This window comes from Sphingobacterium sp. HMA12 (assembly GCF_002933815.1).
Taxonomy (GTDB): domain Bacteria; phylum Bacteroidota; class Bacteroidia; order Sphingobacteriales; family Sphingobacteriaceae; genus Sphingobacterium.
Genome location: NZ_BEYR01000002.1, coordinates 461,374 through 519,044 on the forward strand (window position 1 = coordinate 461,374; position 57,671 = coordinate 519,044).

41 protein-coding genes (1 of these 41 running past the window's edge) are annotated in these 57,671 nt (G+C 41.0%); 20 read left to right on the forward strand and 21 right to left on the reverse strand.

Features of this window, described 5'->3' with window-relative positions; translation table 11 throughout:
* Positions 1–6 precede the first annotated feature (6 nt).
* The 4 genes from HMAT_RS15575 to HMAT_RS15590 all read left to right on the forward strand — a co-directional run bounded on the left by HMAT_RS15575 (position 7) and on the right by HMAT_RS15590 (position 7,924).
* Positions 7–1,569, forward strand: a complete 1,563-nt coding sequence (locus HMAT_RS15575) for a RagB/SusD family nutrient uptake outer membrane protein (protein WP_104383768.1) — start codon at positions 7–9, stop codon at positions 1,567–1,569.
* A gap of 532 nt (positions 1,570–2,101) precedes the next feature.
* Entirely contained in the window at positions 2,102–5,158 is a 3,057-nt protein-coding gene (locus HMAT_RS15580; RefSeq protein WP_233789364.1) for a SusC/RagA family TonB-linked outer membrane protein, read from the forward strand.
* A gap of 11 nt (positions 5,159–5,169) precedes the next feature.
* Complete coding sequence (locus HMAT_RS15585; protein ID WP_104384027.1) at positions 5,170–6,816, forward strand: RagB/SusD family nutrient uptake outer membrane protein; 1,647 nt, start codon at positions 5,170–5,172, stop codon at positions 6,814–6,816.
* A 214-nt stretch (positions 6,817–7,030) separates the two neighbouring features.
* Positions 7,031–7,924: an alkaline phosphatase gene (locus tag HMAT_RS15590; RefSeq protein WP_104383769.1), complete on the forward strand. Its 894-nt coding sequence runs from the start codon at positions 7,031–7,033 to the stop codon at positions 7,922–7,924.
* Positions 7,925–8,004: 80 nt separating this feature from the next.
* On the opposite strand, the gene nrdF is transcribed toward HMAT_RS15590, so the two are convergent.
* The 4 genes from nrdF to HMAT_RS15610 form a co-directional block, all read right to left on the reverse strand.
* A complete protein-coding gene (nrdF, locus tag HMAT_RS15595) occupies positions 8,005–8,991 on the reverse strand; it encodes a class 1b ribonucleoside-diphosphate reductase subunit beta (RefSeq protein ID WP_104383770.1) in 987 nt (328 codons plus the stop codon).
* A gap of 133 nt (positions 8,992–9,124) precedes the next feature.
* On the reverse strand, positions 9,125–11,230 hold the full coding sequence (nrdE, locus tag HMAT_RS15600) for a class 1b ribonucleoside-diphosphate reductase subunit alpha (RefSeq protein WP_104383771.1): 2,106 nt from the start codon (positions 11,228–11,230) through the stop codon (positions 9,125–9,127).
* A complete protein-coding gene (gene nrdI, locus HMAT_RS15605) occupies positions 11,190–11,597 on the reverse strand; it encodes a class Ib ribonucleoside-diphosphate reductase assembly flavoprotein NrdI (RefSeq protein ID WP_104383772.1) in 408 nt (135 codons plus the stop codon). Before nrdI ends, nrdE begins: the two co-directional genes overlap by 41 nt.
* A 35-nt stretch (positions 11,598–11,632) precedes the next feature.
* Entirely contained in the window at positions 11,633–11,866 is a 234-nt protein-coding gene (locus tag HMAT_RS15610) for a co-chaperone YbbN (protein WP_077437059.1), read from the reverse strand.
* 357 nt (positions 11,867–12,223) lie between these two features.
* Here HMAT_RS15610 and HMAT_RS15615 point away from each other — a divergent pair, with 357 nt between their 5' ends.
* The 8 genes from HMAT_RS15615 (at position 12,224) to HMAT_RS15650 (ending at position 27,169) form a co-directional block, all read left to right on the forward strand.
* The gene (locus tag HMAT_RS15615) at positions 12,224–14,626 is read left to right on the forward strand and encodes a prolyl oligopeptidase family serine peptidase (RefSeq protein ID WP_104384028.1); all 2,403 of its coding nucleotides are present in this window, start codon (positions 12,224–12,226) and stop codon (positions 14,624–14,626) included.
* Between the two features lie 282 nt (positions 14,627–14,908).
* Positions 14,909–15,778 carry an AraC family transcriptional regulator gene (locus HMAT_RS15620; protein WP_104383773.1) on the forward strand — a complete coding sequence of 290 codons (870 nt, stop codon included), beginning with the start codon at positions 14,909–14,911 and terminating at the stop codon, positions 15,776–15,778.
* A 475-nt stretch (positions 15,779–16,253) separates the two neighbouring features.
* The gene (locus HMAT_RS15625; RefSeq protein WP_104383774.1) at positions 16,254–19,268 is read left to right on the forward strand and encodes a TonB-dependent receptor; all 3,015 of its coding nucleotides are present in this window, start codon (positions 16,254–16,256) and stop codon (positions 19,266–19,268) included.
* Positions 19,269–19,319: 51 nt separating this feature from the next.
* Entirely contained in the window at positions 19,320–20,945 is a 1,626-nt protein-coding gene (locus HMAT_RS15630) for a RagB/SusD family nutrient uptake outer membrane protein (protein WP_104383775.1), read from the forward strand.
* A 163-nt stretch (positions 20,946–21,108) separates the two neighbouring features.
* On the forward strand, positions 21,109–22,926 hold the full coding sequence (locus HMAT_RS15635; protein ID WP_104384029.1) for an aryl-sulfate sulfotransferase: 1,818 nt from the start codon (positions 21,109–21,111) through the stop codon (positions 22,924–22,926).
* A 10-nt stretch (positions 22,927–22,936) separates the two neighbouring features.
* Positions 22,937–24,166 (forward strand): glycosidase, encoded by a 1,230-nt coding sequence (locus tag HMAT_RS15640; RefSeq protein WP_305852146.1) that lies wholly within the window; start codon positions 22,937–22,939, stop codon positions 24,164–24,166.
* Between the two features lie 141 nt (positions 24,167–24,307).
* Positions 24,308–25,213: an endonuclease/exonuclease/phosphatase family protein gene (locus tag HMAT_RS15645; RefSeq protein ID WP_104384030.1), complete on the forward strand. Its 906-nt coding sequence runs from the start codon at positions 24,308–24,310 to the stop codon at positions 25,211–25,213.
* Positions 25,214–25,255: 42 nt separating this feature from the next.
* Positions 25,256–27,169 carry a sodium:solute symporter family protein gene (locus tag HMAT_RS15650; RefSeq protein WP_104383777.1) on the forward strand — a complete coding sequence of 638 codons (1,914 nt, stop codon included), beginning with the start codon at positions 25,256–25,258 and terminating at the stop codon, positions 27,167–27,169.
* 92 nt (positions 27,170–27,261) lie between these two features.
* Here the strand turns inward: HMAT_RS15650 and HMAT_RS15655 are convergent, their stop codons facing one another.
* From HMAT_RS15655 to HMAT_RS15735, 17 genes are all read right to left on the reverse strand, one after another.
* Positions 27,262–27,777: a DUF2911 domain-containing protein gene (locus tag HMAT_RS15655; protein WP_104383778.1), complete on the reverse strand. Its 516-nt coding sequence runs from the start codon at positions 27,775–27,777 to the stop codon at positions 27,262–27,264.
* Between the two features lie 172 nt (positions 27,778–27,949).
* The gene (gene ilvA / locus HMAT_RS15660; RefSeq protein WP_104383779.1) at positions 27,950–29,197 is read right to left on the reverse strand and encodes a threonine ammonia-lyase IlvA; all 1,248 of its coding nucleotides are present in this window, start codon (positions 29,195–29,197) and stop codon (positions 27,950–27,952) included.
* 65 nt (positions 29,198–29,262) lie between these two features.
* Positions 29,263–30,426: a 2-isopropylmalate synthase gene (locus HMAT_RS15665; RefSeq protein ID WP_104383780.1), complete on the reverse strand. Its 1,164-nt coding sequence runs from the start codon at positions 30,424–30,426 to the stop codon at positions 29,263–29,265.
* Between the two features lie 117 nt (positions 30,427–30,543).
* Complete coding sequence (gene leuB, locus HMAT_RS15670; protein WP_104383781.1) at positions 30,544–31,617, reverse strand: 3-isopropylmalate dehydrogenase; 1,074 nt, start codon at positions 31,615–31,617, stop codon at positions 30,544–30,546.
* Between the two features lie 161 nt (positions 31,618–31,778).
* Positions 31,779–33,257, reverse strand: coding sequence for an ATP-binding cassette domain-containing protein (locus tag HMAT_RS15675; RefSeq protein ID WP_104383782.1), 1,479 nt, complete (start codon positions 33,255–33,257; stop codon positions 31,779–31,781).
* The gene (gene leuD, locus HMAT_RS15680) at positions 33,251–33,841 is read right to left on the reverse strand and encodes a 3-isopropylmalate dehydratase small subunit (RefSeq protein WP_104383783.1); all 591 of its coding nucleotides are present in this window, start codon (positions 33,839–33,841) and stop codon (positions 33,251–33,253) included. Before leuD ends, HMAT_RS15675 begins: the two co-directional genes overlap by 7 nt.
* A gap of 41 nt (positions 33,842–33,882) precedes the next feature.
* Positions 33,883–35,280 carry a 3-isopropylmalate dehydratase large subunit gene (gene leuC / locus HMAT_RS15685; RefSeq protein ID WP_104383784.1) on the reverse strand — a complete coding sequence of 466 codons (1,398 nt, stop codon included), beginning with the start codon at positions 35,278–35,280 and terminating at the stop codon, positions 33,883–33,885.
* Positions 35,281–35,450: 170 nt separating this feature from the next.
* Positions 35,451–36,932: a ketol-acid reductoisomerase gene (gene ilvC, locus HMAT_RS15690; RefSeq protein WP_104383785.1), complete on the reverse strand. Its 1,482-nt coding sequence runs from the start codon at positions 36,930–36,932 to the stop codon at positions 35,451–35,453.
* A gap of 45 nt (positions 36,933–36,977) precedes the next feature.
* Positions 36,978–37,442 (reverse strand): DinB family protein, encoded by a 465-nt coding sequence (locus HMAT_RS15695; protein ID WP_104383786.1) that lies wholly within the window; start codon positions 37,440–37,442, stop codon positions 36,978–36,980.
* Positions 37,443–37,446: 4 nt separating this feature from the next.
* Positions 37,447–38,037 carry an acetolactate synthase small subunit gene (ilvN, locus tag HMAT_RS15700; protein WP_070570155.1) on the reverse strand — a complete coding sequence of 197 codons (591 nt, stop codon included), beginning with the start codon at positions 38,035–38,037 and terminating at the stop codon, positions 37,447–37,449.
* Between the two features lie 9 nt (positions 38,038–38,046).
* Positions 38,047–39,789, reverse strand: coding sequence for a biosynthetic-type acetolactate synthase large subunit (ilvB, locus tag HMAT_RS15705; RefSeq protein WP_104383787.1), 1,743 nt, complete (start codon positions 39,787–39,789; stop codon positions 38,047–38,049).
* 129 nt (positions 39,790–39,918) lie between these two features.
* Entirely contained in the window at positions 39,919–41,619 is a 1,701-nt protein-coding gene (gene ilvD / locus HMAT_RS15710; protein WP_104383788.1) for a dihydroxy-acid dehydratase, read from the reverse strand.
* A complete protein-coding gene (locus tag HMAT_RS15715; protein WP_104383789.1) occupies positions 41,603–42,493 on the reverse strand; it encodes a branched-chain amino acid transaminase in 891 nt (296 codons plus the stop codon). The genes ilvD and HMAT_RS15715 overlap by 17 nt, the downstream gene beginning before the upstream one ends.
* A 395-nt stretch (positions 42,494–42,888) precedes the next feature.
* Complete coding sequence (gene atpC, locus HMAT_RS15720; protein WP_028071934.1) at positions 42,889–43,137, reverse strand: ATP synthase F1 subunit epsilon; 249 nt, start codon at positions 43,135–43,137, stop codon at positions 42,889–42,891.
* A gap of 109 nt (positions 43,138–43,246) precedes the next feature.
* Positions 43,247–44,749 (reverse strand): F0F1 ATP synthase subunit beta, encoded by a 1,503-nt coding sequence (gene atpD, locus HMAT_RS15725; protein ID WP_104383790.1) that lies wholly within the window; start codon positions 44,747–44,749, stop codon positions 43,247–43,249.
* A gap of 365 nt (positions 44,750–45,114) precedes the next feature.
* Positions 45,115–45,765: a hypothetical protein gene (locus HMAT_RS15730; RefSeq protein ID WP_104383791.1), complete on the reverse strand. Its 651-nt coding sequence runs from the start codon at positions 45,763–45,765 to the stop codon at positions 45,115–45,117.
* A gap of 150 nt (positions 45,766–45,915) precedes the next feature.
* The gene (locus HMAT_RS15735; RefSeq protein ID WP_104383792.1) at positions 45,916–46,620 is read right to left on the reverse strand and encodes an NUDIX domain-containing protein; all 705 of its coding nucleotides are present in this window, start codon (positions 46,618–46,620) and stop codon (positions 45,916–45,918) included.
* 318 nt (positions 46,621–46,938) lie between these two features.
* Here HMAT_RS15735 and HMAT_RS15740 point away from each other — a divergent pair, with 318 nt between their 5' ends.
* The 8 genes from HMAT_RS15740 to HMAT_RS15775 form a co-directional block, all read left to right on the forward strand.
* Positions 46,939–48,627: a ribulokinase gene (locus tag HMAT_RS15740; protein WP_104384031.1), complete on the forward strand. Its 1,689-nt coding sequence runs from the start codon at positions 46,939–46,941 to the stop codon at positions 48,625–48,627.
* A gap of 17 nt (positions 48,628–48,644) precedes the next feature.
* Complete coding sequence (locus HMAT_RS15745; protein ID WP_104383793.1) at positions 48,645–49,337, forward strand: L-ribulose-5-phosphate 4-epimerase; 693 nt, start codon at positions 48,645–48,647, stop codon at positions 49,335–49,337.
* Positions 49,338–49,382: 45 nt separating this feature from the next.
* Entirely contained in the window at positions 49,383–50,885 is a 1,503-nt protein-coding gene (araA, locus tag HMAT_RS15750; protein WP_104383794.1) for an L-arabinose isomerase, read from the forward strand.
* 74 nt (positions 50,886–50,959) lie between these two features.
* Complete coding sequence (locus HMAT_RS15755) at positions 50,960–52,660, forward strand: sodium/solute symporter (RefSeq protein WP_104383795.1); 1,701 nt, start codon at positions 50,960–50,962, stop codon at positions 52,658–52,660.
* Positions 52,661–52,755: 95 nt separating this feature from the next.
* Complete coding sequence (locus HMAT_RS15760; protein ID WP_104383796.1) at positions 52,756–53,904, forward strand: aldose epimerase family protein; 1,149 nt, start codon at positions 52,756–52,758, stop codon at positions 53,902–53,904.
* 13 nt (positions 53,905–53,917) lie between these two features.
* Positions 53,918–55,459, forward strand: coding sequence for an alpha-N-arabinofuranosidase (locus HMAT_RS15765; protein ID WP_104383797.1), 1,542 nt, complete (start codon positions 53,918–53,920; stop codon positions 55,457–55,459).
* Positions 55,460–55,562: 103 nt separating this feature from the next.
* Complete coding sequence (locus HMAT_RS15770; protein WP_104383798.1) at positions 55,563–57,524, forward strand: alpha-L-arabinofuranosidase C-terminal domain-containing protein; 1,962 nt, start codon at positions 55,563–55,565, stop codon at positions 57,522–57,524.
* 25 nt (positions 57,525–57,549) lie between these two features.
* Positions 57,550–57,671 carry the beginning of a family 43 glycosylhydrolase gene (locus HMAT_RS15775; RefSeq protein WP_104383799.1) on the forward strand. Its footprint extends 1,798 nt past the window's final position, so 122 of the gene's 1,920 nt are visible here — the first part of the coding sequence; its start codon is at positions 57,550–57,552; its stop codon lies off the right edge, out of view.

A 57,671-nucleotide genomic window follows, 5' to 3' on the forward strand; every position in this document is an offset into this window, starting at 1 on the left:
AAAAAGATGAAGACTAAATTATTTTTGTTGTTATTGGCCGGAATGGCGTTAACAACATCCTGTAATAAATTTTTAGAAGAAAATCCTCGCTCAAACCTGTCATTAATAAGTTATTATGAGAATGAAGGACAGGCTGAAGCAACTGTAAATGCGCTTTACCGTCGGGGTTCACCATTACGTTATTCTACAACGGGTTCTTATTTGGGATCTACCGCTTCCATTAATACCATTCTGACCGGGTATTTTACGAATAGTTATGAAGGGCAGGAGCGTGTCACCTTGTTTGCCCGTGAATTGACTCGGCAGCAAAATGCCAACGTGATATCTCCAACCATGAATACCATCTGGGATGAGGCTTATGAGGCCATCAATATTGCCAATGCTGGTGTAAAATATATCCCGCAAATAAGCATGGTCAATGAGACTAAGAAAAATACATTATTGGCTGAGGCGAAATTCTTTAGAGCCTACAACTACTTTTATCTTGTCAAAACATTTGGCGCACTCCCTTTATATACACTCCCAAATGAGAAACTTACTGATCCACTTTATCTGGAACGTACCGATGCTGCAAAAGTCTATGAATTGATTGAGGCGGACCTAAAAAGTGCCGTAGAAATATTGCCGGCCAAGACATTTGCAGACAATGGTCATCGCATTACAAAATATGTAGCAGCAATGCTTTTGGCTGATGTTTATTTGCAGCAAGGTAAATTTGCTGATGCGGCAACAGCAGCCAAAATTGTGGTGAATTCACCGCATAAGATGACCCAAAATATTGACCTTGAACAGAATAGTGCGTATAACTTGCTGCGTAAAACCGATGACTTGGATGAAGTCATTTATGCGCAAGAATTTGATGACCTTGTTACTAATAGCGGAGCAAGGACCGCCACCGCTTTTAGTTCGTCAGCAGTTTCGGTGTTTACCACTTATTCTATATTTGAGCGAGTTTTTGGCCCAACCAAACAATTTTTGAATGTATATGATAAAAAAGACCTGAGGATCAAACCCAATCAGTTCTACCACTGGTCGTATACTAATCCGATTAATGGTAAAAAATGGACATCAGAGGATGCCGGGATATGGTATTATGTGGATGAGCAAGCTTTGCTGACAACAGGAAGAGGTACAAAAGACTGGAATTTTTATCGTTATCCGGAAGCATTGTTAACTGCCGCTGAAAGTATCGCTAAATCTACGGGCGTAAGTGCAGAAGCAGCGGGTTATCTGGCGCAGGTAAAAGCTCGTGCGAATACAGAGGGAAAATCTGTTGCTGCTTTCACGGCAGAACTACAAGGATTGTCAGCAGAAAATTTTGTCAAAGAGTGCTGGAAAGAACGTCTTCGTGAATTTCCTTTGGAGTACAAAATGTGGGATGATATTGTACGGACAAAAATGTTCCCTGTGATCTCTACAACCGAAGCAGGAAAAGTGGACTTTGTTCCATTAATCGGAGCGAAGAATGCATCTGGAGCCATATTTAAAGAATCCGATTTATTATGGCCAATTTCTCCTGATGAAATTCAGCGTAATAATAAACTGACCCAGAATCCGGGGTATCAATAGGAATGACTAATACGAGATAAAGGGTATATAACATACCTTTTATCTTACTTTCATAGAAAAAAGCTTTTGAGTTTTTAAATATTCATTGAAATATTTAAAAACTCTTTTTTTATGGCAATAAGCTTATTGCTTAACAGAATTTCATGGACTAAATAAAGGAAAGGATAGATAGTTATTTTAATTCTAATTCAAAATTATTTTTGATTTAGAATTAAAATAACTATCTTAAATCCCGAATCATACTTAGACTAAATAATAAACCAAAAAAGAAAATCACAACGTATATTCCCAAAAAGCTTCCATTTCTTTATTTTACTAGCAAAACCGTTTTTGCTTGTTTAGGATAGCGATTTTGAATCACGTGCCGATACTCAATTAATATTTAGCACATGGATTTCCGATTGGCGCTTGTGTTTTATAACACAAGAACCTTCGATTTCGGTCATCATATTATGAATAAAACACTAATAAAAAATAACTGTTTTGCTACTTAGCTAAATCGTTTTATATGCCAAATCACTATTATAAATATATGAGCAAAATTGATTTAAAAACAGCTGTGCGATTGAAGGGAAAATCTAAATTATTTTTCTCTTTGATCGTCATCGCGGGAACCATGCAACAGGTGCAAGCTGTCACTTCTTCTCACATTATGTTAGAGAACCCTTTTCTCAAGGTGTCGAAAAAAAACCAACAGCAAATTAGAGGAAAAGTACTGGATACCGCTGGAAAGCCAATTTCGGGGGTTAACATCGCCGTAAAAGGAACTTCAAAAGGTACGCAGTCTGATGCGTCGGGTAACTTCTCTTTAGATGCTAAAGCTGGAGATGTATTGGTCATTTCTTCCATTGGCTACAAAGCTAAGGAGGTTGCTGTTTCTGGAACTACCATTTCTATTCAGTTAGAAGAGGATCAAAGCCAATTGGACGAAGTCGTTGTCGTTGGTTATGGGACGCAAAAAATGAAAGAAGTAACGTCCTCCGTTGCGCACGTAAGCGCAGACCAATTTCGCCAAAGTGGAGCAAGAAACCCATTGGACCTAATACAAGGTAAGGTTGCAGGCCTTCAGGTTTCCAGAAGTGGATCGAATCCTAATTCAGGAGTAGCCACGCAATTACGGGGTGCTATTTCTGTTACCGGTAATGCGAGTCCGCTCTTTGTCATTGATGGAATACCTGGTGGTAATCCCGATCTCCTACAACAAGATGATATAGAATCAATTGACGTGTTAAAAGATGGATCTGGTGCAGCCATTTATGGAACAAGTGCCAACGCTGGCGTCATTCTGATTACAACAAAAAGAGGGAAGCCTGGTAAATCTACATTCAACTATTCCAGTTATTTTAGAAAAGATTTTGTCTATAACAGACCAGATTTTTTGACTGCGCAAGAGTATAGAGATAAGATAGCTTCAGGTGAGCTGAAGCAAACTGATTTTGGTCATTCCACGGATTTTTTTGATGATTTGATTAATAAAGATAATTTTTCGCAAAATCATAATCTTTCACTGTCTGGAGGTAATGAATCAACTACCTATCGTGGTAGTGTCAATTTTCGAAATTTGGAAGGTATTGCAAAGGAAAATTCACGAAAGGAATATACCGTAAGAACGAGTATAAACCAGAAGGGCTTTAACGATCGATTGAATTTTCTACTCAATATCGCTACCAATACGAACAATGCAAATATGTTAGGCGGCGGAGGCTGGGAAAGTGAGGCTACCAAAAATCCAACGCTTTCAAATTATAACGAGGATGGATCTTATCGCTATGACCGGACCAGTACAAACGAATTCGCACGATTATTTACCGAAACAAGTTATCGGAAACAACAAACTTCTTCACTCGATGGAAAAGCAGATCTGAATATAATTGAGGGACTAAAGGCCAGTGTTTTTGGATCGGTACAACGTAATTCCTATACAGATGGTGCATATCGAGCGCTCAATAGTGAAGCATCTCTTGAGGATGAAGATTACCCGGGTGGTGGATATGCTTCCAAATCCAATCTGTTGAATGAAAAATATGCATTTGAACCGACACTTCAATATAATACGAAAGTTGCCGAAAAACATGCAATCACAGCATTGGCCGGATATAGTTATCGTTATGAGAAAGACGAGGGACAAAGTGCAGACAATAGGGGATTTATAAACGATCGTTTTCATGAGGATAATATGTCGGAAGGGCAAGCCTTACGAGATGGTCGGGCCAATCTTGACAGTTATAAAAATGATAATACATTGATTGCTTTTTTTGGAAGGGTAAATTATGCCTACGCTGACAAATATATGGCTCAATTTATTCTAAGACGTGAAGGTTCATCTAAGTTTGGTGCGAACAACAAATGGGGAAGCTTTCCTGCAGTGTCGGTGGGCTGGAATATCAGCAATGAAGACTTTATGAAAGATGTTGATTTTATAAATAATTTGAAATTGCGCGCAGGTTATGGCGAAACGGGAAATACGGGTTTTGCTAATAATGCCTCTCGACTGACCTTAGGCGGAGGAGGTAAGTATTTGTACCCAGATGAAGTTTATCGGGAAACCTATGGTCCGGACCGTAATCCTAATCCAAACTTAAGGTGGGAAACGAAAAAGGAAACAAATATTGGTGTTGATTTTACCATGTTTAGCAATAAACTTTCGGGATCAATTGATGTTTTCCAACGGAAAACAGTAGATTTATTAGATACTTACACTACCCCTCAACCACCTTACATAAGAGATAATATCTATTCCAACGTAGGGACACTTTCTTCAAAAGGTATTGAATTGGCACTCAGCTACCGTGCCATAGACCGAGAAAATTTTAAATGGAATATGGATTTTACGGCAAGTACCTTAAAAAATGTGTTGGATAGTTATTCGAATGATATTTTTACGGTAAGATATAAGGAGTTCGGAGATATAGGTGGCGCGGGAGCATTAGGGAACGCATTTACGACCTTTGAGGGACATCGCATCGGGGAGTTTTTTGGTAAGCGGTTTGCCGGATTTGATGATGATGGAAAATGGCTGTTCTATAATAGAAATGGCGAAGCTGTACATAATGATGCGATTAATATTTCACGCGATGATCTAAATTCCTCTGATTTAACGGTCATAGGAAATGCGGTGCCCAAATACTATTTTTCTTGGACAAATAACTTTTCCTATAAGAATTTTGATTTGAGAGTTTTTATGCGCGGTAAATTCGATTATGACATCTTAAATACAACAGCACTTTCTTATGGGAATAAGGTATGGTCAGAGAATCTTTTGAGAGACGCTTTTACCAAGTATAAAGATATCAATGATACCTATATGTATTCTGATTATTATCTAGAAAGCGGTAGTCACTTAAAAATTGATGAAGTTACTTTGGGGTATCGATTTAAACTGAAGAATAATACTTGGATTAATAATCTACGTGTTTATCTGACTGCTCAAAATTTGGCAACAATAACGGGATATTCTGGCAATGATCCAGATCTGATATTGGATACGGGCTTAGGTAATGAAATTAATGGACAGCGTCTCGGTATCGATAGTAGAGGACCTTATCCCAATACGAGATCGTTTTTGTTTGGTGTAAATTTTGGTTTTTAATGAATAATATTATGAAAAATATTTTTAGAGTTTTACTTATTGTATGTGTGATCAACGTATCAAGTTGTACAAACTTAGATGAAAACGCTTATGATGTTATTGTGGCGAGCGATTTTTATAAAAATAAAAATGAAGTAATTTCTGCTGTATTGCGACCGTATACGCATGCAAATGCGTGGATATCTCCCTCAGGACAGGATGGATGGTGGCGGCCAGCAGAGTTATCTGCAGATCAATTGGCCTGGCCGACCAAAGGAAGGCACGGGGAAGATAATGGAAAATGGAAAAGGTTACATTATCATACTTGGACAGTGGATGAAGGAGGATTAAATCAAGCTTGGGTATTAATGTATTGGGGGGTTGGTCTATGTAACAGTCCTATTGATATTCTTGAAAAATCTGATGTCGCTCAGATGGGAATAACAGATACTGAGAAAAATGAATTTATTGCTGAACTTAAACTTCTTCGTGCACTGCACTATTTAAAATTAATGGATCTATTCGGAAATATACCGATAACGACCAAAGCTCCGAGTACAGCGGAAGAACCACTCCCAGAACCATCTTCTACAAAAGAGGTATTTGAATTTATCGAAAAGGAAATTTTAGAGAATATTGACTTAGCTCCTAAATTATCGAGAGCGATGTTGGGGCGGGTGTCACAGGCGACAGGTTATGCTATGCTCGTTGAACTATATTTGAACGCTGAAAGATGGTCTGGTCAACCGAGGTGGGACGATTGTATTGCAGCAGCGGATAAATTGATATCGGGTGCTGGAGGAGGTTTGAATGGTGCTATGGCATTGGATCCAAATTTAACAGATTCCTATGTGCCGACGAATGACATGTCGAAGGAAACTATTTTTTCAATTGCCTATGATTATAAAATAGCAGATTTTGCAACTGGGTTTCCTGGTGAATTCTATCATTTTGTACAAAGCGAGATCTATGGAGGAGGAAGAACTGGCAATAACGGTATTGTGTTAATTCCGGGTGTTTTTGATCAATATAACGAAAAAGATTTGCGGAAAAAAGAATGGTTTTTAAGCGGGCCGATGGTTAAGTTTGTGGACGGTAAAATTGTGCAAGGATCTGAGGAATATAAGGGTGAACAGCTGGTTTTTGTTGATTATATTCGGCGGGCTAAGACCGGAGGTACATCTTCTACAATGAGTGACGGTGAAGAAAATAGTGGAATCCGATTTAATAAATATAAACTTGGTAATTCTGTCGTTGGAAATGTCAATGGTGTTAAAATACCTGTTGACGAAAATTACAATAATACGGACTGGAATGTGTATCGTCTGAGCTGGATTTATTTTGCAAAAGCCGAGGCGCTCATGCGAAAAAATGGGGGAGTTGCTTCACAAGAAGCTGTGGATTTGATTAATAGTTGCAAAAAGAGAGCCTTTTCTGATGCAGACTGGAGTGAAGCAAAGTATACCACAAGCACATTGACACTTGACGAGCTTTTGGCAGAGCGAGGACGTGAATTTATTTTTGAAGGGTTTAGAAGAAGGGATTTAATTCGTTTTGGTAAATTCCACACAGCAACTTGGTGGGATCACAAGCCAACAACTGAAACAAAGACAGTATTTCCTATACCTCAACAACAAATATCGATGAACCCTAATTTAAAGCAAAATCCGGGTTATTAGGATTCAGATAAGATGACAGGTCGAGAAATTGGCCTGGTATTAATCAAAAATATTACTTTAAAAAGCCGCTATGAATTTTTTCTAGCGGCTTTTTATGCGTCTTAAATTTAATGTAACATGTTGGTTAGATATATTAAATAATGTTTACTTAACATAATGATTAGAATAAAGTTTCTATTTTTGATTTTATGAAGTCTTTGAAATTATAACAATTATGAAAATTAGAAATTTATTATTGCCTTTCCTTTTGATAGGTCTATCTAGCTCGGGTGTGATGGCACAAAGTAAAAAAATCAAACATGTGATTTTAGTGGGATTCGATGGATTCGGTGCTTATGCCTTGCCCAAAGCTGAAATGCCGAATCTCAAAAAGATGATGCAGGAGGGAACTTATAGTACCCATGTGCGTACCGTTTTACCTTCGTCAAGTGCGGTGAACTGGGCGTCCATGTTGATGGGGGCTGGGCCGACAACACATGGTTATACCGAATGGGATAGTAAGACGCCTGAAATCCCTTCAACTGTGAAAACTGAAAATGGAATGTTTCCTTCTTTGTTTAATGCGGTGGCACAGAAGAATCCCAAAGCACAATTTGCTGTGGTTCACAGCTGGCCGGGAATAGGATATCTGATTGACAATAAAGTCGTGCAAAAGATTATTAATACCAAGGATGACGACGAGGCTGCATTGAATACGACTGTGGATATTATCAAAAAAGAGAAACCGACGATTACTTTTGTGCATTTCGATCAACCCGATGGTGTTGGTCATAATATAGGCCACGGTACACCTGAATATTATGCCGAACTAAAGCAAGTGGATCGACGAATCGGAGCATTACAGCAGGCTATAAAGGATGCAGGCATTGCAGATGAAACTATCTTTGCTGTCGCTGCGGATCATGGTGGTACGGGTAAAGGGCATGGTGGTAAATCCTTGGCAGAAGTTGAGATTCCTTGGGTTATGACTGGTCCGGGAGTACCCAAAGGTAAAGAGATCAAAGGGACAGTGATGATTTATGATATCGCACCTACATTGACCTGGCTACTTGGCGCACCGCTTGATGCTGCTTGGCGCGGGCAGGCAATTAAAGCTTTTCAGCAATAATAGAATACGTTTACGCTAATAAAAAAATCCTCAGAAGTTTTAACTTCTGAGGATTTTTTTATTAGATCTATTGATAATCGTTATATATCTACGACTACATCCATTTTGAAGTCATCATCTTTTAGATGGACAATCTCTGTCGCTTTTTCGTAGTTTGTCGATTTCTTGGAGAAGAAATCGTGTTGTGTCGTTTCTGTATTCAAGCCATTCAATACAATCGGGTTGACTTGTTTTACTTCAAAGATCGGATCAAAACCTAAGTTCATCAATGCTTTGTTTGCATTGTAACGAACATATTCTTTCACCTCAGCAGTCAAACCTACTTCAGTATAGATCTCTTCGGTATATTTCAGCTCATTTTCATATAGGTTATAAAGTAAAGCCAAGAAACGTGCTTTCACCTGATCTTGATTCTTTAATTTTTTGAATTGATCTTGTGCCATCAATCCTACGAACACACCGTGAATAGATTCGTCAGCGATGATTTTCTTAATAATATCGGCAGAAGCAACCATTTCACCTTGACCACATAACCACAATGGCAGGAAGAATCCAGAATAGAACAAGAAAGATTCTAACAATACGGAAGCGGCCATAGCCATGTAAATCTCCTCATCGGAAGCATCCTCCTTGTCGATAGCACGGTAATAACCATCGATCATTTGTGCTTTGTATTGCAGGTATTTATTTTGTTGAACCCACTCGAAGATATCATTGATTTCAGCTGTCGTTGAAACCGTTGTGAAAATAGTGGAATAGGATTTCGCGTGAATAGCTTCCATCATACACATATAGGACAATACAGCTTTATTTTGTAAAGTATCTATGTGGTCGATAATTTTTGGCATACCCGTATGACTCTGCAAGGTATCTAACAGGGTCAAACCACCTAATGCTTTTTTATAGGCATCTTTCATTTCTGGGCTGATACGTTTCCAACTATCGATATCTTTTGATGGAATGTATTCGGTGTCAATCCAGAATTGACGGATATTTTGTTCCCAGAACATCAATACATAATCGTTCTCGGGAGTATTCCAATTGACAGCTTTATATGTTTTACTCATTTTTATTTTAAAGTATTAGGCATTTATTATCATGTATTTGAATTTCTGATTTGTTGATTAAGCCAAAAGTTGCCGATAAATTGGCAACTTTTGACCTATTCACATTATATATCCAAATACTAAAATCTCAAGATTAGGCTGAACAAGAGACACATTCGTCAATGGTCGATTTTCTTGTTCGTGTGTAATAAAGGGATTTCAATCCCAATTTATGTGCATAGATATAATATCTAGACAAATCTCTTGTGGAGTCTTTCGAATTGGTATGCAAGATTGTAGATACCCCTTGGTCGATATGACGTTGGATGACCGAAATCAATTTCAATACTTTGAACTGATCCATATCATATGCCGATTTGAAGTAGAAATAATTATCGTTTGTCAAATATGGCATTGGGTAGTAGGTCGTGCTATCACCGTATTCACGCACTTCAATAATATCCACAATTGGCATGACAGACGCTGTCGCATTCATGATATAGGAAGTAGATTGATTTGGAGCAATCGCCAAACGGTACGCATGGTATATACCATGTTCTTTGATTTTTGCTTTTAATTCTAACCAATCTTCGACTGTTGGAATGTGTATACCCTCAAATAATTCAGTTACCTTAGCTGTCTTTGGAAGGTAATCACGATTCACGTAATTATTGAAATAAGTGCCATCTGCATAGGCTGATTTCTCAAATCCAACAAATGTTTTTCCGCGTTCTTTGGCAATTTCCATGGATGCCTCCAATGAATAGTAGTTCATCATCATGAAGAACGTATTGGCGAAATCCAAGGCTTCATTAGATTCGTACATGATAAAGCTTTTCGCAAGGTAGCCATGTAGGTTCATCGCACCAAGTCCTACAGAATGCAATTCACGGTTTGCTTTTGCAATCGAAGGGACCATATCGATGTTGGTGACATCAGTGACTACCGTTAGCGCACGCATCGCTGTTTTTACTGTTTCTTTAATGCGTTTGTTGTCCATCACCGTAGCGATATTCAACGAACCAAGGTTACAGGAGATACCATAGCGGATTGTATCTTGTTTGCCATAGATCTCGATATCGGATACTTGTGATACCTGCATGATCTCTGTACACAGGTTCGAGAATTTCACCTGACCAATTTCATTCAAAGCGTGTACACGGTTGGTGTTTTCTTTGAAGAAGATATAAGGGTAACCGGATTCTTTTTGCGTTTGTGCAATCTTAACTAACAGGTGGCGTGCGTTGATTTTTTTCTTTTTGACATTTGGATTGGTGATCAACTCATCGTACATCTTGTCCATATCCATTTCATCCAAGAATTGTCCATACTCTTGCATCACCGTATGTGGATAGATTAAATAGCAAGGTTCATCTTTCTCCGCTAGTTCCATGAACTTGTCCGGAACGATGATACCGATTGAAAGGGATTTGATACGTACTTTTTCATCCACATTGATTTTTTTACAATCAAGGAACTCTTCAATATCCGAGTGGAAAATATTCAAGTATACAGCTCCAGCACCCGGGCGTTGTCCCAATTGGTTCGCATAGGAGAAGGTATCTTCCATAATTTTCATGATCGGAAGTACACCGCCTGCGCGACCTTCAACACCTTTGATAGCCTCGCCACGTGCACGAATTTTGGAGATATTGAATGAAACCCCGCCACCGATAGAGGATAATTTCATGGCTGAATCAACCGCGTAACCAATACCGTTCAGGTTGTCTCCAATTTCATCCAAGAAACAAGATACCAATTCCCCGGAGCGTTTTTTACCCGCATTCAGGAATGTTGGTGTAGCAGGTTGGTATTCTTGGTTGATCATGATCTCAGCGTATTCTATCGCTTTTTTTACACCTTCTTCTCGTGCTAAGAATAGGGATACCGCGACAACGCGGTCTTCATAGCGCTCCAGGAATTTTTCACCGGAGTCGTCGCGAAGCGCATAGCTCTGGAAAAATTTAAAGGCTGCCATAAAGGATTCGAAACGGAATTTCTTAGCATACACATAATTGAATACTTCTTCCATTTCTTCAAATGTAAACCATTGGTAAAAGTCAATATAATAGTTGTTCTCTACCAAATAGTCTATTTTTTCTTTCAATGTATAAAAGAACACAGTGTTCTTATTTACATATTCCAGGAAATATGCGCGAACAGCTTCCTTATCTTTATGTAAGCTGAACTCGTCATCATGCTTAATCATGATTTCATTATTAAGCAATATCCAGTTTTTTGCTACTTCGTTTGCTACCATCGCAAAAGTTCTTTAAGATGTCAATAAATTGGTTTATATCTTCCATTGTTCCGGACAGTTCAAATTTGAATGCCAGTGGAATGTCGAAATCCTGTGAAATACGATCAGCCGCCAAACCGAAATTTGGACCCCAGTTGCGGTTGCCACTGGAGGTTACGGAATAGATATTTTTAGCTTCTCGTTTCATGAATTCTTTTGTGTTTTCGGGCACCTGTCCAAAATTCGTGGTAAATGTGACCAAATGGCCAGGATGATTTACCTGAAGGTCAGCGCTGATTTTATGGATCTGCCAGCCAGTGATCTGTGCGACTTTGTCCATAAAACGCTGTACGTTACCCGTTCTGGAATCGTAATAAATGTGTATCATGTTGTCGTGTTTGTTTTAATGATACCCTCGATTTATTAAAGTGCAATGGCGGCCAATTCTTCTGGTTTAAAGCCAATGATACGGTGTTGAATTTCTTCATCTTCCAATACGATTACCGTTGGAACCGTACGGATTTTGAATTTTGCGGCCAAGTCAGGTTCATCAAAAGGATTAACTGTTTCATATTGGATACCTTTTTGATCCAAATAAGCCGATACTTGCGCACAAGGAGCACAATCGTTTTTCTCAAATTTGATAATTCTTGCCATGTTTGTATGTTTATTTTTTTAATCCAATCTTCGTAGAAAAAGAAAGGTCGTTACTTCGTTGAATTGCCAATTCTTTCATTAGCTTAACAAATATCACATATTTTCTTGCGAAGCGCTAGTTTGACTTTTCCACATTTTGGGCAAAAGTTTGTCACAGGATGCGTTTACTGCTTGTTGATGTTATTAAGTATTTGATATACTGGTGTATATGAATGTGGATAACTTTAAATTATGAAATTTTTCCTGTTTTTTATGAAACAATCTAAGTTTAATTTTAGTGTCATAAAACGGCTACAATACTTGATTTTTTTTCATAAATTTATTACTTTTTATTGCCCTAATTTGCAAAATAAATTTATGAAGAAGCTATACTATGGTCTCTTGCTATTATTGTCTCTAAAAACACAAGCGCAAGAGAATATTACCTTTCAAAAACCCACTTCCGAAATTTTGGCCCTGGCCGATTTTATCCGTCCGCCTCAAATAAAAATGTCAAGTGACAATAAATGGCTGTTATTCACTTATCGGTCGACCTATAAGAGCCTGGAGGAGCTGGGGCAGGAAGAAATGAAATTGGCCGGATTACGGATCAATCCACGCACAAATATGGAAAGTTCGACAGTCTTTTACAATAAGATCGGTTTGAAGAAAATCGGACAGCAGGTAGAAGATACAGATTTTGTTGGCATGCCGAATACTCCCTCCTTGTCCAATTTTGTATTCTCCCCGGACAATAGCCGTTTGGCATTTACCAATACAAACGACAATGGAACGGCTTTGTTTGTACTGGATTTGACAACGAAAACAGTAAAACAATTGACCGCCTATAATTTAAATGCGACGTTGGATGCACCTTTTCAATGGCTAGGTAATTCGAAGAGATTAATCATTACGGCGTTGCCAAAAGAAAAAAAACCATTGTTGGATCCCTCCAAAGATCTGCCCACTGGACCGGTTGTATCAACAAGTGACGGGAAGGTATCACAATTGAGAACCTATCAGGATCTCTTGAAAAACCCACAGGACGAACAGAATTTTGAAACACTGGTACAGTCTAATTTACAGTTTGTGGATCTGGACGGAACAATTTCCAATTTTAAAGACAAGGATATTTACACGGGGATTACCTTTTCACCTAACGGTGCCTATTTGATGGTAACCACAATAGCCAAGCCTTATTCGTATGTGGTGCCAGCCTCACGTTTCCCGCAACAGACACGGATCTATGATTTATCCGGAAAAGAGATTGCTCTGGTCAATGAGGTACCTTTAACGGAGGTCATGCCCAAAGGATTTTCTTCTACACGTCCTGGCCGACGCGCCTTGCAGTGGCGGGACGATCAGCCGGCAACCTTAGCTTATGTTGAAGCTTTGGATGGTGGGGATGCCAACAAAGCAGCAGAATTTCGCGATGCTCTTTATACCTTGGATTACCCTTATACCGGTGCGGGAAAGCTGATCTTCAAAACCAAAGACCGGTACGCGGGCGTTGTGTGGGGCAATGATAAGTATGCCTTGGTCCATTCGCAATGGTACGATACACGTAATACCAAGACTTTTGTTGTCAATCCTTCGACCGGTGAATCCAAATTGTTGCATGACAGAAATAGTCAGGATGTCTATAACGATCCGGGGACAGTATATCAGCAAAAAAATGCGCTCGGAAACTACAGTATGTATATCGATAAAGACAAAGCCTTATTTGTCGGAAAAGGCTTTACCAAGGAAGGTGAGTTTCCTTTTGTTGAAGAATTGGACCTACAAACATTAAAGAAAAAACGATTGTATACGGCCGCCGCATCTGAGTTGCAGGAACGGATCGGAGAGATTATAAATCCAAAAACGGGCGAGTTACTGATCTCACTTCAATCCGCATCAGTCTATCCGAATTATTACCTGAAAAATATAAAATCAGGTAAACAGGTTGCATTGACAACATTAGAAAACCCATTTAAATCGCTTGAAAAAGTTCATAAAGAAATCTTAAACTATAAACGTAAAGATGGTGTGGAGCTTTCGGGGACATTATATCTACCAACTGGCTATGACCTGAGTAAAAAGGAGAAATTACCCCTGTTGATGTGGGCGTATCCGAGGGAATATAAGGATAAAAATACGGCAGGGCAAAGTACGGCAAACCCAAAGGAATTTACCTTCCCAAGTTATGGATCATTTATTTATTGGGTATCCAAAGGCTATGCTGTACTGGATAATGCGGCCTTCCCGATTGTTGGTGAAGGAAAGAAAGAACCTAATGACAGCTTTATCGAACAGTTGGTCGCCAATGCTGAGGCAGCAATTAATGCGGTAGATAAACTGGGCTATATCGACCGTAAAAGGGTTGCGGTGGGTGGACATTCGTATGGGGCCTTTATGACGGCGCATTTATTGTCTAATTCAAAACTATTCGCAGCAGGAATCGCGCGTTCAGGAGCTTACAACCGCACCTTGACGCCATTTGGTTTCCAAAGTGAGCAACGTAACTTTTGGGATGATCCAAAGTTGTATATGACCATGTCGCCATTTGTCAGTGCAGACCGGATGAAGACACCTTTATTGCTTGTCCATGGCGGGGCCGATAATAACCCGGGAACATTTACCCTCCAGACAGAACGTTATTTTCAGGCCTTAAAGAATTTGGGGGCACCTGTACGCATGGTGATTTTGCCGCGGGAGGCCCACGGCTATGTAGCGAAGGAGAATATCTTTCACCTCCTATGGGAGCAGGATCAATTCCTGGAAAAATACTTAAAGAACTAATTGTCGTATAGAATGAAAAAATAGGCTGCATTTTAGACAGCCTATTTTTTTTTTGACTATCCTTAAGAAGAATAAGGTCCCATCAGGTACTTTTTGATTATACAAAATGATGATAGTTCGTTTTGCTGTGTTGAAGGGTGGTCAACATCTGAGTGGCAAGGATACAGCAGCTCAATTTCGCGTATTGTCGCTGAAATGTTTCTTAACAAGAAAGAGGCATTGATTATGCGTATAATTTTAATTAAGTTTGGGTAATTTACCAAAGGGAAAAAAGAACTGATTATGAGACCTGATATATTTCGAGAAAAATCACCTTTGTCCGCTGATGATTGCTTTGTGGTGTTTGACAGACGAAAATCTTCTTTCACTTTTCCGGTACATATCCATCCCGAATACGAACTCAATTATGTGGAAGGCGCTTCTGGTGCACAACGTATCATTGGTAATTCTATGGAAACGATCGGTGAACAGGATCTGGTATTGATTGCAAGTCCTGAGCTTGAACATGCCTGGAAGGACGGCGAATGCCAATCGAGCGATATTCATGAAATCACGATACAGTTTCATCCTTCCCTCATCGAACAATACCTGGATAAAAAGCAATTTGCAAGTATACAACAACTTTTGTCAAAAGCATCTCGCGGTGTTGTATTTGGAAAAGATACTGTCGATCGCGTGCTTCCTTTGCTCCGTATATTGACATTAGAGCGCGATGGCTTCTATTCGGTGATGAAGCTGCTTGTCTTGCTCTATGAACTTTCAAAGGGCGAGGATATCCGTGTATTATCCACCGCAACAAATACTGTTTTGAGCAACAGCGAACTACTTATGGGACGTCTGCAGGAATATGTCGTTGCGAATATCAACAAGGAATTGAGCCTGCCTATGGTTGCAGCGATTATGAACATGAGCAAATCGACTTTCTCTCGCTTTTTGAAATCGGCTACAACATTGAATTTTACGGACTACTTACTCGACTTTCGGATCAATACGGCTGTAAGGCTGTTAAAGGAGGAAACTCCGATTGCGGATATTGTTGAGCAGTGTGGGTTTAATAGCGTTTCTTATTTCTACCGTGTATTCAAGAAGAAAAAAGGGATAACACCTATTGAATACAGAAATAGCCTACGGAAACAGCAGATGATTATCTAGTGACCTAGCCGCAACCTACTCCTATACGCAGATCCTGAGCACATTTTGTCATCCCCATGACAATACTGAATACCGTTAATAGCCTGATAGGGACCATATAGTCTAACAGACAATAGCATCGCTTTGTTCAACGCTGTACAATAATTCAATAAAAATGAACTTAGAGTTCAATGAATTGTTGTTAGTTTGTTTGTAACATTCTGTTTTTCAATATTTTGATTTTTGTTTTAGGCCGGTGCATATTTTCATTACCCTCTTTTCCTTTTTGGAGTGCGCAATCGTTTGCGTTTGTATTTCTTGAGATCTCTTTATCGGAAATATGAATTAAAAGTACAATACAAATGATCTGATCTTGCTATTCTTGACTTTCCCTTTTCTCTAATTTCGTCCTATAGACCAATAATAGCATACCAATTAAGTATAGACATATTATATATAATCTATCTATTTATTGTAAACCTTAAATACACAAAATATGAGAAAAACAGCTTTACTGCTTTTATTTTCGGCTTATGGCACATTTGCTTGGGCGCAACAATCCCAAAAAGTACGGGGGAAAGTCCTTGATGCAGATAATAAGCCAGTGGCGGGTGCCACTGTAAACATCAAAGGTGGTACCGGGGGGACAAAAACCGATGCTGATGGTTCTTTTGCGCTTGATGTCGAGAAAGGAAAAACCTTAAAAATTACCTATGTAGGAATGAAGGAACAGGAGGTTCTTGTTAATGAAGCCTCGACATACAGTATTGTACTTCAATCGGGAACCGACCTGGATGAAGTTGTTGTTATCGGATATGGTACAGTGAAAAGAGGTGATTTAACAGGTGCTGTAGCATCTGTTACAGGAAAGGATCTGCAGTCTAACCTAGCAAAGAGTGCTGCTGGTGCGTTGCAGGGGCGTGTTGCCGGGGTAACGGTATCTAACGCTAGCGGAACGCCGGGGGCAGGTATGAGCATTAATGTCCGTGGGCTAAGTTCTATGGGAAATAATGCGCCTCTTTACGTCATTGACGGGGTATTTGGTGATATCAATATGGTGGATCCGAATGATATTGCATCGCTCGAAGTACTGAAAGATGCTTCTGCTGCTGCGATCTATGGATCTCGGGCGGCCAATGGTGTTGTAATCATTACCACAAAAGGCGGCAGAAAAGCAACTCCAGCGACCTTGAGCTTAAATGCATACACAGGTATTCAAAGTCTTCCGAAAAAAATGGATTTGATGGATGGCCCACAATGGAAACAGTTTCAGCATGACAACGGGTATCTACCAACAGAAGCACAAAATCTAAATACAAATACGAATTGGCAGGACGAGGTATTTCATACAGCCCCAGTTAATAAGGTCAATCTCGATATTTCGGGTGGGGGAGAACAGTCTACCTATAGTGTGTCCGGAGGTTATTTAAATCAACAAGGCATCTTGAAGACTACCGGTTATAAAGCTTTCAATCTGCGTACAAAAAATACCTTTAGTTTTTTTAACAACCACTTACGGGTAGGAAATACCTTTTTGATAAAATCAGGTGACCGAAAATTTTCAGACCTGACTATCACAGATATCTTACGACAAAACGCGCTGGTACCTATTTATGATGCCAATTTAGTTGGTGGATATGCTACCTATGCGCCGTGGATGAAGAACTTGGACAATCCTGTGGGGATTTTGAACTTGTTCAACCGACATGTATATCAGACAGATCTTATGCTCAATGGATACGCCGAGGTAGATTTGTTTATTAAGGGACTAAAATATAAATTAAATGTCGGGGTCAACAAGACAACTGGCAGGAATTATAATAAAGGAGAAGCCTATACCTATGGTACCGATGTGCGCAAATCTTTTCTCAATGAAAGCGCATTTTTTAACAATCAATGGTTAGTTGAAAATACATTGCATTACGATAACACGTTTGATAAACACACTATTTCATTATTAGCGGGTTATTCCGCCCAGGAAAATACCAACCGAGGTTTTGGTGCGGGACGGAATAATCTGCCATTGGGAACTGATGCTATTGATGCGGCTTCTCCGACAGAACAAACGACTTCGGGTAGTCTAAATGAAGCGGCATTGATCTCCCAGTTTGGACGTGTAATGTATAGTTATGATAGCCGTTACCTACTTACAGCGACAATACGCCGCGATGGTTCTTCCAAATTCGCAGATGGAGCGCGATATGGGGTATTCCCGTCTATCGCTTTGGGCTGGAATGTGATGAATGAGAAATTTTTCGAAACAGCAAAAGGTACAGTCAATGAATTTAAACTCCGTGCCAGTTATGGTCGACTAGGTAATCAGGAAATTGCAAATTACACCACACAGAGGATAACTACTTATGGCATCAATTATTTGCAAGGAGGTACCTGGTGGCAGGGGGCAAGTACCGGTATCAACTGGGTTTCGCCGCGAAACCTGACTTGGGAAGAAACAGCGACAAGCAATATTGGGTTAGATTTGGCATTTATGCAAAAGAAATTGAACATCAGTGCTGATTATTACGTGCGTGAAACCAAGGATATTCTTTTAGGGATTAATCAACCTCCTTCGGCTGGACTTAAAGGAACGCCAGTGATGAATGCGGGAACAATTAGCAACAAGGGTTTTGAGTTATTAGCGACATACAAGAATTCTGTTGGAGAACTGAACTATAACATTGGCGTGAATGCTTCTACGGTGAAAAATAAAGTGAAAGCGGTCACAGTAGGTAATGTTCAGGAATTTGGTGGCTATAATCCGCAGGGAGAGGGAACAATTACCTGGGCTAAAGTTGGTTATCCAATTGGAGGTTTCTGGGTGATCCAAACCGATGGACTTTTCCAGTCAGATGCAGAAGCACAAGGCTATAAATCTGCAGATGGTAAAGTAATTCAGCCAAATGCTGCTGCGGGGGACATCAAATTTGTAGATTATAACAAAGATGGCCGTATTGACAATAATGACCGTCAGTATGTTGGTAGCCCTTTCCCAAGTCTTGCTTATGGTATACGAGGAGGTCTAGACTATAAAGGATTCGATATAGCTGTCTTCTTTGATGGTATGTATGGCAATAAGATTTATAATTATACCCGAGCGCGCATGGAACAAACCAACGAAGTGAATAATCATTCTGCTCGTTTACTAGATTCATGGACGCCAAGCAGACCAAACACTGATATTCCAAGGTACACAAGGGAGGATCCAAACGACAATAAGCGTCGGGTCAGTGACCGTTGGATTGAGAGCGGAGCTTTCTTCCGTTTAAAAACTATTGAAGTTGGGTATACACTACCTGCGGAATGGCTAAGTAAGGCAACGTTGAAAAACGCACGCGTATTTCTGGCTGGGGACAATCTGTTTACCGTGACAAAATATAAAGGCTATACCCCAGATTTAGGTCAAAGTAACGGTGACAATGGAACGCCATCTGGTGTACTAACCGCCGGTACGGATCATGGTCGTTTCCCATTGGCACGGACCATTATGTTTGGTGTTCAGGCTAACTTTTAATGGATAATCGGTCTGTTATATAAATAAATTTATGTTTTAAATACGATATAGATGAACTTTTCAATAAAAAAATATACGGTTATAGCAGCTTCCTTATTATTCTTAGGAGGCTGTAAGTCAGATTTTTTGGATCGAACCAATCCTAATTTACCTGTTGAGGAGACTTATTGGGCAATTGAATCCGATGCCCAGTCTGCGATGGCTACGATTTATTCACCAATTCGTTCACAAATGTCAGGTTACTACGGAGCGTACGGTGGTTATCAAACGATGAACAGAGCAGATGATATGTGGTTTCTCAGTGGTGAGGAAGCATTTACTTGGGAATATGTCAACTTCCTCAATTCCGCGGGTACCCCAGAAAGTGATTTTGGAAGCTTATATAGCGGAATAAATAGAGCAAATGTGTTTTTAAAAAATATTCCGCGGGTTTCAATGGATGAAAGCCGAAAAAAAGAGCTGGTCGGAGAAGCTAGCTTTTTAAGGGGAATGTATTATTTTCTGCTGGCGGCAAATTATGGTGATGTACCTTTAAGAGTATTGCCGACAGATGATGATCCAGATGGTGCGAGCAAACCTGCGTCACCTGAAGCCGAAATATGGAAACAGGTAATTGCAGATTTCAAAATAGCGAAGGACAACCTGCCAATAACACGATCTGCTGCAGAAGCTGGGCGTGTTACGAAAGGGGCTGCGGTTGCCTATCTGGGAAAGGTATTGGTATATACCAAGCAATATGCCGAGGCCGAAACAGAATTGAAGGCCTTATTGACTGCACCCTACGGGTATGATCTGACGACTAATTTTGAAGATAATTTCAAGGAAACAACTAAGCTGAATAAGGAGTCAGTTTGGGAAATAGTTTATGACAGTAAGTTCGGTGGGGATGGAAATTGGGGGGTAGACTGTGCTTCTTGTGCAATGGGATTCGTTCTACCTAATTTTGCTGGACCAGATGGTACAGGTGCCTGGTTTAAATTAATGCCCGGGGCAGCTGTTGTTCGTGATTTTATTTCAGAAGAACGTCCCGCGGGCTCAGATACGCGCTTTGATAAACGGATGTATACGAGTTTCTTCTGGAAATATTCCGACTATGAGACAGGCCTTACTGACGGTGCTTGGTTTGGTAATCAGTCTTTTGATCTTATGTGGAGTAATGCTGGACCAAAGCGGCAACGTGGGGAGCCTACTTTCCCAACAATTGACGGTAAAACCGGTCGTTTCCTGATTAAAAAATATACCAATTTTTATAGAAATATCGCTGGAGCGAATAGTATGTATGATGCTGCGAACCGCAACAATAACCTTCGTGTATTTCGGTTTGCAGAGGTCTTGTTGTTGCATGCTGAAGCATGTGCTAAAAATGGAAATATTGCTGGAGCCGCGTCTAGTTTAAAGCGTGTTCGTGATCGCGCAGGTTTAGCAAATAAAACCTGGACCAATGCCGATGAGTTGATGAAAGAAATAATAAAACAAAATGAATTGGAATTTTTCTTTGAGGGACATCGCTTTTTCGATCTAAAACGTTGGTATACACCGATACAAATGAAACAGATCTTTGTCGATAATAAGAAGCAAGGTGCGAATAATTTCCAGCCCAAACATTATTATCTTCCTATTCCGGAAGGAGAAATCAATACAAATTCAAAAATTCAGCAACATCCATTGTGGCGATAAATGCAGAAAATGCTTACGGTTTTTATTTCATCTGAAACCGTAAGCATTTCAGCTTAAATTTTGCGCCCAACCGCAGTAATGCATACATAAACCTAAATCTCCAACAACAACGGAATTTCGCTGTTGGAATATAAGAGAAATTCCATTTTTATAACATATGGGTATGATAACAACAAGAATAGCTAGGAACTTTTCAAATTTGGCTTTATATACCACAACCTTGCTTATACTGTTTGTTTCGTGTAAGAAAGATCGGGAGACATCGGAAGCATCAACCGCAAAGTTGTCCCTAAATGCAAAGGTTGAGGATGGCGAATTGCTAGTGGACGTCACCAAGAAAGTGGATGAGTATATTTTCAATTTTGAAAAGGGAAGTGTAAGCATTCCGCTGGCGGATGTTGCAAAAATAGAACCTGAATTAGCCCGCTGGCGGACTGATCTTACATTTAATGACGGTTCCAAATTGATCGTTCCGACCAAAGGTACCGCGCTTGATTATATTGTCGAAAACATCAAACTTAACCCCTCGGGCTATAACCCGCTGGCTGCAATGGTGGATGTGTGGTTACCTACTTATGGTCGTGTAAAAGTAACCGTGCAGGGCAAAAACGGTTCCGCAGGAACAATTACACATTTGTGCCATACCGATATTCCGCGACAAAGTGTGCCTGTACTGGGCTTATATCCTGATCACGACAATATTGTCGATCTGACTTTTACCGATCGGGAAGGAAATGAAAGAGGGAAAACGACCATACATATCCAGACTGGAGCAGTGAGTGTGCAGGACTTTCCAAGATGGAAGATTGTGAAAGCCCAGGCCGATAAAATGGAACCGGGCGTCAATCTGGTGCATTATCCCGGACGAAGCGAAGCCGATGTTTCACTGCCTTACATGATTGATCAGGAGGGTGAATTGCGTTGGCTTCTACAGCTTAAATCATCTCCGGAATTACAACGGCTCTCTTATTCCATTGGCCTAAAGCGTACTAAAAGCGGAACTTTTATTGCTGGTGACCAAGCGCAGCAAAGGGTAGTGGAAATTGATATGTTCGGTAATTTGAAGCGTGAATGGGATCTCGCCAAACTTGGTTACGGATTTCATCATGAAATCACAGAGGCTGCTAATGGCAATTTTTTAATAACAGTCACAAAAACAGCGGCGCGTTTAGTTAACGGTGAACCGCGTGTAAATGATCATATCATCGAACTGAATCCCCAAACAGGGAGTTTGGTCATGGAATGGGATCTGGCCAAGCAGTTGGATACCACTCGTTATGTAAAACCCGATGGTATTACCCCACCGACATTCTCACAGACGCCCAACAACTGGGCACACAACAATTCCATTGCCGAAATTGGAAATGACTTATTGGCAACTTTAAGATATCAGGGAATCCTACGTTTTAACCATTCTGGGCAACCACAATGGATGATCTCTCCCCATAAGTTTTGGGGAGCTAAATATCAATCCTTGCTTTTAAAACCTATTGCTGAAGATGGGACAGTTATTACTGACCCTGCTGTTATCAATGGGGATGCCAGCACAGCAGGATTTGACTGGCCTTGGGGACCTCATACTCCGGTCGCACTTGCAGAAGATCGTATTTTGGTCTTCGATAATGGCTATAACCGGAATTGGATTCCCAATTTTGGGAGCGGTGCAAATAATTATAGTCGGGTTGTTGAATATAAAATTGACGCAACTAAAAGAACAGTGCAACAACTTTGGTCTTATGGAAAGGAAAGGGGAGTCGAAGCTTTTTCTCAGGCTTTGTCCGGTGTGCAATACCTCACACAGACAGGGAATATGCTATTCTTTCCGGGGATGGGCGTCAAAACAAGTGCCGGAACGGGCGGACGTGTGATCGAGATCAACCCTAAAACGAAAGAGGTTGTCTTTGAACTGGAGATCACTGCAGGTAGTGGTACTGCATTTCATCGGGTAACACGTATACCACTTTATCCCGCGAATTTATAAACAAAAATTTTTGAACTTACGCAATTTTATGTCCGAATCCTTTGAACGTCAACAAACTTATATTGTCGAAACACAACGCTTATTATTGAAAAAAACGAATGTCGGACTGGAAGATACGGGAAAGATTGTTACCCGCTATTTAAATCCTGTCGTCACCAAAGAACATATTCCACTCAACTGGCGTTATGATTTCAACCCATTGACGAACCCTCATTTCTTGGAGCGGATCGCATTCAACTCAACGATGAATGCCGGTGCACTGCATTGGAAGGGTAAGTACTTGCTATTCGTCCGTGTTGAAGCTGTTGACCGGAAGTCTATTTTTGCGATCGCTGAAAGCGATAATGGTGTTGACAATTTTCATTTTTGGGAACATCCGCTGTTGTTGCCTGATTTGGACGCCGCGGAAACAAATGTCTATGATCTGCGGCTCACAGCTCATGAGGATGGCTGGGTATACGGTATTTTTTGTAGTGAGCAGTATGCTCCTGATGCTGCTCCAGGTGATCTTTCAAGCGCGGTTGCCTCCGCAGGAATCATCCGGTCGAAAGATCTCATTCATTGGGAACGTCTACCCAATCTAAAGGCAAATAGCCAGCAGCGTAATGTGGTACTGCATCCCGAGTTTGTGGAAGGCAAGTACGCATTTTATACACGCCCTCAGGATGATTTTATTCTGGCAAAAAGTGGCGGCGGTATCGGGTGGGCACTCGTGGACGATATCAGCAATGCCGTAATCAGCCAGGAAAAGATTATTAATAAGCGTTTTTATCATACCATCAAAGAACTCAAAAATGGGGAGGGGCCAGCGCCACTAAAGACGGATCGAGGCTGGTTGCATCTCGCGCACGGGGTAAGGGGGACTGCAGCTGGCCTACGCTATGTGTTATACCTTTATCTCACGAGCCTGGAGGATCCAAGTGAATTAATTGCGGAACCCGCGGGTTATCTGATGGCCCCCGAGGGGGAGGAAAGGGTAGGCGATGTCTCCAACGTATTGTTTTCTAATGGTTGGATCATGGATGTGGATGGTACCGTATATATTTATTATGCTTCCAGTGATACGCGGACGCATGTTGCGGTTTCTTCGGTGACCAAACTGCTGGATTATTGCCTGAATACAGCGGAGGATGGGCTACGTTCTGCGGAATCACTGCGCAAAGTAATTCGTCTGATTGATCATAATGCCGCCTACGTGGGTAATAAAAGCAATGGATCGGTCGGTCGCCTGACAAAATAGGTGTAGATAAACTGGGCTAAAGGGCATACTTAATCGAGTATCGAGTTCAATCACCCAGTATAAATGAAATCCCGTGTATTTCATGAAAGTTACGGCTGTGTGAAATGCAGTAACAAAATGTACGTTGGACAAACTCGTGATATGTTAAAGAAAGATAATATTAAAATCCTAACTCTGCTTGGTCTTCTGTGCCTGACATCCTTTTTGTCTGCCCAAGAACGGGCGACGTTGAAAATTATCTCCTATAATATCTGGAATGGTTTTGAAAAGCAGCAGGATCGCAAGGATAAATTTAGTGCGTGGATGAAAAAGGAGCAACCTGATGTTGTGGCATTACAGGAGCTGGTGGACTTTAAGCGGGCCGACTTGCTGCAATTGGCAAAGTCATACGGCCACAGCTATGCTGTTTTATTAAAGGAGGAAGGCTATCCTGTCGGTATTTCCTCCAGTTATCCGATTACTGTTGTCAACGCGCGGTTAGATAAGTTTTGGCATGGCATGCTGCATGTAAAGATTAAAAAATTAGACTTTATTGTCACGCATCTTAGTCCCTTTTCCTGGCAATATCGGCTGGGAGAAGCGAAACAAATTGCAGAATACGTAAAGAATAATCATCTGGATAGCTGTATTATTCTGGGGGATCTGAATGCCTACTCCCCATTGGATGCCATTTGGCTGGAAAAGCAGTTCACTTTGAAGGAAAATCTGATAAAATGGGACGCAGAAAATCCCCAATATGGCAACGTGAGAGAGCGTAGATTTGATTATAGTGTACTTTCGACTTTCCTGGCCGCGGGTTTTGAAGATTGTGTCGGGCGATCTGTATTTCCCGAAATCAAGCGAGCAAGCTATCCCGCTGCCACACTTTACAATTGGAAATGGGGTGACCCAAGGTTAGCAGCGGTTTCTGAACGACTTGATTATATTTTGCTGTCTGAATCTTTAGCATCTCATGTAAAGCAGGTGGACGTGCATAATGGTCCTGCACTTGAGGAGATATCTGATCATTACCCTGTTTCGGTCGTGATTGATCAATTGGAGAAATAGAAATATAATTGTAGATTGCGGATGACCACGAAAAGAATATTCATGGAAATTTCCGTAATAGATATAGTTATCATCGTCAGTTATTTACTTGCGATGATTGTCATCGGTTTGATCCTTAAAAAGCGAGCCGCCAAGAATCTTGATTCGTATTTTTTAGGCGGGAAAAAGCTTCCCTATTACATGCTCGGTATTTCTGATGCATCGGGCATGTTCGACATCTCGGGGACCATGTGGATGGTCTATCTGGCCTTTGTATATGGCTTAAAAAGCATGTGGATCCCTTGGTTATGGCCTGTTTTTAATCAGATTTTTTTGATGGTCTATCTGTCGGTCTGGCTGCGACGATCCAATGTCCTTACCGGAGCAGAATGGATCCGTACACGTTTTGGTCATGGTCGGGGGGCTGATGGAGCTTATACCATCGTCATTCTATATGCCATTGTTGCTGTAATGGGTTTTTTATGTTATGGTTTTATCGGTATAGGGAAATTCATGGAAGTTTTTTTCCCCTGGGAACAGGTATCCCGCTTTATTCCCTTGACGATTGACCCGGCGATGGCTCCGCAACTGTATGGTATTTTCTTTACAGCGATAACGACATTTTATGTCATGCTTGGTGGAATGCACAGCATTGTGTGGGCGGACATGGTCAAGTTTGGTATTATGATTATTTCGGGAATTGCCATCGCTGTTATTGCCATGCAGCAGGTTAGCCCCGAGCTGTTGGCGGCCAATACGCCAGCAGGATGGGATTCCCCCTTCTTCGGTTGGCACTTGGACTTGGACTGGAGTACTTTACTTCCTTCTATCATGGATCGGATCGCCGATGATCAATACAATCTTTTTACGGTATTTGTGATGATGATGCTATTTAAAGGCATATTTATGAGCATGGCAGGACCGGCGGCCAACTATGACATGCAGAAGATATTAGCCTGTAGATCCCCTAGAGAGGCCGCTTTAATGAGTGGTTCGGTGTCGGTCATCCTACTTATCCCCCGTTATCTGATGATTATGGGGTTCACGGTATTAGCCCTGGTATTTTTTCGGGATGAATTTGCACACATGGGCAATCAGATGGATTTTGAAATTATCCTGCCCAAGGCAATCAGCCGCTTCGGAAAGGTAGGGTTAACCGGGCTGTTGCTGGCGGGCCTATTGGCCGCATTTATGTCTTCTTTCGCTTCAACAGTTAATGCCGCACAGGCTTATCTGGTAAATGATGTACTGTTGAAGTTTATGTACCGGTCTGCTTCGCCAAAGAAGCAGATCCGTCTGAGTTATGTAGTTTCTATTGCGGTGGTCATTTGTAGTACCATTATTGGCTTATATGTGCAGAATATCAATTCGGTATTACAATGGATTGTCTCCGCGTTATATGGTGGTTATATCGCGGCAAATGTATTGAAATGGCACTGGTGGCGTTTTAATGGTACCGGATTTTTCTGGGGAATGCTGGCAGGTATATTTGGGGCAGTAATACTCCCGCAGTTTTTTCCAGATACCCTTCCGCTTTATTTTTTTCCTTTGCTTTTTGTTCTATCGCTGCTGGGCTGTTTTGCAGGTACATGGTTATCCCGACCTACCGAGGAGGAAGTGCTTGTTGATTTTTATGTACGTATACGGCCTTGGGGATTTTGGGGACCCATTCATCAGAAAGCACTGGAAAAATATCCGGACCTCAAGAAGAATGATCATTTTAAGCGGGATATGGCCAATGTGGCCGTTGGTATTATATGGCAATGCTGCCTGACTTTGGTTCCTATGTATATTGTGATCAAACAGGGACAGGGTTTATTGACAACAGTCTTGCTATTGGGGATCACCACACTTATTCTGAAAAAGAACTGGTATGATAAAATGAACCGGGAGGAGGAGGAGTATAACGCTTTTATGCTAAAGTATGGGCTGAATAAAACGGACAAGACCATGACTGAAAAGACGACTATTGATTAACCATACGAACTGTTTTCCGACAATACAAAAATAGGCTACCCGTCGTGTTTCGACGCGTGTCCTATTTTTGTAAAATGGACTGATTGGATCAGCTAGTTACTTGCTTTGACCAGAAAAGGGATGACATAATCTCCCCATTCCAAGGATATATTTCCTTCCGGAGTCGCATTGATTTTAAACTGTTCCTGGTTGTTATCAGACTTACCGTTGCTGACCGAAACGCGTAGGGCATCGTCTTTGGCGTCGTATTTTGTTCCCCATTGGTCCCATACTTTGCTGAACATAAGGGTTGTTTCGTGTTCTCCGGGGATACTATAGAGACCATATTTTCCCGCCGCCAGTTTTTTGCCTTCGACCAGTACATCTTTATTGAATTCGATGGTGGTCGCTTCATTGGCGCCAGTACGCCAGACTTTTCCTACGGGAGCGATATCAACACCAAGCTTACGGCCTTTGAGTGAAGGACGACTATAATTGATGTCGATTGTAACCCCATCAGTTGTGGTTACTTTGGTGTTGTCTGGAGGACTCGGACGTTTGCTTTTGTCTGTCTGGGCGAAGCCAAGTTGACCAATTAAGGTCAAAATTGTTAAAATTAGTACTCTCATATGTGCTTATTTTTTGATTAAACACTTAAATATAAGATTTTTATGTGATGAAAATTTTTTGTTTTTTTAGAACTTGACGAAATCGTGACTGGTCGGTATCAAGTTATATCATTTTAAAAAATGAGAGTAGATAAAAATAAAAGCCAGCGTTTTAATCGCTGGCTTTTTATTTTTATACCAAATACTCGAATAAGGTTTGGTCTTTGTTGATTTCAATGACATCAAACTTATACTCTTTCATCCTTGCGATCAGTGTGTCGTAATCTTCAGGTTTGTTGAGCTCAATGCCGACTAGGGCCGGGCCTCTTTCCCGTTCAGTTTTCTTGATAAACTCAAAACGGGTAATATCGTCTTTAGGACCTAACACTTCAGAAACGAAGAGTTTTAATGCTCCCGGGCGCTGTGGGAAACGGACAATAAAATAATGTTTGTAGCCTTCATAAAGTAATGATAGTTCTTTGATCTCGCTCATGCGGTCGATATCATTATTCCCGCCCGATATAATACAAACTACCTTCTTGCCTTTTATTTCTTCTTTGTGAAATTCCAAAGCTGCAACAGACAGTGCGCCCGCTGGTTCGACCACGATGGCGTCTTTATTATATAGTTCCAAGATACAAGTGCAAATTTTGCCCTCTGGAATGGAGCGCGTATCATCCAGCAATTGTTTGGCAATCTCAAATGTGGTTGCGCCAATTTTCTTTACAGCTGCGCCATCCACAAATTTATTAATGTGTTCCAATTCAATTGGCGCTCCGTTTTCCAGTGCTGCCTGCATAGATGGTGCTCCTTCTGGTTCGACTCCATAACATTTGATTGCTTTGTTTTTGCTTTTCAGGTAGTAACTTGCTCCTGCCGCAAGCCCGCCACCACCGATCGGAATAAAGATGGCATCCATATCAGGAAGATCCTGTAATGCTTCGACGGCCACGGTGCCTTGTCCTTCCACAACCTTGAGGTCATCAAATGGAGGAATAAAGGTCATGCCATGCTCTTCCGTGTAAGCCAGTGCCGCTTTTTGGCAATCGTCAAACGTATCTCCGGTCAATACAATTTCAACATTGCCATTGCCCCACATTTCAGTTTGGGAGATTTTCTGACGCGGTGTTGGACCGGGCATAAAGATAACGCCCTTGATATCCAGTTTTTTGCACGAAAAGGCGACACCTTGCGCATGATTACCAGCACTAGCACAGACCACACCCCGTTGGCGCTCTTCCGCTGTCAGGGAAATAATCTTATTATAGGCACCACGCAGTTTATAGGAACGGACGACCTGTAAATCTTCCCGTTTGAGATAGACTTCTGCGCCATATTTTTCGGATAAATGCCGGTTATATTGTAAAGGCGTACGATTGACCACCGATTTGATGCGCTCAAGCGTAGCTTCTGAATTGATGTTTAAGGTTGATAGATCCATTTTTTGATAGGGTGATTAAGGTTGTTTTTTGATAAAAAAAGGCTGCATCTGCAGCCTTCCATTTTTTATATCTTTTCTTGGATGAGGCTTTTTAAGTCATCATCACAAATATTTTTCTTTGCGTCGGCCAACACCAAAAAGCGTTGATAGCAATCTGCTAGATCATCTTTTTCAAGATGGAAACCAAGGCGCTCCAAATGGTGTTTAAGTGCATGTCTTCCTGAACGGGCCGTCAAGATAATATCTGCTTCATCAAGGCCTACATCTTCAGGTCTGATGATCTCGTAATTTTCGCGGTGCTTCAAGAAGCCATCTTGATGGATGCCTGAACTATGGGCAAAGGCATTGCGGCCAACAATCGCTTTATTTGGTTGCACAGGCATGTTCATCATATCGCTCACTTTACGGGATAGATAAGTAAACATACGGCTATCAATATTCGAAGTTAGGCTTCCGAAAGCTTGGTTATGCACTTTAAGGATCATCGCAACTTCTTCCAATGAGGTATTACCTGCACGTTCGCCGATACCATTGATGGTACATTCTACCTGACGGGCGCCGTTTTGTATCGCGGCGATGGAGTTAGCCGTAGCAAGCCCCAGATCATTGTGACAGTGTGCAGAAATAATGGCTTGATCGATATTACGTACATTTTCCTTAAGATACTTGATTTTTGAACCATATTGGTCCGGTAAACAGTATCCATTGGTATCGGGAATATTGACAACTGTTGCACCGGCAGCAATAACTGATTCAATCATTTTAGCCAAAAACTCCAAATCAGCACGACCGGCATCCTCAGCGTAAAACTCGACATCTTCCACATAAGATTTAGCATGTTTTACAGCTGCAACGGCACGTTCTAAAATTTCTTCTCTTGTACTGTTGAATTTATATTTGATGTGCATGTCCGAAGAACCAATTCCGGTATGAATACGTGGACGTTTGGCATATTTCAATGCTTCCGCAGCTACGTCGATATCATTTTGATTGGCACGGGTCAATGCACATATAATAACATCATTCACCGCCTTGGACAACTCTACGACAGATTGGAAATCTCCGGGACTGGAAACAGGAAAACCAGCTTCGATAATATCAACCCCCAGTTTTTCTAAGTCCTTTGCGATCTCAATTTTCTCTGGAGTAGTTAATTGGCATCCCGGTACCTGTTCGCCATCACGCAATGTGGTGTCGAAGATGTAAAGATGGTTAGGATCGTGTAACATAATTTCTTAATTCAAAAGATTTATAACTAAAGAAGTATGGGGCAAAGAGTGTGAGTGCATCGACCTTTTTTGCTTTGTTGCACCAAAATCTCATTACTCCATACGTATATCTCATTACTATTTAATAAACTCCAATACTTTCTCGCCCATTTCCTGCGTACCCAAGACTTTAGAAGCTTCTGTATTGGCATTCGCAATATCTCCGGTTCTCCAGCCCGCTTTGAGCGTTTGGGCAACCGCATTAGTAACTGCTTTTGCTTCTTCCTGTAGACCGAAGCTAATGTCGAGCATTAATGCAGCGGATAAAATTGAAGCAAGTGGATTCGCTTTATTCTGGCCAGCAATATCATGTGCCGAGCCGTGGATAGGCTCGAAGAAACCTGTGCCATCACCAACAGAAGCTGAGGCCAACATACCCATTGATCCTGCTATCTGAGATGCTTCATCAGTCAAAATATCACCAAAAAGATTCGCTGTTAATACCACGTCAAATTTCTTTGGGTTCTTGACCAATTGCATCGCTGCATTGTCAATAAACATGTGTTCAGTTTCAACATCTGGATATTCTTTTGCAATTTCTTGTACAACTTCTCTCCATAAACGGGAAGTTTCCAATACATTAGCTTTATCAACCGAGCATAATCTTTTGTTACGCGTACGAGCAGCATCATAAGCTTTACGTGCGATACGCTCTACTTCATATCGGTGGTAGTTCATCAAGTCCGAAGCGAAGGTATTGTCCTCATTACGGTTTTTCTCACCGAAATACACATCGCCCGTCAACTCACGGAAAAAAAGAATATCTGTTCCTTGTAGAATTTCAGGTTTTAAACTCGATGCATCCAATAGTTCATCAAATAAAAGGATAGGACGTAGATTGGCATATAAACCTAATTCTTTCCGGATTTTCAACAACCCCTGTTCTGGTCTAACCTTGGCCGAAGGATCATTATCGTATTTGATATGTCCGATCGCGCCAAAAAGGATGGCATCAGAAGCTTTCGCTTTTGCTAAGGTTTCGTCAGGAAGCGGATTGCCGGTAGCTTCAATAGCTGTATGGCCCATGATTGCTTCATCAAAACTGAATTCATGACCATATTTTTCACCGATCTTTTCTAAAACTTTTTTACCCCAGGTGGTTACTTCTTGGCCAATGCCGTCTCCAGGTATGATTAAAATATTTTTTTTCATTGTTTTATTTAGTATTGAGATATTAGATCGGAGTATTGAAATTTTTGTTGTACAAGCCAGTGGCTTACTAAACGTGTCCCTAGGGATTTTTTCTATCCATTGTCTAACATCTATAATCTATCATCTAATATCTGTTATTTAATTATCGTTTTCCACAATTTCTATGTTGATAAAGTCTCTTTTTTGTGGATAACTCGTTCTACGGACTTAATTTCGCCCTTTTCCAGTACCATTTTGTTGCCTATACAAGTCGGTAATTGGGATTGGAAATGACCGACATAAATAAGGGTCTGGCCATTTTTGCTCAGGTCGTCGATCACATCATTAAAATATTGTGATTGTTCCTTATCCAATCCTTGGCAAGGTTCATCTAATATAAGCAATTCAGGATGTTTTACGATCGTGCGCGCCAGTAATGCTAATCGCTGTTGGCCTAAAGGTAAAGAACCTAATGTTTTATGTTTTACGTCTTTGAGATCAAAAAAATGGAGCACCTGATCAAGCTTCTGCTGTTGTTCATAGCCCAATTTTTGATACAGGCTCATCGAATCGAAGAATCCCGAAGCAATGGTCTGTCCTACATTGGCATTCATATCGTAGTACCAATGTAATTCGGGAGAAATAATGCCCAGGTGTTCTTTGATTTCCCATATACTTTCTCCTGATCCTCTCTTTTTACCAAAAAGATGGATGTCATTTGCGTAGGCTTGGGGATGATCACCGTTGATCAGACTTAATAAAGTCGATTTTCCCGATCCATTATGTCCTTGCAGCAGCCATTTTTCTCCTGCTTTTACTTCCCAATCAATGTTTTTCAAGACCTGCTTCTCACCGTATGAAATGTTGATCTGCCGCATCTTGACCATGATTGGGTCAGAGATTTTGGGTGACTGCTGTAAGAAATAGGGTAGTTCCTTGCGCTTCCGTGGTATTCCCCGCGAAATTTCTCCGCTATGTTGACGAAGAACAATTTTTCCATCCTGGATTTCGGCAAAACGATTAATACAATCCGGTTGTTCGTCATCGTTGCTGATCAGTAGGAGGGATACGCCCTTGTCCGCAAGCTGATCGAAGATCTGGTTCAAGTCTTTTCTGGATTGTACATCAAGTCCGGTATAAGGCTGGTCGATAATCAAGACCTGCGGCTGAAGCCAAAGTGCTTTGACCAATTGTAGGCGTTTATGTTCGCCGCTGGAAAGTTCGATCAATTGTTGGTCTTTGAAATTTTCAAATCCAAAGACGGCAAGGTAGGGTGCCACATCTTCGAAGGCCAGCTGTTCGTCCTTCGCAAAATGTTTCAATTCAGCAAAAACTGTTAAGGTATCGTTTTTTGCAAACTTGTTATAGCGTTGTTGGTAATAGAAGTTGCGATCACCTTCGAGATTGGTAAACTGAAACCAGTTGGATACGTAATGCACAACTGGAGGAAGGGAACTAGCATTATCCAGATGGTAGGATATGGTGCCCTCATATTTTAATTGCCCCGCAATTGCTTTCGCAAGCGTTGTTTTTCCTGTGCCACTGGGACCACCTAAGATCCATTGTTCGCCAGGAAAAATTTGCCAATTTAAATCTTGCAGTACGGAATCTTTACCGTGCTGAATCGTTAAATTGGCAATATGGACGACTGGGTCTACCATTTTTTTGTTGTTTCAAATGATTCAATTAAATCTTTTTGATTAAGGATAAAATCGATGTCATCGTATCCATTGATCAAACATGATTTTTTGTATGGATTGATTTCAAATTCAAATTGATCGCCGGTCTCGGTTAACATAACTGTTTGTTTTTCGAGATCAACGATAATTTGGGTGTTTGGGTTTTGATGGACCAATTCGAAGATTTTCTCTAAAAATTCTTCAGGAACTTGGATAGGCAGTACGCCATTATTAAGGGCATTACCTTTAAAGATATCTGCAAAAAACGAACTGATAACGACATCAAAACCATAGTCCTGGATTGCCCAGGCCGCGTGTTCACGGCTGGAACCGCAACCGAAGTTCTTGCCGGCAACCAATATTTTCCCGGAATAGATTGGGTTGTTCAAGACGAAATCTGCTTTTGGCTGATTATCGCTATCAAAGCGCCAGTCACGGAATAAATTATTGCCAAATCCCTCGCGCGTGGTCGCTTTTAGAAAACGCGCCGGTATGATCTGATCGGTATCAATATTTTCGATTGGTAGTGGCACTACCGATGAAGTTAAAGTTTCAAATTTTTTCATGTTAAGAATTTAGTAAGTCAGAATTAAAAAAATGGAGTTAGTTATATTAACTCTCTTACATCTGTTACTTTGCCCGTTACTGCTGCTGCTGCTGCTGTCAGTGGAGATACCAGCATGGTGCGTGCATTGGGCCCCTGACGTCCTTCGAAGTTTCTATTTGAAGTTGAAACACAATATTTACCTGCAGGAATTTTGTCTTCGTTCATGCCTAAACATGCGGAACATCCCGGTTCGCGTAATTGGAATCCCGCGGCTTCAAATATTTTATCCAGGCCTTCTTCTTTGGCTTGTTTTTCGACCTGTTTTGAGCCGGGAACAATCCATACTTCGACGTCCTGTGCCTTTTGTTTTCCTTTAACGAATGAGGCTACCTCACGTAGATCTTCGATACGGGAGTTGGTACAGCTTCCGATGAAAACGTAATCCACACGGTTACCTAAGACGGTTGAATCATCTTTAAAGCCCATGTAGTCCAATGCTTTTTGATAGGATGGTCTTTCTGATTCCGGTTGTGCATTTGTTGCCGGGATATGCTCGGCAATACCCATACCCATGCCCGGGTTTGTACCATAGGTAATCATAGGAGCGATGTCAGCGGCGTCAAATGTCAACACTTTATCAAAAATGGCATCTTCATCGGAATATAATGTTTTCCAATACGCTAAGGCTTGGTCCCATTCTTCTCCTTTTGGTGCGAATTCGCGGCCTTCTACATAATCAAATGTGATTTGATCCGGTGCAATAAGCCCGCCGCGTGCCCCCATTTCGATACTCATATTACAGATGGTCATACGGGCTTCCATGCTCAAGGAGCGGATGGCTGAACCAGCATATTCGATAAAATATCCTGTACCACCTGCGGCAGAAATCTTGGAGATAATATAGAGGATAATATCCTTTGCGCCAACGCCCTTTTGTAAAGTACCATTGACTTCAATTTTCATGGTTTTAGGCTTGGACTGCAATAAACACTGCGTCGCAAAGACCTGTTCAACCTGAGAGGTTCCGATACCAAAAGCAATAGCTCCAAAGGCTCCATGTGTTGACGTATGGCTATCACCACAGACCATTGTTTTACCCGGTAGTGTGATACCTAACTCAGGACCGATCACGTGTACGATTCCTTGGTAAGGATGTCCCAAACCATATAATTCAATGCCAAATTCAGCACAATTTTTGGTCAGCATATCAACTTGATATCGCGATAGCTCTTCTTTGATTGGCAAATGTTGGTTGAGTGTGGGTACGTTATGGTCGGCAGTTGCTACCGTCTGCTTTGGACGAAAAACTGGGATCCCTCTTTTGCGTAGGCCATCAAAAGCTTGAGGTGAAGTAACTTCATGAATCAAGTGGGTATCGATATATATAATATCCGGAAACCCTTCTTCACGCTTGACGACGTGAGCATCCCAAATCTTTTCTACTAATGTTTTTGACATTTTTTAATCTCTCTTATGTTATTTTTATTTTAATCAGGGTGATATTGTAAATGTCTCAATATCACCCTGATTTCAATATACTAAATTACGAAATATTCATGATTTTGGAGCATATCTGTGGATTGAATTCACCCGGATATGCTAAAAAAACAAATAATTCGTATAAATTTTTAAACAGTTTTGATTGCTTTCATTGCCGTCATTGCCTTACGCAATTTACGTCCAACGATTTCCACAGGATGGTCACGCAAAATTTCATTGATGACAACCAACTGTGCATTATCAACAGCAGCATCTTTACCTTCGTTGAAGTTTTTACCTACTAAATCGGTATCAACAGTTTTCATGAAATCAGCCAACAAAGGCTTGCAAGCCTGATCAAATAAGTAACAACCGTATTCCGCTGTATCAGAAATAACACGGTTCATTTCGAACAATTTCTTACGAGCGATTGTGTTGGCGATTAATGGTGTTTCGTGCAATGATTCGTAGTATGCTGATTCGGGTTTGATACCTGCTTCAACCATTGTTTCGAAAGCCAATTCAACGCCTGCGCGAATGAAAGCAACCATTAGGGTATAGTTATCGAAGTACTCTTGCTCGTTGATTTTAACATCGCCAGCAGGTGTTTTCTCAAATGCCGTCTCACCTGTTTCAGCTCTCCATTTCAATAAGTTGGCATCACCATTTGCCCAATCTTCCATCATGGTATTGCTAAAGTGACCGGACATGATATCGTCTTGGTGTTTTTGGAACAATGGACGCATGATATCTTTTAACTCTTCGGAGATCTCAAAAGCTTTCACTTTTGCAGGGTTGCTCAAACGATCCATCATACCACTTACACCACCATGTTTCAAAGCTTCAGTAATTACCTCAACACCATATTGTACCAATTTGGATGCGTATCCAGCTTCAATTCCTTTTTCGATCATTTTGTCGAAAGATAAAATAGAACCTGTTTGCAATAAACCACAAAGGATTGTTTGCTCACCCATTAAATCTGATTTTACCTCGGCTACAAATGAAGATTTCAATACACCGGCTTTGTGGCCACCTGTTCCTACACAGTATGCTTTTGCTTCAGCCCAACCTTTTCCTTGTGGATCATTCTCTGGGTGAACAGCGATCAAAGTAGGGACACCGAAACCACGAAGGTATTCTGCACGAACTTCAGAGCCCGGACATTTTGGAGCAACCATGATGACGGTAATATCTTTACGGATTTGCATACCTTCTTCAACGATGTTGAAACCGTGTGAATAAGATAATGTTGCGCCTTCTTTCATCAACGGCATGACCGCGTTGATCACTGAGGTATGTTGTTTATCAGGAGTCAAGTTAATGACCAAATCTGCTGTTGGGATTAATTCTTCGTAAGTTCCTACGTTAAAATTGTTGTCCGTAGCATTTTTCCAAGAATCTCTTTTTTGTTCAATAGCTTCTTTACGTAAAGCATAAGAAACGTCCAGTCCGCTATCTCTTAAGTTTAAACCTTGGTTCAAGCCTTGTGCACCGCATCCTACGATTACGATTTTTTTACCTTTTAAAGCATTTACTCCATCCGTAAATTCGGTGTTGTCCATGAATTCAGCGTGACTTAATTGTTCTAACTGCTCTCTAAGCGGTAAGGTGTTGAAATAATTTGCCATTGTTTTACTTTCTTTCTGTTATTGGTTGTTGATTATTTATTTTTTTTATTGTACTAATTTACGTTGCGCCAAAGCATAACCATAATGAACATTATCATGTCCTGAAGTCAAAGCGATAACTTCTTCGACCGTATCCATTGGATAGCCATAAGTTGCTGTTGAAAACGAGGTAATCGCTCCAAAAACGCCATTTTCATAGTCTTTGGCAATCTGTTCGATGCTTTGGATAGCGATTGCCTTTAGTTCATCAATTTCAGCCTGTTCGACAAAACGTGTGGGTTTGGTATCTTTTCTATAATCTTCATTGTATTTAACCCAAGCGGTATCCGCTTTGATACCGGTACGGACATAGACTAAAGTCTGTGTACTCACCACGATATGTCCAAAATTCCAGATAATATTGTTGTTAAATCCAGTCGGGATTTTGTTCAGTTGTTCTATGGAAAGACTATCCAGCAATTCAACGAATTTTTGGCGTGCCTGTAAGATAAATTTAAATGTTTCTTGCATCTGATTACATAGTAAATACGTCATCCCGTTTGTCGAGATATTCATTTTCAACGATTTCTATCGACGGTTCCTTTGCTTCAAACTGAACCAATTTGGAGTGGAAACCAGCGCTATCTTTAATGATGGCAATACGGGCGCCACGTACAAATTCGATTAAACCATATTTTGTCAATTCCTCCGTCAGCTTATCAATTTCTTCACGGTGACCTGCAGTTTCGAACACGATATAATCGTTACGGATCACAACCACATTGGCTCCATATTGACGAAGTAAACGCTCAACATATACTTTTTCATTGACAACGTCTGCAGGTACTTTATATAAGGCCTGTTCTTGCCAGATCACTTCGTCATTGGTATTGTAATAGGCTTTAAGAATGTCAATCTGTTTTTCCAACTGACGACAAAGCTTACGCAACACATCTTCCGCCTCTGTAATGACAATGGTGAAACGATGTATACCTTCTACCTCAGAAGGCGATGTGTTCAAACTTTCGATATTGATTTTTCTTCTTGAAAAAATCGTTGAGATCCTTCCGATAAGGCCGATAGAATTCTCTGTATATAGGGTAATGGTATATTCTTGTTTTTCCATTTTGACTTTTTACTTTAATCGAATCTCCGATACGGATGTTCCTTGTGCAACCATCGGGAATACATTGTTTTCCTTTCCTACCATGACTTCCAATAGATAAGCTCCATCGTGCTCAAGCATGGTCTGAAGGGCAGTGCGGAGATCTTTCCGTTCCGAAATTTTCTGTCCATCGATATAATAACCTTTGGCAACTGCAACAAAGTCAGGACTGGTAATATTCACGAATGAATAGCGTTTGTCATGGAACAGTTGCTGCCATTGACGTACCATACCCAAGAACTCGTTGTTCAAGATCATGATTTTCACCTTCGCGCCAAATTGCATGATAGTTCCCAGTTCCTGAATGGTCATTTGGATACCACCGTCACCGATGATGGCTACGACAGTTTTCTCAGGAGCACCATACCAAGCGCCGATAGCTGCAGGAAGGCCAAAGCCCATGGTTCCCAATCCGCCAGATGTTACGTTTGATTTGCTCTTGTTAAATTTTGCATAGCGACATGTGACCATCTGATGTTGACCAACGTCTGTGGTTATGATTGCGTCCCCACCGGTTAATTCATTCAACACATTGATCACCTCGCCCATGGTCATGATATCCGTTTTTGGATGCAATTCATCTGTGATGACTTCTTTGATTTCCTCTTTTTCGAGTTCACGGAACTGAGCCAACCAAGCGGAATGATCCACGGCTTGAACCAATTCAGTCAACATTGGAAGTGATTCTTTGCAGTCGCCCCATACAGGTACGGTTGTTTGTACATTTTTATCAATCTCGGCCGGGTCGATATCCAGATGGATCACTTTTGCCTGCTTGGCATATTTGTCCAATCGGCCAGTGACGCGGTCATCGAAACGCATACCGATAGCAATTAAAACATCACATTCGTTGGTCATGACATTTGGCGCATAGTTACCGTGCATCCCCAACATACCGACATGAAGTTTGTGGTCTGTAGGAAGAGCGCTCAATCCCATGACAGTAGCGGCGGAAGGAATGCCTGTTTTTTCGATAAAAGCTTTAAACTCTTCCTCTGCCTTTCCTAAGATAATCCCCTGACCAAAAAGTACAAATGGTTTTTTAGCATTATTGATCAATTCAGCAGCTTGTTCGATATACTCCTTACGAACCTGCGGAGCAGGTCTATAACTACGCACATGATTGCATTTTTCGTAACCGAAGTAATCGAATAATTGCAATTGTGCATTCTTGGTGATATCGATCAATACGGGGCCTGGACGACCGGTGCTGGCAATATAAAATGCTTTAGCGAGTGCGGCTGGAATTTCAGTAGCGTCAGTGACTTGATAGTTCCACTTGGTGACCGGTGCGGTAATATTGATGACATCCGTTTCCTGAAATGCATCGGTTCCCAATAGTGAAGCAAATACCTGGCCTGTAATACAGACGATCGGGTTACTGTCGATCATGGCATCTGCCAGTCCGGTAACCAGGTTTGTTGCTCCGGGACCACTCGTCGCGAAGACGACACCTGTACGACCGGAAGTCCTGGCATAACCTTGGGCCGCATGGATCCCTCCTTGCTCGTGGCGTACCAAGATATGTTTCAAACGATCCGTATAATCATAAAGGGCATCATAAATAGGCATGATCGCGCCACCCGGATAGCCAAATACGGTATCAACTCCTTCGCTCAATAAGGCCTCCATAACAGCTTTCGATCCCGAAATTTGTGTCGGAGTTTCCTGCTTGGTAGCAGCCTTATTTTCTGTTATTTCCAGTGTACTCATTACGTTGATTTTTTAGTTTTGTTGATTATTCAGTCTTTTTTAGTCTTTAGATATTAGATCTGGAGACATTAGATCGGAGATTCTGTTTATTTAAATCTCTGCACTAAGTGTCTCCGTTTTTTTGATTTTCTACAGATCAGTTACACAACCCTCTGAGGCGTCAGCCACGGTCTTAGCATATTTATATAACACGCCTTTACTGACTTTCAAAGCCGGTTGTACCCATGCTGAACGACGTTGTGCAATTTCCTCATCGGAAAGGTTCACATTGATCGTATTGTTGACGGCATCAATCTCGATGATATCGTCATCATGCACTAAGCCAATTAACCCGCCTTTGTAAGATTCAGGTGTAATGTGGCCGACGACGAAACCATGGGTTCCACCGGAAAAACGGCCATCTGTAATGAGTGCTACAGATTTACCTAAGCCGGCACCGATGATTAATGAGGTCGGTTTGAGCATTTCTGGCATACCTGGAGCACCTACTGGGCCTTCATTTTTAATAACCACAACATCTCCCGGTTTAATTCTGCCTGAGGCAATACCAGCGACTAGGTCATGTTCGCCATCGAATACACGTGCGGGACCAGTAAATTTCTCGCCTTCTTTACCTGAGATCTTGGCTACAGAACCTTTTTCTGCCAGATTTCCATAAAGGATCTGTAAATGTCCTGTTGCTTTGATTGGGTTGCTCAATGGTTTGATAATAGGCTGATCATATTCCATAATGGATTTGACATCAGCTAAGTTCTCAGCAACAGTTTTTCCAGTTACGGTAATACAATCACCATGTAATAAACCTTCGTCCAAAAGGTATTTCATTACGGCGGGAGTTCCGCCATATTGTTGAAGATCCTGCATCAAGTATTTACCCGAAGGTTTAAAGTCTGCCAATACAGGTGTTTCATCACTCATGCGCTGGAAGTCATCTTGTGAGATGTCAACGCCTACAGCCTTACCGATTGCAATAAAGTGAAGTACGGCATTGGTACTTCCGCCCAAGATCACGATGGTACGCAATGCATTTTCGAATGCTTTGCGCGTCATGATATCAGATGGTTTGATATCTTTCTCTAGCAGGGTGCGGATATGTTTACCGGCCTCCAGACATTCATTTTTCTTTTCTGCTGAGATTGCCGGGTTAGAGGAGGAATAAGGTAAGCTCATTCCCAATGCTTCAATTGCCGAAGCCATCGTGTTTGCTGTATACATGCCGCCACAAGCACCGGCGCCAGGGCAGGTATGTTTGATGATACCTTCGTAATCTTCATCAGAAAGATTGCCGCAGATGCGTTGCCCTAAGGCTTCAAAAGCAGAAACGATATTGAGTTCTTCTCCTTTGTAATGTCCAGGTGCAATTGTACCGCCATAAACCATAAGCGAGGGGCGATCCAAACGTGCCATCGCCATGATGGCACCAGGCATATTTTTATCACATCCGGGAATTGAGATTAGACCATCGTAATATTGACCGCCACAGATCGTTTCGATACTATCAGCGATTACATCACGGCTTACCAAGGAGTAACGCATACCATCTGTACCGTTGCTCATGCCGTCACTGACACCAATGGTGCCAAAGGTCAAACCCACTAAGTCATTGTTCCAAACACCTTTTTTGACGATTTGTGCCAAATCATTGAGGTGCATATTACACGTATTACCATCGTATCCCATGCTGGCAATACCGACCTGCGCCTTGTCCATATCGGCATCTGTCAGGCCGATACCGTAAAGCATTGCTTTAGCAGCAGGTTGCGTTTCGTCTTGTGTAAATGTACGGCTGTATTTGTTCATTGCATTTTCGCCGTTAGATGATGACTTCATAATTTTCGTTCTCTAATACTAAATTTTTATATCTTCTTTGGATCGACGCACCTATGCTGTGTTCCCACTCTTCTTGATAGATGACATCGTCGACTTGTTTGATTCCGATAATTTCAGCAGCTGTACCGCATAAGAATGCACTATCAGCTGTATAGATATCTTCTACCGTCAATTGCTTTTCAATGACTTCGAAATTCAGTTTTTTACAGATGTTTTTAACGGTCTGCCGTGTAATGCCGGGAAAAATGTTTTTCGCTGGCGGTGTATAAATTTTGAAATCTTTCTCAATAAAAATATTCTCGCTGGAAGCTTGGGCAACGAAGCCTTCATGATCAAGCATAAGTGCCTCGTCAAAACCCCTGTTGATGGCTTCTGTCGTCGCTAGAATAGAGTTTACATATTGGCCTGATATTTTCGAGTCCGTTTTAAAAGATTTTGGATTAGGTCTTTTGATATCAGAGATACATACACGTAACAGATTTTGACCAAGATAAGGTCCCCATTCCCAAGCGGCAATCATCAGATTAGCCTCCGTGGAAGAAGTTAGGTGCATATTCGAACCAGTGAGTACCAATGGACGGATGTAGGCCTCCCGTAAGTTGTTGATGGCCAAAAGCTCATAACATTTGTCAATTAGCTCCCTGTTACTCCATTGATAAGGGATATTTACCGCTTCGCAGGATTTCTTCAATCGGTCAAAATGCTTGTCCGCTTTAAAGATGCGCGGGCCATTGTGCGTGTTGTACGCGCGTAAACCATCGAATACAGCGTAGCCATAGTGAAGCGATTGTGCAAAGGGATTCAATGCGGCCTCGGAGGCTTTTACAAAGGCTCCATCCAAATAAATCAATGTGTTCTTGTCGTAATATTTCATAACCCAAAATTTACCTTATATAAATAATTTCCCTTTTTGGTTTTTGCTGGTAAATCATGCTATCTCAGGCCGCTGTAAAAACCTTCGATTTTCATTTCCTCAAGGTAGCAGGAATTACAATAATTGGCAATAGCTAAAGTGCTAATTTTCTATTTAGAATAATATTTTAAAATATTATGGTTTAAAAAATTTTAAACTGTATTTGTGGCTATTGTTCGGTTTTAAATTTTGTTAGTCGTATACCGTATTTAAAATTGGTCTACCTTGTGAAAAAATTATTTTTTGTTACAAAGGGCAAATTTCTTCCTAAAATGAAGAAATTGTCAAAAAAACTTTAAAAAAAAAGCTTCCGATATTTCTATCGGAAGCTTTTCAATATTTTAAAATCAATTGATTTAATCTCCGATAATTCCTTCAGCAAGCACGGTAATGACATTGTCTTTTGCTTCCACAACACCACCTTTAATGAACACTTCTTGTCCACCTTTACCTTGTTGAATAATTACTTTTCCATCTTCCAAAGTAGAAACAATTGCCGCGTGGTCTTTCAAAATTTGAAAAGAGCCCGCAGAGCCAGGGACAGTAACAGATGTTACTTCGCCTTCGTATACTAATTTGTCGGGAGTGATAATTGTTAATTTCATTATTCTTAGATATAAGATTTGAGATATGAGATTTGAGAACTTTAGGTTTTCAAATAGATATGAGATAATCGAAAGTCTATTATCTCATATCTAAGGTCTAATATCTAAATTAAACTGCTTCTGCTAATAATTTCTTACCTTTTTCGATAGCATCATCAATGTTACCTACCAAGTTGAAGGCAGCTTCTGGATATTCATCAACCTCACCATCAATGATCATGTTAAATCCTTTGATGGTATCTTTGATGTCTACCAATACACCTTTTAAACCTGTAAATTGTTCTGCTACGTGGAAAGGTTGTGATAAGAAACGTTGTACACGACGTGCGCGGTGAACGGTTAACTTATCTTCTTCGGATAACTCGTCCATACCTAAGATGGCGATGATATCTTGTAGTTCTTTATAACGTTGAAGAATTTCTTTCACACGTTGTGCAGTATCGTAATGTTCAGCACCTAAAACAGCAGGAGAAAGGATACGTGATGTAGAATCCAATGGATCCACAGCAGGATAAATACCTAACTCAGCAATTTTACGGGACAATACTGTAGTTGCATCCAAGTGAGCAAATGTTGTCGCTGGAGCAGGGTCAGTTAAGTCATCGGCAGGTACATATACTGCTTGTACTGAAGTAATAGATCCGTTTTTAGTTGAAGTGATACGCTCTTGCATCAAACCCATTTCTGTTGCTAGGGTTGGTTGGTAACCTACAGCTGAAGGCATACGGCCTAATAGTGCAGATACTTCAGAACCAGCCTGTGTAAAACGGAAGATGTTATCGATAAAGAACAGGACGTCACGACCTTGACCTTCGCCATCACCATCACGGAAATATTCCGCAACAGTCAAACCTGACAAAGCAACACGTGCACGTGCACCGGGAGGCTCATTCATCTGACCGAATACGAAAGTACATTTAGAGTCTTTCATTAATTCATGGTCAACAGTATCCAAAGGCCATTCACCTTTTTCCATGCCTTCCATAAAATGCTCACCATATTTGATGATACCTGATTCCAACATCTCACGCAATAAGTCATTACCCTCACGTGTACGTTCACCTACACCGGCAAATACGGAAAGACCACCGTGACCTTTAGCGATGTTATTGATCAATTCTTGGATTAATACAGTTTTACCTACACCGGCACCACCGAATAAACCAATTTTACCACCTTTAGCATATGGTTCTAAAAGGTCAATAACTTTGATACCAGTAAAAAGTACTTCTGATTCAGTGGAAAGATCTTCGAATTTAGGAGGAACGTTGTGGATAGGACGACCATTCTCTTTACTCACATTTTGGATCCCATCAATGGCATCACCAACTACATTGAATACACGACCTTTGATTTCTTCACCAATAGGCATTTTGATAGGAGCACCAGTATCGACAACTTCCATTCCGCGAACCAAACCTTCAGTTGCGTCCATGGCAATTGTACGTACACGATCCTGACCTAAGTGTTGTTGAACTTCCAATACAACACGTTGTCCATTTTCTTTTTGAATGTACAATGCATCGTAAATTTTAGGTAGATTTTCACTGTCGGCGAAGTTGACGTCAACAACTGGGCCGATAATCTGCGCTATTTTACCAATCTTGGGCATATTATAGGGACTAAATATTTATTAATCAATTTTATATAAGAGACATAAAAGGCCTCTTTTTTGGTCAGCAAAAATAAGGTTATTCGTTTTTAAAAACAAATAGAATTTGCAATTAAATTACATTTTTATTAATGTAGGTCAAAATGTTATCTCTTGTAATTCTGTTAGTTTCGATTCTTGTTGTTGCAAATATACTATTTCGGTGTAGTGGTGACACTATTTTTTTGAACTGCTGTTCATTTTCTGATGTGCATACGATGGGACACGGATTGTATATAAATGTGATCGACCTGAAGCGAGGTCGTCATGAGGAGTCGCTTCAGGTCGATAAGAATCTGGTATAATATCGTCTTATGAAGACCTTACTAGATCTTTTTATTTAATTCATCTTGCAATTGACGTTTCAGCAATTGTTCTTTTTCCATGGCCTTTTTACGGAATGTCGCAAATTCCTCTTGTGATTGTTCCGCTGTTTTTTGAAATTCTACGGTATCAACCTTGGCTTTTCGGTAAGAGAATAGGAAGATAAAGGTAGCGACAGCTAAGACTCCAATGATGGTCCAGACCACTGTGCTATATAAACCTTTGGATGTATTGATGCCCAAGAATGAAAAGCTATCTGTCTTTTGTTGCTCCTGTGCAAGCTGATCCTTCAATGTCTGAATAGAATCTTGCAAATTTTTGGTGTTGGATGAATAATTGCTGGATGAAGATTTTAGGGAATTGATTTCCTTGTGCAGCTTTGCAACAGTATCAACAACATTTCTTTTGACAATATCAAGGTTGGATTTGCGTACCATCTTGAAGTCATAATTGTTTTTTGATATATAATTTAAGTGATCAAATTGATTTGCCAAGCTCCCCTTTTTTAGTCCATCCGGGCTGTATTTGTAAGCGTCATTGGCCTGCTGGGTGGCGGTAACCGGCGCTGCTGCAGGAGTTTGAGCCTGTAATAAAGTGTACGATGAAATAAATAAAATCGTAAAGAATACAAATGCTAATCTCAATTTGCTCATGTTGTCTATCGTTATTATAATAAGTTTAATCAGGATATTCCAGCTACAGAGCTAGCATATGCCTGTGATAAATATAAGGAATTATTGAAAAAACGAAAATTGAAAGTGAAATATATTCCGGTTATAGTCTATTTCTTTTTATAGATATCTTTATGTTTCGAGACCCCAACTTGGCAGATAACGGAGAAATGACATGATTTTCTCTTTATAGATTGCTGTATTTAGCTTAAAATAATAAGCTCCTTTTTTGGAATTTTCTTTGTCCTTTTCCTGCAATTTGATGATTAAGCCCGATGAGAGTAGTTTTCGACTAAAGTTACGCTTGTCAAGCTCAATATTATAGACTCCTTCATATAATGCTGCGATTTGCGGAATCGTGAATTTTTCTGGTAGCAGTTCGAATAAAATAGGATAGAGCGCTGCTTTCATACGTAGGCGGTGTTGTGCCGATGATATCATTTGCTCGTGATCGAATATCAATGTAGGATGCTGTTGTAATGGAAACCATTTTGCTTCGTAATCGTCGCTTAAGATATGTTTATATTGGTGGGTGTCAATCAATGCAAAATAGCAGATACTTATCACCCGGTCATTGGGCTCGCGCTTGGGCTCGCCAAAGACACTGCATTGTTCCATATAGACATTTTCGAGACCTGTTAATTTTTTCAACACCCGACTGGCAGATTCTTCTGGACTTTCGTTGGGTTGAACAAAACCACCCATCAAACTCCATTTATTTCTTTCAGGTTCAAAATCACGCTTGATCAACAACACCTCTAAGGATTCTCCGTTAAACCCAAATATAATACAGTCTACAGCTAAAAGAATCCCTGAATCTTTTTTATAATATTCCATTGTCTATTGTTTTTTATCTCTTTTCTGACTTCCTCCCGTTCATGATCAAAACTATAAAGTGACTAGCTAAAAATAAGTACAATACTTGGTCGGTAACTGATTGAAAAATGTTTCAATACAACATGCACAGGCATTTGGGCTCGTCATGATTAACAGGATGAAGTTAATTCATTTTTTTAAATATGAAAATTTTCTTTCATATCTAAAAAAATAAATGTTTATTTGACACTAATTATTTTTGAATGCTTATCTTCGATTGAAGGCATTGAAAAAATAATGTTAGAAACAATTATAAGTTATAAACCAAATTCAGCAAAAATGAATGAATCATATGTCATCGGGATAGATTACGGAAGCGATTCTGTCCGCTCTGTATTGGTCGATGCAATTAATGGAGAAGAAATATCATCTTCAGTATTTTATTATCCACGATGGAAGAGGGGGGAATACTGCGATGCTGCATCGAGTCAGTTCAGACAACATCCCTTAGATTACATCGAAGGTTTGGAGGCAACAGTAAAGGATTGTTTACAAAAATCGGGAATAGCGGATGTTGGGCAGGCTGTAAGAGCAATTTCGGTAGATACCACCGGCTCAACTCCAATTGCTGTCAATGAGCAAGGGGTTCCTTTAGCTTTGCTGAATGAATTTAAGGATAATCCCAATGCGATGTTTGTCCTGTGGAAAGATCATACCGCCGTTAAAGAAGCCAAGGAAATCAATGACTATAATGAAACAAGTGCTGTTGATTATTTGAAATACGTTGGTGGTGTTTATTCCTCGGAATGGTTTTGGGCTAAGTTACTTCATATTTTTAGAGTTGACGAGCAAGTTCGTAAAGCGACATTTAGCTGGGTTGAGCATTGTGATTATATTCCCTTTTTATTGACAGGAGGTACGCATGCATCTGCGATTAAGCGTGGTGTATGTTCTGCTGGGCATAAGTCGCTTTGGGCAGCAGCATTTGGCGGCCTGCCTCCAAATGCTTTCTTTAGGGATATTGATCCGCTATTGGATGGTATTGTGGATCGCTTATTTTCAGAGACTTATACGGCAGATAAACCTGCGGGGAATCTTTCAGCCCAATGGGCCGAACGTTTGGGGCTTTCGACATCAGTAATAGTTGGTATCGGTGCCTTTGATTGTCACATGGGTGCTGTCGGTGGACAGATCGAACCTTATTATCTCAGTAAAGTCATGGGAACATCGACTTGTGATATGCTTGTTGCACCAAAAGAAGAGGTTCAAGATACACTTGTGAAGGGAATCTGCGGTCAGGTTGATGGTTCGATCATTCCGGGAATGATCGGTATGGAAGCTGGACAATCGGCCTTTGGCGATGCTTATGCTTGGTTAAAACAGGTCTTGCTATGGCCTGCTAAACAGGCGTTACAAGATGTTGAAGGTCTGAATGATGCTGTCCGTGAGCAAGTTGTGAATGGTTTGGAAGAGAATTTGTTGATCAGTTTAAGCAAAAAGGCGGCAGAATTGTCCGTGACGGCAACTTCGGAGTTGGCGATAGATTGGTTGAATGGGCGAAGAACACCTGACGCAGATCAATCGTTGAAAGGTGCAATTACAGGATTGCATCTAGGAACCGATGCACCACGGATATTTAGAGCTATTGTTGAAGCAACCTGTTTCGGCGCAAAAGCCATTGTGGAACGTTTTGTTGATCAGGGAATTCCTGTTAAAGGGCTGATCGGTCTTGGTGGCGTTGCCAAAAAATCCCCTTTTATTATGCAGATGATGGCTAATGTCATGAACATGCCAATTCGAATTCATAAGAGTGAACAGACTTGTGCTATTGGTGCGGCCATGTTCGCAGCGACTGCCGCGGGGTTATATGACCGTGTTGAGGATGCCATGAAAACCATGGGGCAAGGTTTCGAATGTACCTATGCACCCGAAGAAAAGTGGGTGCCAATCTATGCTGAACGTTATGAACGCTACAAGGCGCTCGGAACTTTCATGGAAGGGAAAGAATCGTTAGCCATTACTGTTTAATCGTTGAATATTTTATTATGTATAATTCAATTAAAGAAGAAGCATACCATTGCAATATGCAACTGCCCAAATTGGGCCTTGTACTTTTTACATTTGGAAATGTCAGTGTTGTGGATCGGCAGCATGAAGTTTTTGCCATTAAACCTAGTGGGGTACCTTACGAAGAGCTTTCTCCTGAGCAGATGGTCATTGTTGATTTTGACGGTAATGTGGTTGAAGGAGACCTAAGACCTTCATCGGATACAAAAACGCATGCTGTTTTATATAAACACTGGAAAGAAATTGGCGGTATTACACATACGCATTCCACTTATGCAACAGCATGGGCACAAAGTCAACGCGATATTCCGATTTTCGGAACGACACATGCCGATCATTTAACGACAGATATTCCCTGTGCTCCGCCAATGAGTGATGAGATGATCGCCGGAAACTACGAGCATGAAACGGGTTTTCAGATTATCAATCACTTTATCGAAAATAAGCTGGATTATAAGGAAGTGGAAATGATTCTAGTTGGCAACCATGCGCCTTTTGCCTGGGGTAAAAATGGAATGAAGTCTGTTTATAATAGCGCGGTGCTGGAACAAGTTGCCAAAATGGCTTTGTTAACAGAACAGATCAACCCCAATGCGCCGAGGTTAAAGTCCGCATTAATCAAAAAACATTATGAACGGAAGCATGGAACCAATGCCTACTATGGTCAATAATTAGCGGTAATAAAATAACAATAGCAAAAAACTACTATTTAAAAAATGAATATTAATTTGAAAGAACTTGAGGTCTGGTTTATCGTTGGAAGCCAAGATCTATATGGAGAAGAGACCTTACGCCAAGTTGCACTGCATGCCGAGGAGATCGCAAACTATTTAAACGCACAGAAGGTGATTCCTGTGGCAGTGAAATATAAACCGATCGTCAAAAATACAGATGAAATTTATGCAACGTTAACAGCTGCCAATAGCGAAAAAAATTGTATCGGTGTCATTACATGGATGCATACATTCTCGCCTGCTAAAATGTGGATCAGAGGACTAAAAGCTTTACAAAAACCATTATTACATCTACATACCCAATATAATCAGGATATTCCTTGGAGCAGTATTGATATGGATTTTATGAATCTCAATCAAAGCGCACATGGCGACCGTGAATTTGGACATATAGTAAGCCGATTGAAAATTGGCCGTAAAGTGGTGACAGGACATTGGCAAGACCCTGAAGTATTAGACCGTATTAATGTATGGTCACGTGCCGCAGCAGGTTGGCATGACTGGCAAGGTGCTAAATTTGCGCGGTTCGGCGACAATATGCGTTATGTAGCTGTTACGGATGGCGACAAGGTGGAAGCGGAATCTCAATTTGGTTTTTCTGTAAATACCTATGCAATTGGTGATTTGGTTCAGGTTATTAATGCGAGTACCAATGAAGAAATAGACGCATTATTGGCCGAGTACGAAGCTACGTATGAACTGGCAGAAAACGTAAAGGTCGGTGGTGAATTTCATGACAATCTGATCGAAGCTGCTAAAATTGAAATCGGATTGCGCAAATTCTTAGCGCAAGGCAATTTTAAAGGTTTTACGGATACTTTTGAGGACCTGCATGGTATGGTGCAGCTTCCGGGTTTGGCAGTACAGCGCCTAATGGCCGAAGGGTACGGTTTTGCCGGTGAGGGAGACTGGAAAACGCCCGCTTTAGTCAGGGCATGTAAAGTCATGGGAGCTGGTCTGGCAGGAACGACGGCATTTATGGAAGACTATACCTATCATTTCGATCCGCAAAATGCCATGGTCTTGGGTTCACATATGTTGGAAGTCGATCCGGCCTTGGCTACAGACAAGCCGCGAATTGAGGTACATCCATTGGGAATAGGCGGCAAAGCGGATCCGGCTCGTCTCGTATTCAATGGTCAGCGTGGTAATGCACTCAATGCTTCGCTGGTTGATATGGGGACGCGTTTTCGTTTGATCGTCAATAAGGTTGAAGGGGTTTCTGTCGAAGAAGAATTACCAAAACTTCCGGTTGCCCGGGTATTATGGAAACCGCTTCCAGATATGAAAACAGGTTGTAGTGCCTGGATCATTGCTGGCGGTGCTCACCATACCGCTTATAGCTTGAGTTTGACACCCGAATATCTTGAAGATTTTGCGCGCATAGCAGGGTTAGAATATGTGTTGATTGATGAGGAAACTACGGTTGCGAAACTCGAAGACCAATTGAAGTGGAATGAACTTTATTATTTACTGAGTAAGTAATAGCTTGTAAGCCATTTATATACCAATCTTCGGGACATAAATGGCTTATTTGATAAATAACCAATTTGGAAAATATGGAAAAATTTGCAACGGTAGATTACGTTATCTTCGTAGTTTACTTCTTTATCGTGGCAGGCTATGGCTACTGGATTTATCGCAAGAAGACGAATAGCCTAAGCAGTAGCAAGGACTATTTTTTGGCGGAAGGGTCGCTGACCTGGTGGGCAATTGGCTCTTCATTGATAGCCTCCAATATTTCAGCAGAGCAGTTTATTGGAATGAGCGGTAATGGATTTGAAGTTGGAATTGCAGTAGCAGCGTATGAGCTTATTGCTGCGGTGGCGCTTATCATTGTTGCGGTTTGGTTTATCCCGGTGTATCTAAAAAATAAGATTTTCACCATGCCACAATTTTTAAATAACCGATACAATGAAACTACAAGCCTTATTATGGCGATTTTTTGGTTGTTTCTGTATGTATTTGTCAACCTGACGTCGATTCTATATTTAGGAGCCATTGCCATTTCTAGTATGGCAGGCGGTGGAGATAGCTTCCATACGATCACAGTGGCTTTGGCAGTGTTTGCTGTGATTATCACATTGGGAGGAATGCGTGTGATCGGTTTTACGGATGTTATCCAAGTTGTGGTATTGATTATTGGTGGTATTGCTACAACGTATGTTGCATTAACTTTGGTAAGTGAGCATTTTGGATTAGGCAAAGACGTATTGGCTGGTTTTAATAAGTTGATGGAAGATTCGCCGGAGCACTTTAATTTGTTTGTTTCCAAACCTGGGCCAGGGGCTAGTCAGGAAGATATTAATAAATATCTGATGTTGCCCGGAATAGGGATGTATCTTGCTGGAATCTGGATTGTTAACCTAAATTATTGGGGCTGTAATCAATATATCACGCAGCGGGCTTTAGGAGCTGATTTAAAAACAGCGCGTACTGGAATTCTTTTTGCCGGTTTTCTTAAATTGTTTATGCCAATTATCGTAATGCTGCCGGGGATTGCTGCTTACGTATTATATAAAAATGGAGCGTTGCAACAGGAAATGGCTCCTGGAGGTGTATTTCATGCCGATAATGCTTATTCGGCGATATTAGGTTATCTGCCAAATGGGATGAAGGGGCTTGCACTGGCAGCACTTACAGCTGCTATTGTGGCTGGATTGGCTGGAAAGGCCAACAGTATTGCAACGATCTTTACATTGGATATCTTTAAAAAATATATCAATAAAGAGGCGAGCGAAGCAAAAATGGTATGGGTTGGCAAGATAACTATTGTTATCTCTATTTTGCTTTCCGTTCTATTTACCTGGAATGATGCTTTGGGTATCGGTGGCGCCGGCGGATTTACTTTTATCCAGAAATACACTGGATTTATCAGCCCTGGTGTTTTTGCGATGTTTTTATTGGGCATGTTTTGGAAAAGAACCACAGGGGCTGCCGCTATTACAGGTCTTGTCACGGGTTTTGCTTTGTCCATATTTTTTAATGAGTTTGCAACAAAAGTATTCGGACCAGAAACATGGATCTATACAGCTTATCCCAATAAAGCGGGAGTTTATGAGATTCCATTCCAGATCTGTATGGGACTGGCCTTTGTTTTTACCATGATAGCCATGATAGGTGTAAGCTTATTCGGACCAAAAGTAAATCCCAAAGCGTTCGTGTTGGATCGTTCGATGTTCAAGGTTGAGCCATCCGTATTGGCATTAATTGTTGTAACCTTATTGTTAGTGACAGCCATTTATGTTCGTTTTTGGTAAATTGATCACTGTTGAATACTAGAAATTATTATGAACCCTTCCTAATTTAACTAGGAAACTCCATCTTGAATGATGGAATAAAAACTTAAATACAGATGAATAAGAAAATTATTATTGGTTTGTTGACTTGTGCTTCTTTGGCGTATGGATGTCAGTCCCCTTCGACTCAAAATAAGCAAGCGGCAACTTCGGCTGATTCTACATCGAGCCAGGCCTTCGATAGTCAGATTGATGGTAAAGAGGTTAAATTGTTTCAATTAAAGAACGATAAAATAGCTGTCACACTTACGAATTATGGCGCGCGATTGGTGACATTAAAAGTTCCGAATAAAGACGGTGGTGCTACGGATGTAATTTTGGGTTATGATTCAGCGAAGGAATACAAGGAAAACTATAATAATTTTTACGGAGCAATTGTGGGACGCTATGGTAACCGCATCGGTAAAGCTTCTTTCAGACTAAATGGGGAGTCTTATTCCCTGGAAAAAAATGATGGTGAGAATTCGCTTCATGGCGGTACAAATGGCGTATACAACAAAGTGTGGGATGTGGTCAATCGTACAGCTACTTCGATAACACTGGCGTATACCTCTCCGGATAAAGAGGCCGGATATCCTGGAACAGTCAAAATGGAGGTTACTTACACACTCGAAGAAAATGGTGGGTTGGGTATTGATTATCTGGCTACGACGGACAAAGAAACTGTTTTAAATCTGACGAATCATGCCTATTTTAATCTCAATGGTGCTGGCGATTCTTCTATTTTAGATCATGAACTTCAAATTGATGCAAAGGCGATAACGGAGGTTGATCATGCGTTAATTCCGACAGGAAAGAGTTTGCCCGTTGCAGGTACAGCATTTGATTTTACAAAACCACAGCTTGTGGGTGCCCATATTGAAGATGAAAATGCGCAATTGAAGATCGGAAAAGGCTATGATCATAATTTTGAACTTAACAAGAAGGATGGTTTTCAGAAAGTTGCTGCGGTATATGCTTCGAAAACGGGCATTGAAATGCAGGTCTACACAACAGAGCCGGGCCTGCAATTTTACAGCGGTAATTTTATGAAGGACTCAGATCCAAAAGGAAAAGAAGGAAAAGTTTATCCATTCCGTTCAGCATTCTGTCTGGAAACACAACATTTTCCGGATGCACCGAACCATCCCAATTTTGCATCAACGGTATTGAAACCTGGAGAAAAATATAGTTCAAAAACAACCTACCGATTCGGTGTTAAATAATGAAGTTTAGATCATGAAGCTAAGATTAAAATTAAGCGTTGCTTTTACACTGATCAATGGACTGTTGTATGGGCAAAGTAGCGTGAAGTTGGAAGAACCACTACAGGAGCAGATTATAAGCCGGCATATCTATGGCCATTTTGCAGAGCATTTGGGGCGCTGTATTTATGATGGCTTTTATGTGGGTGAGAAAAACGATTCCATTCCACATGCCAATGGGGTACGAAAAGATGTGATTGAAGCACTCAAGAATTTGAACATTCCAAATTTACGCTGGCCGGGTGGATGTTTTGCGGATACCTATCATTGGAAAGACGGGGTCGGGCCCAAAGCACAGCGCCCTGCTATTGTCAATAATTGGTGGGGTGGAGTGACAGAGGATAATTCCTTTGGTACACACGATTTTCTCAATATGTGTGAGTTACTTGGCGCGGAACCTTATCTGGCGGGTAATGTGGGTAGTGGTGAGGTGCAGGAGCTTGCCGACTGGGTCCAATATGTGAATTTTAAGGGGGAAAGCCCCATGTCGGATTGGCGACGAAAAAATGGTCGGCAGGAACCTTGGAAGGTGAAGTTTTGGGGCGTAGGAAATGAAGCCTGGGGCTGTGGCGGAAACATGACCGCTGATTACTACACGGATATATACCGTAAATACGCCACGTTTATGTCGGATTGGACAAATGGAAGCGGCTTATATCGAATTGCTTCTGGAGCCAACAGCGCAGACTACAACTGGACCGAGACCCTAATGAAGAAAATACCGAGTGGCTTGATGAAGGGGATGGGCCTGCATCATTATGCTGTAATCAATTGGGACAAGAAAGGTTCAGCGACCCAATATTCGGAAGAACAATATTTTAGGACGATGAAGTCGGCTTGGTTCATGAATGAACTGGTGGAAAAGAATATTGCCATTATGGACAAGTATGACCCAAAAGGAAACGTGGACCTGATTGTTGATGAGTGGGGCGGTTGGTATGAGGTTGAACCCGGTACAAACCCCGGTTTCCTTTATCAGCAGAATACGATGCGTGATGCGATGATTGCGGGCATGACGTTGAATATTTTCAATAATCATGCCCGCCGTGTTAAAATGGCTAATCTGGCACAAGCTGTAAATGTATTGCAAGCTGTTATTTTGACAGAGGGTAAGAATATGATCCTAACCCCGACTTATCATGTGATGGAAATGTACAAGGTGCATCAGGACGCAAAATTAATCCCGATTTCTGTTCAATCAACAGATTTTGAGTTTAATAACGAAAAGATTCCGGCGGTGTCGGTTTCTGCATCACAAGACAAACAAGGGCGTACACATATTTCTTTAGTGAATATAGATCCAAAAAGAAAAAATAAAGTACGCGTGGACCTTGGTTCGGTCAAATCGGCAAAGGTCACCGGTCGGATACTTACCGCAGCGAATCTAAGGGATTACAATTCATTTAAAAAGCCTATGGTCATTACACCGGTAGTCTATAAGGATGCAAAAATGGTGAATGGAACTATTGAGGTTGATATTCCTGCGTTTTCAGTTATTGTACTGGAGTTGATATAGCATTTTGTAAAGGCCTGATAAATGATCGATTGATCAATATATCACCGAGTGGAACGAGTTCATTTACCGTTACAGATAATAGAAAAGATAACTAATTCTATAGATGAAGAAAATTGTGTCAATGATGCTATTGCTGACGGGTCTGGGTTCCTCGGCTGTGGCGCAGTCCCCAATTGAATTGAATGTACAGTTGGACAAACCTACGGGCAAAATATCGCCACACATGTGGGGAGTCTTTTTCGAGGATATTAATTTAGGCTCCGATGGCGGGATCTATGCCGAATTGGTGAAAAATAGATCGTTTGAATTTGATCAGCCATGGATGGCCTGGAAGAAGCTGGAAAATGGACCTGAAGGTACTTATTTGCTATTAAACGACAGTAAGCGCAAAGGGAATAAACGTTATCTAAGACTAAATAATACGACCAATCTGAAATTGGGACTGCAAAATGAAGGTTTTAGAGGTATGGGGGTCAAATCAGGGGCAGCTTACGAGTTTTCTGTGCAGTATCAGTGTGCTGCGGCGGGGATGAAAATCCATGTTGAAGTTTTAAACGAGCAGAATAAAGTTATTGGTGAAGCTGAATTTCCATTAAAGGCGGCTACATCATGGTCCGAAGCCGCCGTTAAATTTTCAGTATCGGAAACGACAGCTAAGGCCAAATTAAATGTTTGGTTTACAGGATCGGGTACCTTAGATGTTGATATGCTGTCGTTATTCCCGGTAGACACTTGGAAAGGAAGACCTAAGGGCTTACGTAAAGATATGGTTCAGATGCTTGCGGATATGAAACCTGGTTTTATCCGTTTTCCGGGCGGCTGTATTGTGGAAGGTAAAGATCTTGCTAATAGATTCCAATGGAAGAAAACGGTTGGCCCAATTACCGAAAGGGAGTTGATCATCAACCGCTGGAACACCGAATTTAAACATCGTTTGGCGCCAGATTATTTTCAGACGTTTGGCTTAGGATTTTTTGAGTATTTCTTATTGGCAGAAGATATCGGTGCAACGCCGGTTCCCATCCTCAATTGTGGAATGGCATGCCAGTTTAATACCGGTGAAGTTGTGCCCTTAGATGAGCTCGATGAATATGTTCAGGATGCGTTGGATCTGATCGAATTTGCTAATGGACCTACAGATACAAAATGGGGTAAACTGCGTGCTGAGATGGGACATCCGGAACCCTTTCATCTCAAGATGTTGGGGGTTGGAAATGAAAATTGGGGACCTCAATATATCGAACGGTTGGCTGTTTTTAAGAAAGTGTTGAACGAAAAGCATCCCGAAATTTCACTTATCGCAAGTTCGGGGACTGATCCCGAAGGAGACCGGTTTGACTTCCTCAATGAAAAACTCCGGGCGATGGGTATGAATATCATAGATGAGCATTATTACCGTCCACCATCTTGGTTTCTTTCGAGTGCAAGCCGCTATGACAATTATGAACGAAATGGAGTAAAGATTTTCGCGGGTGAGTACGCTTCACATACAACACGGCCAAACGGCCCGGGGAAAAGTACCTGGGAGGCCGCACTTTCTGAAGCGGCTTTTATGACTGGCCTGGAGCGAAATGGCGATGTTGTCGAGATGGAATCTTATGCACCTCTATTTGGCCATGTAGACGGGTGGCAATGGTCGCCTGACTTAATTTGGGTTGACAATTTGCAGGTATATGGAACGCCTAGTTACCAAGTACAGAAATTGTATGCCACCAATAAAGGGACGTCTATTATTCCGATCAAACGTGAGGGCAAATCCGTTGCCGGAATGGACAGCCTTTATGCTTCTGCCGTCTATGACGATTTATCGGGGCAGTTAGTTTTAAAAGTGGTCAATTACAAAAGTAAGCCTATAAAGGTGAGTCTAGACGTAGTTTCGAAGAAAAAGCTGTTGGCGGCGGCACAAAAGATCACGTTGGCAAATGCCGACCTCAATGTGAGTAATAGTATGGAAGAGCCATTACATATTCGTCCAAAGGAAGATCCCGTGACTTATAAGGGAAAGAAATTCGTTGAAACATTTGAACCCTATTCATTTACCCTGATTAAAATGTCTACGAAATAGGATGATTATTTGCCGGCACTTTATTATGAATAAAAAAAAGTTGATGTCCATCATTGGGGCTGTTTGTTCAATCATTGGATCCTTATCCGGCGTATTTGCTCAGGAATACAAATTTGGTCCATCGGAAAAAGATTTTGCTGCTTACTT

Bases quoted from the DNA above. Each gene is read 5' to 3' on its own strand.
- HMAT_RS15575 (WP_104383768.1), top strand. From the start codon at position 7: ATGAAGACTAAATTATTTTTGTTGTTATTGGCCGGAATGGCGTTAACA.
- HMAT_RS15580 (WP_233789364.1), top strand. From the start codon at position 2,102: ATGAGCAAAATTGATTTAAAAACAGCTGTGCGATTGAAGGGAAAATCT.
- HMAT_RS15585 (WP_104384027.1), top strand. From the start codon at position 5,170: ATGAAAAATATTTTTAGAGTTTTACTTATTGTATGTGTGATCAACGTA.
- HMAT_RS15590 (WP_104383769.1), top strand. From the start codon at position 7,031: ATGAAAATTAGAAATTTATTATTGCCTTTCCTTTTGATAGGTCTATCT.
- nrdF (WP_104383770.1), bottom strand. From the start codon at position 8,991: ATGAGTAAAACATATAAAGCTGTCAATTGGAATACTCCCGAGAACGAT.
- nrdE (WP_104383771.1), bottom strand. From the start codon at position 11,230: ATGGTAGCAAACGAAGTAGCAAAAAACTGGATATTGCTTAATAATGAA.
- nrdI (WP_104383772.1), bottom strand. From the start codon at position 11,597: ATGATACACATTTATTACGATTCCAGAACGGGTAACGTACAGCGTTTT.
- HMAT_RS15610 (WP_077437059.1), bottom strand. From the start codon at position 11,866: ATGGCAAGAATTATCAAATTTGAGAAAAACGATTGTGCTCCTTGTGCG.
- HMAT_RS15615 (WP_104384028.1), top strand. From the start codon at position 12,224: ATGAAGAAGCTATACTATGGTCTCTTGCTATTATTGTCTCTAAAAACA.
- HMAT_RS15620 (WP_104383773.1), top strand. From the start codon at position 14,909: ATGAGACCTGATATATTTCGAGAAAAATCACCTTTGTCCGCTGATGAT.
- HMAT_RS15625 (WP_104383774.1), top strand. From the start codon at position 16,254: ATGAGAAAAACAGCTTTACTGCTTTTATTTTCGGCTTATGGCACATTT.
- HMAT_RS15630 (WP_104383775.1), top strand. From the start codon at position 19,320: ATGAACTTTTCAATAAAAAAATATACGGTTATAGCAGCTTCCTTATTA.
- HMAT_RS15635 (WP_104384029.1), top strand. From the start codon at position 21,109: ATGATAACAACAAGAATAGCTAGGAACTTTTCAAATTTGGCTTTATAT.
- HMAT_RS15645 (WP_104384030.1), top strand. From the start codon at position 24,308: ATGTTAAAGAAAGATAATATTAAAATCCTAACTCTGCTTGGTCTTCTG.
- HMAT_RS15650 (WP_104383777.1), top strand. From the start codon at position 25,256: ATGGAAATTTCCGTAATAGATATAGTTATCATCGTCAGTTATTTACTT.
- HMAT_RS15655 (WP_104383778.1), bottom strand. From the start codon at position 27,777: ATGAGAGTACTAATTTTAACAATTTTGACCTTAATTGGTCAACTTGGC.
- ilvA (WP_104383779.1), bottom strand. From the start codon at position 29,197: ATGGATCTATCAACCTTAAACATCAATTCAGAAGCTACGCTTGAGCGC.
- HMAT_RS15665 (WP_104383780.1), bottom strand. From the start codon at position 30,426: ATGTTACACGATCCTAACCATCTTTACATCTTCGACACCACATTGCGT.
- leuB (WP_104383781.1), bottom strand. From the start codon at position 31,617: ATGAAAAAAAATATTTTAATCATACCTGGAGACGGCATTGGCCAAGAA.
- HMAT_RS15675 (WP_104383782.1), bottom strand. From the start codon at position 33,257: ATGGTAGACCCAGTCGTCCATATTGCCAATTTAACGATTCAGCACGGT.
- leuD (WP_104383783.1), bottom strand. From the start codon at position 33,841: ATGAAAAAATTTGAAACTTTAACTTCATCGGTAGTGCCACTACCAATC.
- leuC (WP_104383784.1), bottom strand. From the start codon at position 35,280: ATGTCAAAAACATTAGTAGAAAAGATTTGGGATGCTCACGTCGTCAAG.
- ilvC (WP_104383785.1), bottom strand. From the start codon at position 36,932: ATGGCAAATTATTTCAACACCTTACCGCTTAGAGAGCAGTTAGAACAA.
- HMAT_RS15695 (WP_104383786.1), bottom strand. From the start codon at position 37,442: ATGCAAGAAACATTTAAATTTATCTTACAGGCACGCCAAAAATTCGTT.
- ilvN (WP_070570155.1), bottom strand. From the start codon at position 38,037: ATGGAAAAACAAGAATATACCATTACCCTATATACAGAGAATTCTATC.
- ilvB (WP_104383787.1), bottom strand. From the start codon at position 39,789: ATGAGTACACTGGAAATAACAGAAAATAAGGCTGCTACCAAGCAGGAA.
- ilvD (WP_104383788.1), bottom strand. From the start codon at position 41,619: ATGAAGTCATCATCTAACGGCGAAAATGCAATGAACAAATACAGCCGT.
- HMAT_RS15715 (WP_104383789.1), bottom strand. From the start codon at position 42,493: ATGAAATATTACGACAAGAACACATTGATTTATTTGGATGGAGCCTTT.
- atpC (WP_028071934.1), bottom strand. From the start codon at position 43,137: ATGAAATTAACAATTATCACTCCCGACAAATTAGTATACGAAGGCGAA.
- atpD (WP_104383790.1), bottom strand. From the start codon at position 44,749: ATGCCCAAGATTGGTAAAATAGCGCAGATTATCGGCCCAGTTGTTGAC.
- HMAT_RS15730 (WP_104383791.1), bottom strand. From the start codon at position 45,765: ATGAGCAAATTGAGATTAGCATTTGTATTCTTTACGATTTTATTTATT.
- HMAT_RS15735 (WP_104383792.1), bottom strand. From the start codon at position 46,620: ATGGAATATTATAAAAAAGATTCAGGGATTCTTTTAGCTGTAGACTGT.
- HMAT_RS15740 (WP_104384031.1), top strand. From the start codon at position 46,939: ATGAATGAATCATATGTCATCGGGATAGATTACGGAAGCGATTCTGTC.
- HMAT_RS15745 (WP_104383793.1), top strand. From the start codon at position 48,645: ATGTATAATTCAATTAAAGAAGAAGCATACCATTGCAATATGCAACTG.
- araA (WP_104383794.1), top strand. From the start codon at position 49,383: ATGAATATTAATTTGAAAGAACTTGAGGTCTGGTTTATCGTTGGAAGC.
- HMAT_RS15755 (WP_104383795.1), top strand. From the start codon at position 50,960: ATGGAAAAATTTGCAACGGTAGATTACGTTATCTTCGTAGTTTACTTC.
- HMAT_RS15760 (WP_104383796.1), top strand. From the start codon at position 52,756: ATGAATAAGAAAATTATTATTGGTTTGTTGACTTGTGCTTCTTTGGCG.
- HMAT_RS15765 (WP_104383797.1), top strand. From the start codon at position 53,918: ATGAAGCTAAGATTAAAATTAAGCGTTGCTTTTACACTGATCAATGGA.
- HMAT_RS15770 (WP_104383798.1), top strand. From the start codon at position 55,563: ATGAAGAAAATTGTGTCAATGATGCTATTGCTGACGGGTCTGGGTTCC.